The sequence below is a fragment of the Thermosulfurimonas dismutans genome (assembly GCF_001652585.1).
GTDB lineage: Bacteria > Desulfobacterota > Thermodesulfobacteria > Thermodesulfobacteriales > Thermodesulfobacteriaceae > Thermosulfurimonas > Thermosulfurimonas dismutans.
The window spans coordinates 56,469-111,227 of sequence record NZ_LWLG01000001.1; the positions used below are offsets into that span (position 1 = coordinate 56,469).

General features: G+C 49.3%; 67 protein-coding genes and 1 tRNA gene (2 of these 68 running past the window's edge). 32 read left to right on the forward strand and 36 right to left on the reverse strand.

Annotation, left to right across the window (positions count from 1 at the left end; translation table 11 throughout):
- From TDIS_RS00285 to TDIS_RS00330, 10 genes are all read left to right on the forward strand, one after another.
- Nucleotides 1-387 carry the final stretch of a hypothetical protein gene (locus tag TDIS_RS00285; protein ID WP_068668129.1) on the forward strand. It extends 2,430 nt beyond the left edge of the window, so the window shows 387 of its 2,817 coding nt (coding positions 2,431-2,817); its start codon lies off the left edge, out of view; the stop codon is at nt 385-387.
- 131 nt (nt 388-518) lie between these two features.
- On the forward strand, nt 519-767 hold the full coding sequence (locus TDIS_RS00290) for a CopG family ribbon-helix-helix protein (protein ID WP_068668780.1): 249 nt from the start codon (nt 519-521) through the stop codon (nt 765-767).
- Nucleotides 764-1,180 (forward strand): putative toxin-antitoxin system toxin component, PIN family, encoded by a 417-nt coding sequence (locus tag TDIS_RS00295; protein ID WP_161939446.1) that lies wholly within the window; start codon nt 764-766, stop codon nt 1,178-1,180. The genes TDIS_RS00290 and TDIS_RS00295 overlap by 4 nt, the downstream gene beginning before the upstream one ends.
- Before the next feature lie 255 nt (nt 1,181-1,435).
- Nucleotides 1,436-2,731, forward strand: coding sequence for a DEAD/DEAH box helicase (locus tag TDIS_RS00300; protein WP_068668131.1), 1,296 nt, complete (start codon nt 1,436-1,438; stop codon nt 2,729-2,731).
- 61 nt (nt 2,732-2,792) lie between these two features.
- On the forward strand, nt 2,793-4,088 hold the full coding sequence (locus TDIS_RS00305; protein ID WP_208595653.1) for an IMP cyclohydrolase: 1,296 nt from the start codon (nt 2,793-2,795) through the stop codon (nt 4,086-4,088).
- Complete coding sequence (locus tag TDIS_RS00310; RefSeq protein WP_068668133.1) at nt 4,088-4,573, forward strand: hypothetical protein; 486 nt, start codon at nt 4,088-4,090, stop codon at nt 4,571-4,573. Before TDIS_RS00305 ends, TDIS_RS00310 begins: the two co-directional genes overlap by 1 nt.
- Nucleotides 4,552-5,184 (forward strand): alpha/beta hydrolase family protein, encoded by a 633-nt coding sequence (locus TDIS_RS00315; RefSeq protein ID WP_068668135.1) that lies wholly within the window; start codon nt 4,552-4,554, stop codon nt 5,182-5,184. Before TDIS_RS00310 ends, TDIS_RS00315 begins: the two co-directional genes overlap by 22 nt.
- Nucleotides 5,185-5,198: 14 nt before the next feature.
- Entirely contained in the window at nt 5,199-5,705 is a 507-nt protein-coding gene (locus TDIS_RS00320) for a BCAM0308 family protein (RefSeq protein ID WP_068668138.1), read from the forward strand.
- A 3-nt stretch (nt 5,706-5,708) separates the two neighbouring features.
- Nucleotides 5,709-5,984, forward strand: coding sequence for a TraR/DksA family transcriptional regulator (locus TDIS_RS00325; protein WP_068668141.1), 276 nt, complete (start codon nt 5,709-5,711; stop codon nt 5,982-5,984).
- Between the two features lie 14 nt (nt 5,985-5,998).
- Nucleotides 5,999-6,688, forward strand: coding sequence for a CDP-alcohol phosphatidyltransferase family protein (locus tag TDIS_RS00330; protein WP_068668143.1), 690 nt, complete (start codon nt 5,999-6,001; stop codon nt 6,686-6,688).
- Here the strand turns inward: TDIS_RS00330 and rpe are convergent.
- Both rpe and TDIS_RS00340 read right to left on the reverse strand, forming a co-directional pair.
- Complete coding sequence (gene rpe, locus TDIS_RS00335) at nt 6,647-7,333, reverse strand: ribulose-phosphate 3-epimerase (protein ID WP_068668145.1); 687 nt, start codon at nt 7,331-7,333, stop codon at nt 6,647-6,649. The genes TDIS_RS00330 and rpe overlap by 42 nt on opposite strands.
- Nucleotides 7,314-7,718, reverse strand: a complete 405-nt coding sequence (locus TDIS_RS00340; protein ID WP_084270867.1) for a hypothetical protein — start codon at nt 7,716-7,718, stop codon at nt 7,314-7,316. The genes rpe and TDIS_RS00340 overlap by 20 nt, the downstream gene beginning before the upstream one ends.
- 40 nt (nt 7,719-7,758) lie before the next feature.
- Here TDIS_RS00340 and TDIS_RS00345 point away from each other — a divergent pair, with 40 nt between their 5' ends.
- Genes TDIS_RS00345 through TDIS_RS00380 form a run of 8 tightly spaced genes read left to right on the forward strand, consistent with a single transcriptional unit; the run spans nt 7,759 to nt 14,408 of the window.
- Nucleotides 7,759-8,385: a thermonuclease family protein gene (locus tag TDIS_RS00345; protein ID WP_068668148.1), complete on the forward strand. Its 627-nt coding sequence runs from the start codon at nt 7,759-7,761 to the stop codon at nt 8,383-8,385.
- A 41-nt stretch (nt 8,386-8,426) separates the two neighbouring features.
- On the forward strand, nt 8,427-9,497 hold the full coding sequence (pheA, locus tag TDIS_RS00350) for a prephenate dehydratase (RefSeq protein ID WP_068668786.1): 1,071 nt from the start codon (nt 8,427-8,429) through the stop codon (nt 9,495-9,497).
- Nucleotides 9,464-9,988, forward strand: coding sequence for a hypothetical protein (locus tag TDIS_RS00355; protein WP_153303707.1), 525 nt, complete (start codon nt 9,464-9,466; stop codon nt 9,986-9,988). Before pheA ends, TDIS_RS00355 begins: the two co-directional genes overlap by 34 nt.
- 6 nt (nt 9,989-9,994) lie before the next feature.
- Entirely contained in the window at nt 9,995-10,237 is a 243-nt protein-coding gene (locus TDIS_RS00360; RefSeq protein ID WP_068668152.1) for an FmdB family zinc ribbon protein, read from the forward strand.
- 5 nt (nt 10,238-10,242) lie between these two features.
- Nucleotides 10,243-11,979 (forward strand): M48 family metallopeptidase, encoded by a 1,737-nt coding sequence (locus tag TDIS_RS00365; RefSeq protein ID WP_068668154.1) that lies wholly within the window; start codon nt 10,243-10,245, stop codon nt 11,977-11,979.
- A complete protein-coding gene (locus TDIS_RS00370; protein ID WP_068668156.1) occupies nt 11,960-12,769 on the forward strand; it encodes a 50S ribosomal protein L11 methyltransferase in 810 nt (269 codons plus the stop codon). The genes TDIS_RS00365 and TDIS_RS00370 overlap by 20 nt, the downstream gene beginning before the upstream one ends.
- Entirely contained in the window at nt 12,739-13,539 is an 801-nt protein-coding gene (locus tag TDIS_RS00375) for a type III pantothenate kinase (protein ID WP_068668159.1), read from the forward strand. The genes TDIS_RS00370 and TDIS_RS00375 overlap by 31 nt, the downstream gene beginning before the upstream one ends.
- On the forward strand, nt 13,536-14,408 hold the full coding sequence (locus tag TDIS_RS00380; RefSeq protein ID WP_068668161.1) for a S66 peptidase family protein: 873 nt from the start codon (nt 13,536-13,538) through the stop codon (nt 14,406-14,408). Before TDIS_RS00375 ends, TDIS_RS00380 begins: the two co-directional genes overlap by 4 nt.
- Here TDIS_RS00380 and TDIS_RS00385 read toward each other — a convergent pair.
- On the reverse strand, nt 14,388-14,759 hold the full coding sequence (locus TDIS_RS00385) for a hypothetical protein (protein WP_068668163.1): 372 nt from the start codon (nt 14,757-14,759) through the stop codon (nt 14,388-14,390). The genes TDIS_RS00380 and TDIS_RS00385 overlap by 21 nt on opposite strands.
- Before the next feature lie 12 nt (nt 14,760-14,771).
- Nucleotides 14,772-15,524: a CsgG/HfaB family protein gene (locus TDIS_RS00390; protein ID WP_084270869.1), complete on the reverse strand. Its 753-nt coding sequence runs from the start codon at nt 15,522-15,524 to the stop codon at nt 14,772-14,774.
- Between the two features lie 154 nt (nt 15,525-15,678).
- Between TDIS_RS00390 and TDIS_RS00395 the strand changes: the two genes are divergently transcribed.
- Nucleotides 15,679-16,479, forward strand: coding sequence for a diguanylate cyclase domain-containing protein (locus TDIS_RS00395; RefSeq protein WP_068668167.1), 801 nt, complete (start codon nt 15,679-15,681; stop codon nt 16,477-16,479).
- A 3-nt stretch (nt 16,480-16,482) separates the two neighbouring features.
- Here TDIS_RS00395 and cutA read toward each other — a convergent pair whose 3' ends face one another.
- From cutA to TDIS_RS00425, 6 genes are read right to left on the reverse strand one after another with little or no spacing between them, the layout of a single operon-like run.
- Nucleotides 16,483-16,809, reverse strand: coding sequence for a divalent-cation tolerance protein CutA (gene cutA, locus TDIS_RS00400; protein WP_068668169.1), 327 nt, complete (start codon nt 16,807-16,809; stop codon nt 16,483-16,485).
- Complete coding sequence (locus TDIS_RS00405) at nt 16,806-17,231, reverse strand: hypothetical protein (protein WP_068668171.1); 426 nt, start codon at nt 17,229-17,231, stop codon at nt 16,806-16,808. Before TDIS_RS00405 ends, cutA begins: the two co-directional genes overlap by 4 nt.
- Nucleotides 17,228-17,755 (reverse strand): SMC-Scp complex subunit ScpB, encoded by a 528-nt coding sequence (gene scpB / locus TDIS_RS00410; RefSeq protein WP_068668173.1) that lies wholly within the window; start codon nt 17,753-17,755, stop codon nt 17,228-17,230. The genes TDIS_RS00405 and scpB overlap by 4 nt, the downstream gene beginning before the upstream one ends.
- A 5-nt stretch (nt 17,756-17,760) precedes the next feature.
- Entirely contained in the window at nt 17,761-18,402 is a 642-nt protein-coding gene (locus TDIS_RS00415; RefSeq protein ID WP_068668175.1) for a riboflavin synthase, read from the reverse strand.
- Nucleotides 18,402-18,749, reverse strand: coding sequence for a CGGC domain-containing protein (locus TDIS_RS00420; RefSeq protein WP_068668177.1), 348 nt, complete (start codon nt 18,747-18,749; stop codon nt 18,402-18,404). Before TDIS_RS00420 ends, TDIS_RS00415 begins: the two co-directional genes overlap by 1 nt.
- A 40-nt stretch (nt 18,750-18,789) precedes the next feature.
- Entirely contained in the window at nt 18,790-19,641 is an 852-nt protein-coding gene (locus TDIS_RS00425) for a 50S ribosomal protein L11 methyltransferase (protein ID WP_068668179.1), read from the reverse strand.
- A gap of 47 nt (nt 19,642-19,688) precedes the next feature.
- Between TDIS_RS00425 and TDIS_RS00430 the strand changes: the two genes are divergently transcribed.
- On the forward strand, nt 19,689-21,467 hold the full coding sequence (locus TDIS_RS00430; protein WP_068668181.1) for an FG-GAP-like repeat-containing protein: 1,779 nt from the start codon (nt 19,689-19,691) through the stop codon (nt 21,465-21,467).
- Here TDIS_RS00430 and TDIS_RS00435 read toward each other — a convergent pair.
- The 15 genes from TDIS_RS00435 to TDIS_RS00505 all read right to left on the reverse strand — a co-directional run bounded on the left by TDIS_RS00435 (nt 21,424) and on the right by TDIS_RS00505 (nt 34,448).
- On the reverse strand, nt 21,424-22,212 hold the full coding sequence (locus TDIS_RS00435) for an ATP-grasp domain-containing protein (protein WP_068668183.1): 789 nt from the start codon (nt 22,210-22,212) through the stop codon (nt 21,424-21,426). The genes TDIS_RS00430 and TDIS_RS00435 overlap by 44 nt on opposite strands.
- Nucleotides 22,212-22,490, reverse strand: coding sequence for a hypothetical protein (locus TDIS_RS00440; RefSeq protein ID WP_208595654.1), 279 nt, complete (start codon nt 22,488-22,490; stop codon nt 22,212-22,214). The genes TDIS_RS00435 and TDIS_RS00440 overlap by 1 nt, the downstream gene beginning before the upstream one ends.
- A gap of 14 nt (nt 22,491-22,504) precedes the next feature.
- Nucleotides 22,505-22,972 carry a YbhB/YbcL family Raf kinase inhibitor-like protein gene (locus tag TDIS_RS00445; protein ID WP_068668185.1) on the reverse strand — a complete coding sequence of 156 codons (468 nt, stop codon included), beginning with the start codon at nt 22,970-22,972 and terminating at the stop codon, nt 22,505-22,507.
- 130 nt (nt 22,973-23,102) lie between these two features.
- Nucleotides 23,103-23,531, reverse strand: coding sequence for a F0F1 ATP synthase subunit epsilon (locus tag TDIS_RS00450; protein WP_068668187.1), 429 nt, complete (start codon nt 23,529-23,531; stop codon nt 23,103-23,105).
- A 1-nt stretch (nt 23,532) separates the two neighbouring features.
- Entirely contained in the window at nt 23,533-24,993 is a 1,461-nt protein-coding gene (gene atpD, locus TDIS_RS00455) for a F0F1 ATP synthase subunit beta (RefSeq protein WP_068668188.1), read from the reverse strand.
- 33 nt (nt 24,994-25,026) lie between these two features.
- On the reverse strand, nt 25,027-25,902 hold the full coding sequence (gene atpG, locus TDIS_RS00460; RefSeq protein ID WP_068668191.1) for an ATP synthase F1 subunit gamma: 876 nt from the start codon (nt 25,900-25,902) through the stop codon (nt 25,027-25,029).
- 11 nt (nt 25,903-25,913) lie between these two features.
- Nucleotides 25,914-27,455, reverse strand: coding sequence for a F0F1 ATP synthase subunit alpha (atpA, locus tag TDIS_RS00465; RefSeq protein WP_068668193.1), 1,542 nt, complete (start codon nt 27,453-27,455; stop codon nt 25,914-25,916).
- Between the two features lies 1 nt (nt 27,456).
- Nucleotides 27,457-28,008: an ATP synthase F1 subunit delta gene (atpH, locus tag TDIS_RS00470; protein ID WP_068668195.1), complete on the reverse strand. Its 552-nt coding sequence runs from the start codon at nt 28,006-28,008 to the stop codon at nt 27,457-27,459.
- Nucleotides 28,005-28,700 carry a F0F1 ATP synthase subunit B gene (gene atpF, locus TDIS_RS00475; RefSeq protein ID WP_068668197.1) on the reverse strand — a complete coding sequence of 232 codons (696 nt, stop codon included), beginning with the start codon at nt 28,698-28,700 and terminating at the stop codon, nt 28,005-28,007. Before atpF ends, atpH begins: the two co-directional genes overlap by 4 nt.
- A complete protein-coding gene (locus tag TDIS_RS00480) occupies nt 28,697-29,122 on the reverse strand; it encodes a F0F1 ATP synthase subunit B family protein (protein ID WP_068668199.1) in 426 nt (141 codons plus the stop codon). Before TDIS_RS00480 ends, atpF begins: the two co-directional genes overlap by 4 nt.
- A gap of 97 nt (nt 29,123-29,219) precedes the next feature.
- Nucleotides 29,220-30,290, reverse strand: a complete 1,071-nt coding sequence (locus tag TDIS_RS00485) for an FtsW/RodA/SpoVE family cell cycle protein (RefSeq protein ID WP_068668201.1) — start codon at nt 30,288-30,290, stop codon at nt 29,220-29,222.
- Entirely contained in the window at nt 30,287-32,110 is a 1,824-nt protein-coding gene (mrdA, locus tag TDIS_RS00490; protein ID WP_084270870.1) for a penicillin-binding protein 2, read from the reverse strand. Before mrdA ends, TDIS_RS00485 begins: the two co-directional genes overlap by 4 nt.
- Nucleotides 32,111-32,515: a hypothetical protein gene (locus tag TDIS_RS00495; RefSeq protein ID WP_153303708.1), complete on the reverse strand. Its 405-nt coding sequence runs from the start codon at nt 32,513-32,515 to the stop codon at nt 32,111-32,113.
- Nucleotides 32,516-32,571: 56 nt separating this feature from the next.
- A complete protein-coding gene (gene mreC, locus TDIS_RS00500) occupies nt 32,572-33,279 on the reverse strand; it encodes a rod shape-determining protein MreC (protein ID WP_161939447.1) in 708 nt (235 codons plus the stop codon).
- Between the two features lie 137 nt (nt 33,280-33,416).
- Entirely contained in the window at nt 33,417-34,448 is a 1,032-nt protein-coding gene (locus tag TDIS_RS00505) for a rod shape-determining protein (protein ID WP_068668207.1), read from the reverse strand.
- A 109-nt stretch (nt 34,449-34,557) separates the two neighbouring features.
- Between TDIS_RS00505 and amrB the strand changes: the two genes are divergently transcribed.
- Together amrB and gltX are read left to right on the forward strand one after the other, a co-directional pair.
- Nucleotides 34,558-35,361: an AmmeMemoRadiSam system protein B gene (gene amrB / locus TDIS_RS00510; RefSeq protein ID WP_068668209.1), complete on the forward strand. Its 804-nt coding sequence runs from the start codon at nt 34,558-34,560 to the stop codon at nt 35,359-35,361.
- A gap of 8 nt (nt 35,362-35,369) precedes the next feature.
- The gene (gltX, locus tag TDIS_RS00515; protein ID WP_068668211.1) at nt 35,370-36,767 is read left to right on the forward strand and encodes a glutamate--tRNA ligase; all 1,398 of its coding nucleotides are present in this window, start codon (nt 35,370-35,372) and stop codon (nt 36,765-36,767) included.
- 161 nt (nt 36,768-36,928) lie between these two features.
- Here the strand turns inward: gltX and TDIS_RS00520 are convergent.
- From TDIS_RS00520 to leuC, 3 genes are all read right to left on the reverse strand, one after another.
- A tRNA-Arg gene (locus tag TDIS_RS00520) sits at nt 36,929-37,002 on the reverse strand.
- A gap of 39 nt (nt 37,003-37,041) precedes the next feature.
- Nucleotides 37,042-37,557, reverse strand: coding sequence for a 3-isopropylmalate dehydratase small subunit (gene leuD, locus TDIS_RS00525; RefSeq protein ID WP_068668213.1), 516 nt, complete (start codon nt 37,555-37,557; stop codon nt 37,042-37,044).
- A 3-nt stretch (nt 37,558-37,560) separates the two neighbouring features.
- Complete coding sequence (leuC, locus tag TDIS_RS00530) at nt 37,561-38,841, reverse strand: 3-isopropylmalate dehydratase large subunit (protein ID WP_084270871.1); 1,281 nt, start codon at nt 38,839-38,841, stop codon at nt 37,561-37,563.
- Nucleotides 38,842-38,932: 91 nt separating this feature from the next.
- Here leuC and TDIS_RS00535 point away from each other — a divergent pair, with 91 nt between their 5' ends.
- Nucleotides 38,933-39,580 (forward strand): DUF434 domain-containing protein, encoded by a 648-nt coding sequence (locus TDIS_RS00535; RefSeq protein ID WP_068668215.1) that lies wholly within the window; start codon nt 38,933-38,935, stop codon nt 39,578-39,580.
- On the opposite strand, the gene sbtM is transcribed toward TDIS_RS00535, so the two are convergent.
- Both sbtM and sbtA read right to left on the reverse strand, forming a co-directional pair.
- Nucleotides 39,573-40,868, reverse strand: coding sequence for a thio(seleno)oxazole modification radical SAM maturase SbtM (gene sbtM / locus TDIS_RS00540; protein WP_068668217.1), 1,296 nt, complete (start codon nt 40,866-40,868; stop codon nt 39,573-39,575). The genes TDIS_RS00535 and sbtM overlap by 8 nt on opposite strands.
- Before the next feature lie 45 nt (nt 40,869-40,913).
- Nucleotides 40,914-41,189: an SbtA family thio(seleno)oxazole RiPP natural product precursor gene (gene sbtA / locus TDIS_RS11240; protein WP_167348293.1), complete on the reverse strand. Its 276-nt coding sequence runs from the start codon at nt 41,187-41,189 to the stop codon at nt 40,914-40,916.
- Nucleotides 41,190-41,574: 385 nt separating this feature from the next.
- Here sbtA and TDIS_RS00545 point away from each other — a divergent pair, with 385 nt between their 5' ends.
- Genes TDIS_RS00545 through panB form a run of 5 tightly spaced genes read left to right on the forward strand, consistent with a single transcriptional unit; the run spans nt 41,575 to nt 45,202 of the window.
- Nucleotides 41,575-42,330: a YebC/PmpR family DNA-binding transcriptional regulator gene (locus tag TDIS_RS00545; RefSeq protein WP_068668219.1), complete on the forward strand. Its 756-nt coding sequence runs from the start codon at nt 41,575-41,577 to the stop codon at nt 42,328-42,330.
- Between the two features lie 3 nt (nt 42,331-42,333).
- Nucleotides 42,334-42,807, forward strand: coding sequence for a crossover junction endodeoxyribonuclease RuvC (gene ruvC, locus TDIS_RS00550; protein ID WP_068668221.1), 474 nt, complete (start codon nt 42,334-42,336; stop codon nt 42,805-42,807).
- Nucleotides 42,797-43,369, forward strand: coding sequence for a Holliday junction branch migration protein RuvA (ruvA, locus tag TDIS_RS00555; RefSeq protein WP_068668223.1), 573 nt, complete (start codon nt 42,797-42,799; stop codon nt 43,367-43,369). Before ruvC ends, ruvA begins: the two co-directional genes overlap by 11 nt.
- Nucleotides 43,370-43,389: 20 nt before the next feature.
- Nucleotides 43,390-44,367, forward strand: a complete 978-nt coding sequence (gene ruvB / locus TDIS_RS00560) for a Holliday junction branch migration DNA helicase RuvB (RefSeq protein WP_244147450.1) — start codon at nt 43,390-43,392, stop codon at nt 44,365-44,367.
- A 4-nt stretch (nt 44,368-44,371) separates the two neighbouring features.
- On the forward strand, nt 44,372-45,202 hold the full coding sequence (gene panB / locus TDIS_RS00565; RefSeq protein ID WP_068668227.1) for a 3-methyl-2-oxobutanoate hydroxymethyltransferase: 831 nt from the start codon (nt 44,372-44,374) through the stop codon (nt 45,200-45,202).
- Here the strand turns inward: panB and TDIS_RS00570 are convergent.
- From TDIS_RS00570 to TDIS_RS11440, 6 genes are all read right to left on the reverse strand, one after another.
- The gene (locus TDIS_RS00570; RefSeq protein WP_068668229.1) at nt 45,191-45,649 is read right to left on the reverse strand and encodes an FKBP-type peptidyl-prolyl cis-trans isomerase; all 459 of its coding nucleotides are present in this window, start codon (nt 45,647-45,649) and stop codon (nt 45,191-45,193) included. The two genes, panB and TDIS_RS00570, sit on opposite strands and share 12 nt — an antisense overlap.
- Nucleotides 45,650-45,757: 108 nt before the next feature.
- Entirely contained in the window at nt 45,758-46,675 is a 918-nt protein-coding gene (lpxC, locus tag TDIS_RS00575) for a UDP-3-O-acyl-N-acetylglucosamine deacetylase (protein WP_068668231.1), read from the reverse strand.
- A 141-nt stretch (nt 46,676-46,816) separates the two neighbouring features.
- Nucleotides 46,817-47,740, reverse strand: coding sequence for a GTPase Era (era, locus tag TDIS_RS00580; protein ID WP_068668233.1), 924 nt, complete (start codon nt 47,738-47,740; stop codon nt 46,817-46,819).
- A gap of 83 nt (nt 47,741-47,823) precedes the next feature.
- The gene (locus TDIS_RS00585) at nt 47,824-48,573 is read right to left on the reverse strand and encodes a carbonic anhydrase (protein ID WP_068668235.1); all 750 of its coding nucleotides are present in this window, start codon (nt 48,571-48,573) and stop codon (nt 47,824-47,826) included.
- 31 nt (nt 48,574-48,604) lie between these two features.
- Complete coding sequence (rnc, locus tag TDIS_RS00590) at nt 48,605-49,315, reverse strand: ribonuclease III (RefSeq protein ID WP_068668237.1); 711 nt, start codon at nt 49,313-49,315, stop codon at nt 48,605-48,607.
- On the reverse strand, nt 49,312-50,076 hold the full coding sequence (locus tag TDIS_RS11440; RefSeq protein ID WP_068668239.1) for a septal ring lytic transglycosylase RlpA family protein: 765 nt from the start codon (nt 50,074-50,076) through the stop codon (nt 49,312-49,314). The genes rnc and TDIS_RS11440 overlap by 4 nt, the downstream gene beginning before the upstream one ends.
- 534 nt (nt 50,077-50,610) lie before the next feature.
- Between TDIS_RS11440 and TDIS_RS00600 the strand changes: the two genes are divergently transcribed.
- From TDIS_RS00600 to TDIS_RS00615, 4 genes are all read left to right on the forward strand, one after another.
- Nucleotides 50,611-51,249, forward strand: a complete 639-nt coding sequence (locus tag TDIS_RS00600; protein WP_068668241.1) for a 5-formyltetrahydrofolate cyclo-ligase — start codon at nt 50,611-50,613, stop codon at nt 51,247-51,249.
- Between the two features lie 98 nt (nt 51,250-51,347).
- Nucleotides 51,348-53,894 (forward strand): hybrid sensor histidine kinase/response regulator, encoded by a 2,547-nt coding sequence (locus TDIS_RS00605; protein ID WP_068668243.1) that lies wholly within the window; start codon nt 51,348-51,350, stop codon nt 53,892-53,894.
- Nucleotides 53,891-54,655 carry a ParA family protein gene (locus TDIS_RS00610; RefSeq protein ID WP_279614527.1) on the forward strand — a complete coding sequence of 255 codons (765 nt, stop codon included), beginning with the start codon at nt 53,891-53,893 and terminating at the stop codon, nt 54,653-54,655. The genes TDIS_RS00605 and TDIS_RS00610 overlap by 4 nt, the downstream gene beginning before the upstream one ends.
- A protein-coding gene (locus TDIS_RS00615; RefSeq protein ID WP_068668247.1) for a ParB/RepB/Spo0J family partition protein crosses the window boundary here: on the forward strand, nt 54,633-54,759 show its 5' end (the start). It continues 731 nt past the right edge of the window; the window shows 127 of its 858 coding nt (coding positions 1-127); its start codon is at nt 54,633-54,635; the stop codon falls past the right edge of the window. The genes TDIS_RS00610 and TDIS_RS00615 overlap by 23 nt, the downstream gene beginning before the upstream one ends.

Sequence of the window (54,759 nt, forward strand, 5' to 3'; positions counted from 1 at the left end):
TCTTTCCATAAATCTCCTGATAAATACAAACCAGAACTTGCCACTTTTGGCTGGTGGTTCATATCAGAAAAGTTTGACGTTAGTTGGGCGATTAATCGGCTCCTTGAGGTTCTCCAGCTAACCCGCAAAATAGAGCCTGCACGCATGGTGCTACAACATCTTACAAAAATTTCCGAAAAATATCTCCGAGAAGCCATTAAGAGCTTAAAGCTAATTGCGGAGGGAGACCAGGAAGGATGGGTAATTTATACGGGGCGTAAATATATTCGCGAGATTCTTGAAAAGGCTATGCGCGATTCCAAAGCTAGAAGCGATGCTGAGCCGTTTGTACATTATTTGGGAAGCCGTGGATTTTTTGAGTTCCGAGACTTATTAAGGAAGAACTAACTATTTTCTTAGTTCTTCGAGCTTTTCGTTAGAATTTGCTTAATGAAACTCTAATAAGGGATGTGGTTGCTCTTTTTGCATGGTGCATTATCTTTAAATCAGTAAAGAAAATTCTTTACTGGAGTTTTTCTATGGGGCGCGCCACAAAAGTTGTAAATTTTTCTCTGCCACTGGATCTCTATAAAAAGACGGAAAATCTGGCTCGCCGCAGGAAAGTCCCTAAAAGTCAAATTTTGAAAGAGGCTCTTGAGGCTTATGTGGCTTCAGAGGAAAGGTGGGAAAAGCTTCGTGCCTGGGGAGTTGCAACGGCGGAGGCTCTGGGTTTAAAGAGTGAAGAGGATATAGAGAGACTCCTCCACGAATATCGCAAAGAGCTTTGATTAGAGCGGTATTCGACACCAATGTGTATCTTTCAGCCATCCTTTTTGGTGGCGTATGCGCCGAGCTAAGAGATTTTGCTAGGAAAGGAAAAATTGAAGTATTCGTTTGCGAGGCTATTCTTGCCGAGGTGGCCGGGGTCCTCAGGAAGAAATTCGGATGGAGTCATTATCAGATCAGCCTTCTTCTCGCGGAAATCAGAAGTTTCACCACGGTAATCTTTCCTCTTAAGAGAGTGGAAGTCATCAAAGAAGATCCCGCGGACAATAGAGTGCTTGAGTGTGCGCTTGAGGCCGGAGCTGATTATCTGGTTTCAGGAGACAAAAAGCATCTTTTGCCTCTCAAGGAATTTCAGGGCGTACGGATTCTGAGCCCTAGAGAATTCCTAAAGTTATTGATCCAACAAGAACTATAGGATGGTCTTTGTCTGACCTACTCCCCGCTTTTCTAACCACTTGACAACTACTACCGTCGCTTTCTCGGGCTTTCTGCCACCGCCTCCTTCCCACTACTTCACCATCTTCCGCTTCTGGACATCCTGGGGACACTCTGGGGACAGTCAGGAACTTGACAAAGCTCCCGATTTCGCCTACTTTCTCATCAAAAGAGGGCGGTTAGCGCGGGTTCGAGTCCCGCCCTCGGCACCAGGTCTTATCGGTCGGAGAGATTCATGGAGAGCGGGGCAGGAGAGGCACGAACTCTATCCGTTCCCCTCAATGGGCGAGCTTTTACTCAGCTCCCCCTACATCCCCGTCTGAAGGAAAACCTGGATCGCCACGGCTTCAAAAGAAGCACTATCCTTCAAGACCTAGCTCTATCCGAAGCCCTCAAAGGCAAAGATCTTATCCTTAAAGCCCGTCGAGGAAGCGGCAAAGGTATATTCTTGATCTTGGCGGCCCTGGATCGCCTGGCTCGCACCAATGGCCACAATGAGAACAAACCCCAAATATTGGTCCTTACCCCCAGCGGAGCGAGGGCCAAGCTTCTGTCTTCCTGGGCCAGGAACCTGGCCGAAGGCCTAGACCTTGAAATAGAGGCCTTTTCCGGGGAAGGTGAGATCACGGAGGAGGAACTCCGCAAACTTGAGAAGGGGGTGGATCTCCTTTTCACCACTCTGGACGGCCTCAACCGGGCCTTGAAGTGGGGCTTGCTAAAGACCTTCGGGCTCAAAATCCTGATCGTAGATGAGCTCGAAAAAATGGTCGCTCGAAGCGTGACCTTTATCCGAAATCTCCTGTCAAAACTCCCGCCTCCCGACAGGCGTCAAACCCTGATTTTAATGGAGGAGCTCACCTATCCGGCCTTAGAACTAGCCTATGAGTTCACCAACGAACCCGAGGAAATCTATATAGAAGAAGGCCGTCGGGATTTCACCGGTATCACCCTATCCCTAATCCATGTCTCGGAAACGGAAAAGTTCTCATTACTTCTAGGTATCTTAAAGAAAAAGAACTGGCCCCGAACCCTTATTTTCACCAACGAAAAACTTTCTGCTCAAAAACTGACGGATGACTTAAAGGCCCTGGGGCTCAAGGCCGTCTTCTTGAAGGCCGAATTACCACCCCCTTTGAGGCTTAATTTCCTCAAGATCTTTGCCAGGGGAGAAGCCCAGATCATGGTAGCCACGGATGCCGGCACCCGTTTTATTCAGGATGAGAACCTAGATTTCATCATCAATTACGATCTCCCAGAACTTCCGAGCGATTTCTGTCAGCGGGCCGGACGCATCAAAAAATCAGAAGGCGAAATCATCTCCTTATGTGATGAAACCGGAGCCTTTTTTTTGGAAGCCATCGAGGAGACTATCGGCCAAAAGATGAATGTCATCTTTCCGGAGCCCGAAGAAGAATGGTTTGTCTCTCCGGTAGAGGTTAGGGAAATATTAGGGAGGACTTCCCGAAAACCTCCCCGTGCTGCTAAACCCCGGAGATCCTCTCCTCGTTCTCAGACCAAAAGTAGGATTTGACTAAGCTCCCCTTTTTGGGCTATCCTTGATCTTACAGAAATTTTAAGAAGGGGGTAGAGCCGTGGCGGAAGATCTCAAGAAGATGTATCGGACCGTTAAAGGAGACCATTTCCCCTCGGAAATACGGATCACTTTTGGAGACCAGACTTTGGTCTACCGAAAGAGGACCTGGAAAATAGAGGTTGAGCCTGGAATCATAGAAGAAAGAGGTCTTCGTTATGGTGAAAACCCGGATCAGGAAGCCGCCCTTTATGAACTGGCAAACGGCAACTTAATTCTTGGAGAGTGCGAATATATCGAGCCTGGGCTTGGACTGGTCTCAAGCTTAAGAGAAGAAGACCTGCTTCAGTTCGGGAAGCATCCCAGCAAGACCAATCTCACGGACATAGACAACGCCCTCAATATTTTGCGTTATCTCTCTAAAAAGCCCTGCTGTGTGATCGTGAAACACAACAATCCCTGTGGGGTGGCTTATGGAGAAACTATAGCCGAGGCCTTCATCAGGGCCTTTCGGGCGGATCGGATTGCGGCCTTTGGAGGAGCCATCGCCCTCAATCGGCCGGTAGACAAGGCTTGTGCAGAGGCCATCAGTGAGCAGTATTTCGAGGTGGTAGCCGCTCCGGAATACGAGGAAGGCGCGGTCGAGATCCTCAAAAAGCGCAAAAATCTCCGAATAATTCGGATAAACCGCATCGACCAGCTTGAAAAGTACTGGGGGCTGCGAGTAGTGGAGTTCAAGAGCCTCATGGATGGTGGCCTTATCGTCCAGCAGTCACAGGTCAACAAGGTAAAGGGCCCCGAGGATCTCAAACCCGCGGTGGCCGTAAAGCCTGACGGCACAGAGGTCCGGTGCCGACGGGAGCCCACTGAACGGGAGATCGAGGATATGATCTTCGGCTGGGCGGTGGAAATAGGGGTAACCTCAAACTCGGTCCTCTTTGTGAAGGATCAGTGCACCGTGGCCATCGGAACCGGCGAACAGGATCGGGTAGGGGTCACAGAGATTGCCATCTTCAAGGCCTATACCAAGTATGCAGATCTCCTTTGTTACGACCGTTACGGTATTCCTTACAAACAGCTTGAACTTGAAATTCGGCAGGGGAAGCGGCCAGAATCTCAAAAAATCGAAATAGACGAGGAGACCAAGGCCGCCCGAGCCGGGCTTCCGGGCTCGGTCATGGTCTCAGACGCCTTCTTCCCCTTCCGGGACGCAGTAGATGTGGCCATTCGGGAAGGCATTTCAGCCATCATTCAGCCCGGAGGCTCCCTCCGGGACTGGGAATCCATTGAGGCCTGCAATGAGGCCGAGCCTCCGGTGGCGATGGTCTTTACTGGGCAGAGGGTCTTCAAACACTAATGGCTTACGAGTGGCTACCTCCAACTAGAGATTATCAACCCCTTTGGCCTGGGAAGCTCGTGGAGGTGAGAAACCTCCCGAATGGCCTCACCCTCGAAATCTGGGATTATTCTCGGAAGTTAGCCGGTGATCGCTGGCTGATAGGAATGTTGGCGCAGATCGAGGTAAAAGTAGGGGCCGAACATTTTTCGGCCCCAGAAATGTTTGAAAGATTCCTCCAAGAGACCGGAGGGGTGATCTATTATCGCTATCGAAAGGAAAGGCATTTCGTAGACGAAAAGGAAAGGAATCAGGTCTTTGAAACCATAAAGGACCATTTCTTAAAAGCGGCTTTGGAATATCTCTCCCATCCTTCCTTTCGCGACAGACTTATTCAGAGCGAAATCCCCCTTTTTGAAAGAAAAGTCCGATGGGAAGAAGAGATCAGACGCAAGGATGAGGAAGCCGAAAGATTAGAGGAACTATGGAAGGACCGACCCATATAGAAGAGCTAGCCCTTAATGGCCTTACCATAAGGATCTACCTTACCTTGGAGGTCGCGCCCCCCCTTTTACTCCTCCCTTCGGGAGAAAATGACTTTGCCCTTTATGAGTCCTTGGCCAAGAAATTTTGGCTCGAAAACTTTACGGTTTTTCTGTTTCCCCCTGAAGGGGAATGGGAAGATTTGAGAATCGGCTTTGAAAAATTAAAAAACTTTTTAAAAGATCGCGGAAGACTTTTGAGCTTCTGGGTATGGGGAGAAGGTAAAGGTACTCTTTGGGCCTTAAAACTGGCTCACAACTTTTCCACCGATATTGCGGGGCTCGTACTGGACAGCTTGCGGCCTGAGGACAAGACCGAGGCCGCGGAATATTTAAAAAGCCTTCGCAAACCCCACCTGATGCTCCATCCCCAATTGGACTCTACCTTTCCCTTCACGGAGGCCGAAAGAATGTTTATCTTATCTCCAGCCCATGCGAAAAAGCTCCTTCTTATGCCGGGCATGCAGAGGGGGGAGACCATCGTGAAAGGGGGCGATCTCTACATCCAGACCATAACCGAGTTCATCAATCCTCGGGTGGGACGCTGGGCGAGGGAAAGAAAAACTCACCATTAAGGGGGTGAATCTTTATGTCCAAAAAGGGTGAAAGATGGATACGGGAGACTCAAGAATATCAGAATACGGATGATCCCTATCTTTCCGACAAGGCCCCTTCGGGGGAAGCCCTCTGTCCCAAGTGTCATGCCGTTTTCCGAGACAAACGTTGGCTAGTGGACGAGGCCTTTTATGAGGAGTTCAAGGATACCGATTTTGTCCCCAAGATCCTCTGTCCGGGATGTCGCAAGGTCAACGAACGTTATGCCATGGGTTACGTTTATCTTTCGGGGCCGTTTTTTGAAAAACATCGGGATGAAATCATGCGTCTCATCCATAACGAATATGAACGGGCCCGGGAAAACAACCCCCTAGACCAGATCATCACCATGTACGAAGAAGACGGTCGTACCATCATCGAGACCACCACTGACCATTTGGCCCAAAGATTGGGAAGGGCTGTCCACAGAGCTTACAAAGGAAACCTCTCCTTCCGCTGGTCGGATGGAGACAAACTGGTTAGAATTTACTGGGAGAGATAAAGTATGGAAGTTTCCGCCAGACGGCCTCTGAGCACAGAGGAAAAGGCCCGATTGCGGGAACTCCTCCTGCGGCGGAAAGAGGAGATCTATAGAACCGCTCCGGAATCAGAAATTCTCCAGGAAATAGAAGAGGCCTTACAGCGATTGGAGGCTGGCCATTACGGACGATGTATTGATTGCGGCCGTTGGATACGTCTCAAACGGCTGGAGACCATCCCTTGGGCCAAACGTTGTCGGGCCTGTCAGGAAAAATGGGAAATGCTTGAGGCCGTAGAATAAGAAATTAAGAAATAATGATAAAGATTACCCCTAATCGCCTGACCCTATTGAGGATTTTCCTCCTCCCCATTCCCTGTCTTCTTCTCTTCGGAGGGCCAGAATCCAAGCTTACGGCCGTAGGGCTGGGGTCTCTTCTGGGCTTTACGGATTATCTGGACGGCCGATTAGCTCGCCGGAAGGGGCATTCCCGACTGGGAGCCCTCCTTGATCCCGTAGCGGACAAAATTTTCGTGAGTGTGGTTTATCTTTTGTTGTATCGGCTGGCCTATATCCCCTTTTGGCCGGTGTTCCTGATAGTAACCCGCGAAATCCTGGTCTCGGCCCTGAGGAACATCTTCCCGGGAAAATTACAAGTTTGGTCTTTGGCGCGGATCAAAACCGCTTTCCAGATGGTCGGAGCCGGCCTAGTGATCATCGTGGGAAACTTTATGAGTTCCCCTTTGAGAGAAGGGAGCCTTCATGGAATAACCTTCCTGGTTCTGGCCCTTACCTGGCTTAGCGCCTACCCCTACATGAAGAAAGGCCTGAGGGAACTCAGGCGAAAACCTCGTCTCATATGGGCCGTTGGCTACAGGGTGGTTCCTCCTCTAAGCCTGCTTTCCCTCTTTCCTCAAAGTGGACCTTTTTGGCCTTTGATTCTGATCGGCCTGGCGGCCTGTTTCTTATTTGAGATCCTTTGGGGCTATTTTAGAAGCTTCCTTTAAGGCCTTGATGGCTTCGGAGTAAGACTCCTTCCCGAAAACTGCAGAGCCGGCTACTAAAATTTCGGCCCCGGCCGCTACCACCAGAGGCGCAGTCTGGGGATTAATACCCCCATCCACCTGAATTTTAACGGCCAGACCTCGGTCTTGAATCATGGTCTTGAGAACCTTTATCTTCTCAACCGCAAAAGAAATGAATTTCTGGCCTCCAAAGCCAGGATTAACGCTCATGACGAGGACGAAATCTAAATCTGTAAGCAACCACTCAATGGCCGAAAGGGGAGTGGCGGGATTCAAGGCCACTCCGGCCTTTTTTCCTAGTTCTTTGATGCGAGAGATTGTGCGGTGTAGATGGGGACAAGCCTCGGCGTGCACCGAGATCCAGTCGGCTCCAGCCCTGGCGAACTCATCAAGGTAGCGATCAGGATCCTCTATCATAAGGTGCACATCAAAGGGCAACTCGGTATGAGGACGTAAGGAAGCCACTACTTGAGGGCCAAAGGTCAAATTGGGCACAAAATGGCCATCCATGACATCCAAGTGCAGAAGGTCCGCTCCGGCAGCCTCTACCGTCTTGACCTCTTCTGCCAGACGGCTGAAATCCGCAGAAAGGATGGAAGGGGCAATCTCAATCTTGAGGTTTTTCATTCTTTAACCCTGGAAAGACCACCACTTTCTCGTCTTTGGACTTCTCACGTGAAGATTTAGGAGGAGACGGGGAGCCTTCCGGAGGACCTGCAGGAGGCTTGGGAAGGCGCATCTTGTACTGGCTAATTAGGGCTTCGGGGATCGAAGTGCTGTACCATACCACATTCTGCCGCTGAATCACGATGTGATCCAGCCCTAAAAATACCGGCCGCAAGCCCCCGGCATCTGCGGTTACAAGGGCTGGCCACTCAAAATCAAAAAATTCTCGTTTCTCGAGTACAAAGTTTAGACTCTCGAAGCCGTGGTGAAAACACACCAGCCCCAGAAAGAGCCCGGCCGAAGTCTGAATCAATACCGGTTCCTTGCGGGTAGCCTTTTCAAGCATACCTTTTGTATATAAAGTGAAATCCATGAGTTGTAAATTCATGAGTTGTAAATTCTTGAAAGGCCTCCTTTTGCTTCTCCTCTTCCTCTGGCCTTTCCCGGTCGAGGCCGGGAAATGGGTAAAAATAGTAAAAGTGATTGACGGCGACACCGTAATCCTTGAGGACGGCACTCACCTCCGCTACGCCGGCATAAACACCCCGGAACTTCATACCAAAAAGGGCCCTCCCGAACCTTTCGCTCGAGAAGCCTATCTCTTGAATCGTAAGTTGACCGAGGGGCAAAGACTCTATCTAGAGGAGGCCCAAAGGAAACGCGACCGTTACCGGCGACTGTTGGGCTATCTGTTTCTTCCTGATGGACGTTTGGTCTCAGAGATTCTGGTAGCCAAAGGGCTAGCCTTGGTTTGCTATTACCCCGGAAGCACCAAGTATTACCAAAAGCTCCTTCGCCTTCAGAGAGAGGCCCTGAAGAATCGAAGAGGCCTATTTTCCAGGCTCAAAAATACCGAACCCTTTTATGTCGGCAATCGGAAATCGCGTCGTTTTCATCGCCCAGGTTGTCCGCAGGCCCAAAAGATCAAAAGGAAACGCATTTTCAATTCTCTTGAAGAGGCCTTTTCCGCTGGCTATTGTCCGGCCAGGGGGTGTCGTCCCTGGCCTCCCTGATCTTGACAATTAGCCCCTTGCTTTTAGAGTTCTTAAAAGCCATGAGTGAACTACAAAAACTGCGCGAAGAAATAGACAATCTAGACGAAAAGCTTATAGAAATCCTCAAAAGACGCTTTGAGATCGTAAAGCGTATAGGCGAAATCAAACGCCGAGAGGGACGATCAAGTCTTGATCTTTCTAGGGAAAGAGAAATCTTAAGGCGTCTTCTCGAACTCAATCGAGGTTTCTTCCCTGAAGAAGCCCTAAAGGTCATTTTACTTGAAATCATAAACACCTGTCGCCAAGCCCAAGAACCCACCCGGGTGGCTTATCTGGGGCCGGAGGCCACCTTCAGCCACATGGCAGCCCTGGAATTCTTCGGTCAAACGGCGGCTTTCCTACCGGTAGAATCCGTGCTGGACGTCTTTGAAGAAGTGGAAAGTGAGCGGGCCCGTTTCGGGGTAGTTCCGGTAGAAAACTCTATTGAAGGCACCGTCTCCACCACTCTGGATGCCTTTTCGCAGTACAAAGTCAGGGTCTGTGGAGAGGTCTATATTCCCATCACGCACAATCTCCTTAACCAGACCGGTAGACGAGAGGACATCAAAAAGGTTCTATCCCATCCTCATGCCCTAGCTCAGTGTCGAAGATGGTTGCGGAAGAACCTCCCTTCGGTAGCCATTGAGGAAGTGGCTTCCACGGCCCTGGCCGCCCGCTGGGCGGCGGTGGATCCCACGGTGGCGGCCATTGCTAGTCCGCTCGCAGCCCGCACCTATCACCTACAAGTAGTAGCCAAACACATCGAGGACTACAAAGGCAACGTAACCCGTTTCTGGATCATAGGTCGGGAGTCCCCGGCCCCCACAGGGGAAGATAAGACCTCTCTCTTTTTCAGTGTCTCGGATCGACCGGGAGCCCTTTATGAGGTCCTGAAGACCTTTGCCGAACGAAAAATCAATCTCACCAAGATCGAGAGCCGTCCGGCCAAAAGCGAACCCTGGCGGTACCTCTTCTTCCTCGATTGTGAAGGTCACGTAGAGGACCCTATCCTCAAAGAGTGCCTGGAGGAAGTAAAAAGACACTGTCTGCATCTGGAATGGCTTGGGTCATACCCACGGGGGCATCTCTAAGGCGTAAGGGGAGACTTCTGCCATGTGCCCACCTCTTGGCCGCGACCTCGGCTTTGGCCGAGGAACTAGTTTTTGAGCATTACGCCCTTTCAACAAGGACGCTCAAAAAGCTCCAGTATGAAATTCGATTTTTGAAAGACACCTGGCCTTTCCCTGAGGAGGCCTTAGCGGTTCTTGTAAAGGGTCGAAACGAAGCCGACTCTCCCTCCACCAAAAGGGAGTCTTATTTTATCCTTTTCCCTTATGGCCGCCGCATACCTTTTAGTAGGGGTTTTCTTCCGGCTCTTATGCTTTATATTTTTACACACGAACTGGTACATATGGTAAGGTTCGCCCGTTATGAAGCCTCTTATTTTGCTAAAGATGAACAAAGGATGTTAGAGGAAAGAAAAGTCCATGCCAAAACCCGAGAAATATTGAAGCCCTTGGCCTTCATCCCCGGGCTTCCTGAAACCCTGGAATACTTTGATCAAAACTACCAGAGGAGGTGATAGGCCATGCCGGTCTATGAATACGAGTGCGAGGCCTGCGGTAAACACCTTGAGGTCTGGCAAAAGATTACTGATGCACCCCTTACAAAATGTGAAGCTTGTGGCGGCAAACTTCGAAAGCTTATAAGTCAGAGTTCTTTTATTCTCAAGGGCTCGGGATGGTATGTCACGGATTATGCCCGCAAGGAGCGCAAGGATTCTTCTAAGGAGACCTCCAAGGGGGGCTCGGAAAGTAAGGATAAAGCCTAAGGACAGTGTTTTATGATGAGATCATCTATCTCTTTTTGTCCCTGATCCTTTGGGGAGCTTGGCCTTCTCAGGAAAAGCTCCCCCTCTCGCAGATCTTTCCATTCTTTCTCTTTAAAGAGGCAGTTTGGTTCATCCTGGTCCAACGCCTATTTGCCACCGCCCGAGACAGTCTACAATTCACTTTAAGGCAGCGACAACTCCTAAAATGGGCTCTAGTTTTTCTTTTTCTAGACGTTGCCCTTCTCAATCTACCAGCCTATCTCCCTCAGGAATTCTGGGCCCTAGGCCTATTCTTACATTATCTCCTCATAGGCTGGTTTTTTGCCGGCCGATACGAAAGACGGGCCTACCTCCTGGAACTTCCGACCACTAAATATATCTCCTCCCAGCTCAAACTCTTCTTACCGGCCCTCCTTCCCTGGTTTTTGGCTTATTTGCTAGAAAGTAGCCTTTCCAAACTTTATATCCGTCCGCCAGAAGTACTCTTCTGGCCCTCTTTTCTTATCATCTTAGCCGTCTTTTTTCCTTATTTAGCCGTAAAATCCTGGCCCACGAAGATCTTTCCTACCTCAAGACTCAGAGATCTCATCGAGAACTATCTTCGCCGGGAGAACCTAAAACTCGGTGAAATCTACCTTTGGCTTCCTTTTGAAGGCCGACTATTGACCGCCGGTGTTATGGGATTCGTTTACCCTTTCCGGTACCTCCTCATCTCCCCAGGGCTTCTTTCGATCCTTACGGAGGAAGAAGTCCTTTCGGTGGTGGCTCATGAAGTAGGACACCTCAAAAATCGTCACCTACTTTTTCTGCTTATGTTCTTGCTCTCTTTCATCCTCATTTTATATTTCGGCCTTGAGCCTGGCTGGCTTCTATTTCTCTCCCTTTTCCCTTATCCAGAATGGTTTCTATCCCCGGATCTCAAATTCCGTCTCTGGCCAGAGATTGGTATGGTATTAATCCTAGGCCTTGCGGTAATCCTCTATTTTCGTTATCTCATGGGATATTTCATGCGCCATTTCGAAAGAGAGGCTGACCTTTACGCTCTGGAAAGCTTAGGATCGGCACAAGGGCTCATTTCCTCCCTCGAAAAGATCGCCTATATTTCAGGCCTTAAAAAGGCCCCCAGCTGGCATCACTTCAGTATCGAGGAACGGATTCAGTTCCTGAGGAAAGTTTCGGAAAGACCGGAACTGGCCCAAGCCCATCACAAAAGATTACGAAGAAGACTCCTCATTTTCCTATTTTTGACCCTCAGTTTGATTCTTTCCGGAAGTCTCGCTGACGGTAAGGCTCTCAAGACCAGGGCCTTACAGAATCTCTATCTGGGGCTCGAGAGACGGGCCGAAAAGAAGCCCGAACTTCTGCGGGGCCTGGGAGACTTTCTTTTTTCGCAGGGTTTGGAAAGGGAAGCCCTTAAGATCTACGAAAAGGCTCTTCCCCGGAGCCCCGAAGACCCGTGGCTCCTCAACAATCTGGCCTGGCTACTCCTTACGGCCAAGGACCAAACTCTAAGAGATCCGCCAAGGGCTTTGAATCTCGCTCAAAAGGCCGCAAGCCTTGAGACCTCTCCCGAGATCTTGGATACCTTGGCCGAAGCCTATCGGCAGGCTGGGAAGCTTGAAATCGCCTGTCAATACTCTAGAAAGGCCCTCACCCTGGCTCAAACGCTCAAAGGCAAAGACCTCTCCTATTACCACAGAAGAACGCGGGAGTTTTGCGAAGATGCTGAGACCTCCTTATAAAAGATACGAGACCCTTTATCTCTATGCCTTTTCGGGATGTCATCCGGACTTGAGGGCTCTTCCAGATCCCGATTTTATTGGTTGTTGGGAAGAAGACGGCCTTTCAGTACTCTTTTTCCACCGCGAAAAGGACGGATTACCGGAAAAAATCTCCCAGTTCTACGGCCTCAAGTTCGAACTTTCAGCCGCCGTGCCTTATGAGGAATGGGGGGAGGGGCGAAGACTTACACCCTTCCGGGTCGGTCCCTTATCCCTGGCTCCGGTTTGGGAAGAAGGCTCTTACGACCTCCGTTTCGACCCCGGAGTAGTCTTCGGAAGCGGAGGCCATCCCACCACTCGCCTCATGCTAGACTCCCTCTGGGAACTATGGGAGAAGGCAGGCCCTTTTACTCAGGTTCTCGATCTCGGATGCGGAAGCGGACTTCTCACCCTGTTGGCAGCTAAACTCGGAGCTATGGTTACGGCCGTGGATCGCAATCCTCTTTGTGTGGCCCTGACCAAGAAGAATCTCGAAATCAACGGCCTTTCAGCCGAGGTTTTGGAGGAGGATGTCCGAAAGGTCATCGGTCGGCCCGTAGACCTTGTGCTGGCTAACCTTTACAAAGGACTGTTGCTTGAGCTTCTAGGGCTTCCCTCCTTTCAAACCTCTCGGTACTATCTTATTTCAGGCTTTGTGATTTCCATGGAGGCCGAACTTCGGGAGGCCATTTGGGGAGCCGGCTTTGAAATCGAGGACCGAAAAGAGGAGGAGGGTTGGGTTTGTATCCTTTTAAGAAATCCGAAGACTTAATATGGTGTGTGGATATAGGGAACACCACTACGGCCTGCGGTATCTTTCGCCGGGACGGATTACTGCTCAAGACTTTCCGTTTTCGGACACGTCTGGAGATTACCCCGGAGGAACTACTAATCCTCCTTCGAAATTTTCTGGAAGTCTTCGACATTCCATTGTCTCAGATAAAAGGCATAGCCCTGGCCTCCGTGGTTCCGCCTTTAAATGAGATCTGGGAGGCGGTGGTTCGGCGGTGGCTGGTGAAGGAATGGCTCTTGGTATCGGCAGAAGTGGTCCCCATCCCGGTCAAATTGCAATATCCCCAAGAAGTAGGAGCCGACCGGATGGTAAACGCCTATGCCGGCTGGCAGAAATTCCGCCGTTCCGTAATCATCGTAGACTACGGAACGGCCACTACTTTCGACTGCGTATCGGAAAAAGGAGAGTATCTGGGAGGAGCCATTGCGCCAGGACTTGAGAGCGCGGCCGAAAGCCTTTTCACCAAAACGGCCAAGCTTCCCCGCGTAGATCTTAACTCCCCTCCGGACTCGGCCCTGGGGCGTGATACCCTATCCGCCATGAAAAGTGGCCTCCTCTACGGTTTCGCCGCCCTCACCGAGGGTCTTATCGCTAGGCTTTCCGAAGAGATGAAAACGGATCCTCTGGTATTGGCCACTGGAGGTCTAGCCGCCACTCTGGCCCCTCTTTGTCCGAAAATAGAAAGGATTGAGCCTCATCTCACCCTGGAGGGCCTTTTTTATCTCTACCGGGAACAAATCGAAAAATGAAGCTTTCTCACGGGGATAGGATAGCCCTCTTTGCCCCCGCAGGGGCCGTCTCTGAGAGGGAACTTCTGGCCGGAATCGAAATCCTTGAATCCTGGGGGCTCAGGATCCATATCCCTGAAAGGATATTTGAAACTCACCGTTACTTGGCCGGGCCGGACGAAAGCCGCGCCCGAGAGTTTCGAGAGCTTTTTCTGAGCGGGGACTTCAAGGCCCTATGGGCTGCCCGAGGGGGCTTCGGTTCTCTTAAAATTTTGCCCTATCTCAAGGAATTGGAGCTTACTCGAAGGCGCTCTTACCCGATAATCATTGGCTTTAGTGATTTATCACTCCTCCTGAACCATCTTTTTGACCGTTTTCAAATACCTTCTTGGCACGCTCCCACGGTGACTTTTCTAGCCAGACTATCCAAGGAAGCCTGCGACAAACTCAAAGCTCTCCTTTTGGGTAGGGAAAGGTTTAAAATAAACGGCTTACCTCTAATTCAAGGAGAAGCGGAGGGCTTTTTATGCGGCGGAAATCTTGCCAGTCTAGCCAGTCTCCTCGGCACCCCTTACTGGCCGGACCTTTCGGGTAAAATCCTAATCATAGAAGAAACCAACGAAAAACTTTACCGCCTAGAGCGACTCTTCACCCAACTGGCCTTGGCCGGAATTTTTGAGAAAGTTTCCGGCCTGGTTATTGGTGACCTTTGCGGCCTTCCCCCGGAAGGGTACCTGTCCATCCTAAAGGAGATACTCCCGCCCGATCTACCCACCGGCTATGCCTTCAAAATTGGGCATTTTCCAGAAAGCCGAGCTTTCCCCATAGGCCAAAGGGCCCGACTTACTATTTCTGAAGGTCGGGCCCTTTTATTCGAGATAGATAAGTAAAGGGATAACGTGGAGATCAGGATTTATTTCTTCGGTTGGACCGAGTTCCCAGTGTCTAACTTTCAAACTATCTGGCAGTAGTTTTTCAAGTTCGGCTACCACGCCCTTCAGATCTAGGGCTGGGTGTTTTTCGAACACCTTAGGAAGGCCCCAGGTAAGATTGCAAGCCAGACACTTCCCCGGCCTAGCCTTAAGTTGAAGCTCTAAGCGGATAAACTTCCGTTCCTTATCGAAGGCCCCGAGGGCCAGGGCCAGATCATAGGCCGGCTCTTCACCGAAATAGAAGGCCTCAAAAAAAGCCTCTATCCGCTCTCGAGGAAGGAGAGCCTGAATAGCCTCCGGCGAAAGCATACCGACCTCCCTTTAATTTTCCGTTTGTCCCCAACGGTAATAATCCTCTGGTACCATGCGAGCAATGGCATCTATGGCGTTATAAAGCATCACCCGAATGGCCTTCTCCATCGGGGTGTTTTTGTAAGCCCCTAAAGCACCGCCTAGAGCCACGGTCCCCAAAATGGTCCCCATGCCACCAGCTATATTCCAGGAAGTAGCCTTACCCTCAACCGAAGTGGCATTGATAACCCGACCGGTCCTCACGTCCACTAGACGGATATCGGCCGCAATATAGGCTTCTTTCTTAGAGATCTTGGCCCCACCAATAAGAGGCACATTAAAAGGTACTACTACTCCACCTCCGCCTATCCCCGAAGCCTCGGGCTCAAAGGCAGTAATAGCTCCTATAACCAAAATATCGGCCCCTTCCATCTGACCTATCTGAGGAGCCGCTCCCGGACGCATATAACCGGACTGTCCCAAATTAAGCTCCTCCTGGATGGCCTTGAGCCCCTCACCACGTTCAAGCACGATAAAGCGCCCTGTGCGAAAGAGAGCCGTAGCCAGCATGTCTGCAAGTCCTTCTCCAATGGCATCACCACACTTGGCGGCCTTACACTTAAAACTAGCCACCGCAATCCGAGCTTTAGGACCTCGATACGTAACCACCTCTTGAACGGTAGGGCCAGTACTTTCAACCCTGGTCTCCACCCCCGAGGAAACACAGGAAATCAAACTAAATAGAACAATCATACATACACTAAAAACTTTAATTAAACGCATATACCCCCCTTTTCGTTTTTTGGACTCTAATTATCACAAAATTAATGATATGACAAGCTAATAGGGCTAATAGGGATTGCAAACCTATAGCTTGTAATATACAATTCTACTTCCATTTTGGAGTTGGACAAAAAATAAAAATTAAAATCCAAAATTGGACGCTATACTCTTCGAAAAACTACTTAAACAGGAACAAAAAGCCCTTGCCTGCGCTTGGGAAGCATTTTTATCAATTCAGAAAGAAGGCAAAGTCCCTTATCCCGTTAATTATTCTCAGATTTTCACTAGAATACAAAGCCAAAAGGAATTCGCTGAACCGGAATTATTCTCCGTTTTAAAAGAAAGCAAGGTTTTTTTAGATAATCTATTAAGTGCATTGACTAATCACCAGAACGAAGACACCAAAATAAAAATTGAATTGAATTCGAAAAAAATAGATCAAATTTACCAATTAAAGCAAAAAATAGAAAAATTAGAAACGGAAATTCATTTTTTAAAAGAAGAGATATTAATAGACCCTCTCACAAAGTTCTGGAACCGACGAGGATTGCAGCGAATATTTGATTACGTAATCAAACAGCATATATACTCTGAAGACTATTCTTTTATAGTCTTCTACATCTTACTACCCAAAGAGGAAAAATTACGAATTTATGAAGACAAGATAATTTTAGCCTCAGCTAAATTCATTAAAAATTTCTTTTCTCCGCGGGATTTTCTGACTCGTCCAGGGGAGAGACTTCTTGCAGTTATTACCGTAGGCCAAGACATTCCTTCCATAGAAAGGCTCATCCAGACCCTGGCTTACAAAAAATTCCCTTGCAATCTAGGCGGCACTATCAATCATATTGAATATCGAATCGGTGGTACTAATATTTTAGGAGCAGATCATCTGAACGTGGTTTTGGAAAGGGCTATTACAGCTGCCCAGCAAAACAAATTTATTAGACTATAACCCCTAACTTGATCGGGTCTCCATTAATATCCAGTCTATAAAAGCCTCGTGCCCACCTATAACCGGAATCTCCAGAATACAGGGACAGGTATAAGAATGAATCTCGAGGATCCGGGACTTGACCTTTTCTGCAAATTCACGCCTGGTCTTGACTAAAAGGACAGCTTCTCGATCTTCTTGCACTTTCCCTTCCCACCAGTAAATTGAGCTTATCTCAGGGAAGACGTTCACGCAGGCGCAGAGTCTCTCCTCCACCAAGGTTTTCGCAATCTTCAGGGCTTCTTCCTGGCTGCCTGCCGTCACATAAAGCAGGACCACTTCGCCGCTCATTGGCCTCCCCCTTCGAGTTCCTTTTTAAATTTCAGAGCTTCTAGATACAATAAATCTTGTTGCGGCAAATTTTCCAAAAAGTTATTAAGTTGTCGCAGTAGAATTTGACGGAAGGTCTCCACCGAAAATCCCTGTTTTTCGAGAAAGTTTCTTAATCTCTGCCAATTCGTTCTCGCCCGAGATATTCCCCGATAGCAGGGCCGGCCTATGTTTTGCACTGTAAGATCCCTTTCGATGATCATGAGATAACGTTTTATCACTGCTTCCTTAAGGTGCTGGAGTTCCTCAGGGCTCAGCTTTAAGCTCGGCCCTTCTGGATTTTCCGTAAGGTAAAAGTAAGAATTCCAGAAGGCCACCTCCGGGACTTCTCCTCCCTCTCGCAAGATCAACTCGGCTTCTTCTTGGACCTCTTTCCTTATCATGCTCTTCCCGAAAGCCTTTTAAGTTCTTCAAGAGGTGGTAGATCTCTCAAGTCCTTCAAACCAAACACCTCTAAAAATTTCTCGGTAGTGCCGTAAAGAAGAGGTCTTCCTGGGACTTCCTTGCGCCCCACTACCCGAATGAGTTCCCTTTCAAGAAGGATTTTTAGGGAGGCCGAGGCATCTACCCCTCGCATCCTTTCGATTTCGGCCCGGGTTATGGGTTGATAATAAGCAATCACTGCTAAGGTCTCAAGGGCGGCCCTCGAAAGTCTTTGAGGCTTGGGTTTGAGGTAAGCCCGCACATATTCGGATACTTCCGGTACGGTTTCCATCCTGAAGCCTCCGGCTACCTCTCGAATCCTAATTCCACGGCCTTGATATTCTAAAGCCAGTTCATATAAAAGATTCCGAAGATCTTCTTCTGGAACTTCCGGAAAAAGAACCTTAAGCTCTTTAAGCTTTATGGTCTTCCCAGAGGCCAGTAGAATAGCCTCCAGGGCCTTTTTAATCAGACCGTTTGTCATCAGCGTTAAAAGAAACCGCTTTCTTTCAGAAAATCTTCGGAAAGGTCTCCTCCACCTCTATACGGAGAAAGAAATTTTTCAACATATTTGGCTAGGAGATCAGCCTCGAGATTCACCCGATCACCGGATTTACGGAATCCTAAAGTAGTCAAGGAGGCCGTGTGGGGTATCACAGCCAGCTCGAATTCCTCTCCAAAGACCCGATTTACAGTAAGACTTACGCCATCAACGGCTACCGACCCCTTCTCGACGAGGTAACGGGAAACTTCCGATGGAGCCCAGATTCTAAAAAAGAAGAAATTACCCTTATTCTCTCGGCTCACCACCCGCCCGATACCGTCCACGTGACCGGTCACCAGGTGCCCCCCCAGTCTATCCCCGAGCCTCAGGGCCCTTTCGAGGTTGACCCGATCCCCTACCTTAAGCTCCCCCAGAGTGGTCCGCATCAAGGTTTCCGGAGAAACATCCACTTCAAATATCTGCCCCTCAAGGGCAACCACCGTAAGGCAGGCCCCATTTACAGCCACACTATCTCCCACCCTGGTATTCTCAAGCGAGAAGGGGGCCTCGATACCCAGTACCAGGCCCCCTCCCTTGGGTCTTATCTTCTTTATGGTACCTAAGCCCTCAACCAGTCCGGTAAACATTAACCAAGATCGTGGGTACCGAGAACGACTTTGGCCCCGGTTTTTTCCTGAATCATCTTGACTAATTCGTCAAGATCATGGTTTTTGCAGGCCGGCTTGGCCTTGGCCAAGCAGTTGGTAAGATGTACCACTTCAAAACCGGTCTTCTCCTTGGCCATTGCGATATTGGCTACCAGAGACCTACCAGGACACTTGCACCGCAAGAACCCCATCACCTTGACTTCATCGGGATATTCCGCAAATGGGCCTTTCTTTTCGGCCGCCGAATAGAGACATTTCCAATCCCCTACACAGGAGTTGGAAGTCTCGGCATAAGAACCACAAGCCACAATCAAGACCTTGGGCATAAAACACCTCCTTTTCGAAATTTATTTCTGTATCTAAAACCTAACGGGCCTCTCTTGAAAAGGCAAGGAAACCCCATTCGTCTAACTCTTTCTCGGCGATACATCTGAGTCCTAAGGATAAATAACAGACCTTCATTTCGGCCATCTCTTTCACAAGAAAGCCCGCCAAGAAAAGATAACCTCCCGGGGCCGTTCTCTCCGCCAGACTTCCAGCCAGACGCTTGAGTTCCCAAGCCGATATATTGGCCATGACCAATTCGAACTCTTCTGCCAAATCTTCCACCCTTTGCAAAGACACCTCTAAGGGTAATTGATTTAGACTCGCGTTTTTGCGAGCAGCCTCCACAGCCTCGGGATCTATATCCAAAGCCAGGACGTTATGAGCCCCAAGTCTTGCGGCCGACAGGGCCAAAATACCCGTTCCGGTCCCCACATCTAGGACCGAGACCGGCCTCTTCCTTTCGAAAAGTTCATCAAGGGCCCTGAGCATAAGAGCTGTAGTAGGATGATGCCCCGTGCCAAAGGCCTGTCCGGGATCGATCACCAGACCTATCTCTCCCTTAGGTACCTCAAGTCTTTCCCAGGGTGGATATATCCAAATCCTTTTCGAAATTCTGAGGGGTTTGAAGTTTTCCTTCCAAACTCGTCCCCAGTCTTGATCTGCGATTTCCGCAACATTCTCCAAGACCAGGCCCAAGGCGGCTACTTCTTGTTTAAAGGCCTCCAGATCGGCCCCTGAAGCTAAATAAAAGCTGGCCTGGACAGCGGAACCCGCCTCACGGAATTCAAAACCGCCCCATCTTTCCGCAAGCAAGGGGAGGGCTTCCTCTAAAATCTTAGGTTCTCCACTAACTCGGATCTCGAACCAGATTTGAGCTTTGTCGGGTTTCATGGTAGATAGCCTAATGGGATTTCAAGTTTTAGCCAAGGGAGAAAGAGATGAAAAAATCGCTTTTGATATCATTTTTACTCCTGTTCATGATAATTTTTCCTGCCTGGGCGATCCTTCCTCCGGAAGTCAAGAAAGATCTCTCGCCGCTTTCGGCCCTGGTGATTGGTCTTGATGGTGAGACCGTAATTTTGGACAAAGGCCGCGCCCAAGGAGTAAAGTTAGGGGATATCTTTACCATCTATCGCAAGGGTAAACCCGTTATCCATCCCCAAACCAAAGAGGTCCTAGGATATCTCAAAAATCCGGTAGCCAAAGCCGAAATCGTAAGAGTAGAAGAAAACTTTGCTACCGGTAGACTCACTTATAAAAAGGAAGAATTTCCCATTCCCTCTCCAGCCATCCGTTTTGGAGATCAAAAAATTCTACTCATTGCTCCCTCGGCTTCGGAAATAGAAATTTTGATTCCTGAACTCAAGGAAATCTTCTCCCAAAGCCATCTTATAGTGGAAACCAGCAAGACTTTAGGAGCCCTTTCGCCAGCCGAACTCGGTCAAAAAAGAATAGATTTTGTACTCTATCTCGGCCAAGGAGAACTAAGGCTTTACAACCCCCGACTCGAGCTGATAAGGGCCTACACCTTTCCTTTGATTTCTCCCCCGCCACCTGGTCCTACAGCTCCAAGGACCATCAGCCCCCACCCCCAAAGGAAGCCCCAGACTTATACGTCTCCTACTCCCCCTTCCGCCCTTACTCCTTCTCCCTCTGTTTCTAATCGTTATCCTTATTCCACCCTTCGTTACACACAACCTTCGGCTCCAGTATTTAGGCGGGAAGGGAGACTACCCCAAGTAATCATTGACTTTGAAATGGGAGATCTCGATGAGGATGGAAAACCAGAAATTGTTTATCTGACGCCCAAGGCCTTATATGTTGCCCGGTATCGAGGGGAATTGCTGACCAAATACCAGTACCAGAGTTTCGGCAAGGTACTCAATTTTTCCCTCGGGCCCCGGGGTTGGTTGGCCCTGAACGTTTACGTGGACAAAGAAGGCCTGCGAAGTGAACTCCTCAAGTTTGACGGCCGAAATTTGCGGCCTGAAATCAAAAACCTCAATCTCATCCTCTCCTTTGCAGACTTTAACGGTGACGGTCGAAACGACACCCTTCTCGGCCAAACTTATTCTCCCGAAAACTTTTTTGGCCACAAGGTTTACATCCTTGGCCGACGAGGAAACCAGGTAACCTATCAAAAGGAACTTAAAGTGCCCGAGGGCTTCAGACTTATCGGAAGCGCCTTTGCAGATCTTGATGGAGATGGTTACCTGGAGACCATCTTTATTAATAAAGGGCACAAACTGGCCGTCTACCGCTACACCACGAAACTCTGGATCTCAAACCGGAAGGTAGGAGGCAGCAGTTATGTGATCAAGGCCTCCGCTGGCCCCTATCGGCAGACCTACAAATTAACCATTCCAGCTGAGGTTAATTTCCTAACAAGTGATCTCAATGGCGATGGCCGAAAGGAGGTCATTCTGGTGGCCAACGAAAGCAGCCACCGGGATCTCCTCCCTGGTATCCCGGCTTATAGTAGTGGCGAGGTCTTGGTACTTACCCACAGCGCCACCGGTTTTGAACTATTGCCCATTTCAGGGAAATTTGAAGGTCCCATTCAAGGATTGGGAATTTATGGCCAGGAACTCTTCGTAGCCCTGGCGAAGGGGAACCCCTTTACCCAAGAGGGAGAATCGTATCTCCTAGCTCTCCCCTTAAAGATGCCTAAAATCAAAGCTTCTGGGCCCCAGGATGTTTATCGAGCCATTCCCTGAGAAAGCTCTCCGTTAAGGCCGCTACTTTCCTTTCGTACTCCTCCTGGGTTATTTGGGCTCCTTTAAGGCCGCCCCGAAGATTAATTTCCGAAAGGAAAGGCCCTCCCTTTTCAGTGTAAATCAAATCCAAATGGGCGTACGGAAATTTTCCTCTAACCATAACCTTACGACAAAAATCGAGCTCGGCCTCCGAAAGGGCATACGACCGACTCCCACCCCCGAAAAAAATATTGTTTCTAAAATTAAAGGGATTCTTTCGCTCATAGGCCTCTATATAATCTCCTAGAATAACTACCCGAATATCCCGAACATCCCGGAACCGGGGTTGAAGTACAAAGGGATATTCCAGAGGCGGATTGCCGGCATGATTGAAAACATCCTCCACACTCTGCCAAAGGTGAATTCCAAGTCCACAGTTAGCTCTATCCCTTTTAGTGACTACTTCTCCAACTCCAAGGTGCCCAAAGTAATTCAGAGCTCGAATAAGATCATGTCGATCTCGAATGAGAAGGGTCCCTGGGGGCATAAAAGTCCCTAGAACCGCAACTTGAAAGGCCTTGGATCGGGAAAGCCATTGTGAGAGAAGGGAAGGGTAAGCTTCCACTCCTCTTTCGGCCAAATCAAATAAGAGCCATTCCTCACCGTATTTCAAACTGATCCGTGTTAAGATCAGGTCTCCTCTTTGAAGTTCCTGGTAGTGTTCTCGAAAGACACGATTTGAAGTAATGACCCAGGGAGGACGCATCAAAGTTTGTCGCGTAGATGGGAAAGATCGGCCTGACACCGTCCGCAAAAGAAACGCACCGGACCGGAAACCTCCATATCTTCACCTATAGGCACAAAGGTACCATCTTCATTTTGGAGATAATGGACCATGACATAAGCATTTTCGGTAACTTCGTAAAACTCTTCCTGATTTCCGCAATAAGGGCAGACTAGCTTTTCCCTCAGTACAACTGTAATAGGTTTACGGGCCACAATACGATGGCGTGGGACCGAAGAAGTTTTCGCGTTCTTAGTCATTTCTTCAAGTCCTCCTATCTTTCATAATAACCGATAAAGGAGGCCTTGGCGATAACATGGCCGGATAGATATCTTTCTACCTCTGCCAAAGAGGGTCTTTCTGGCAATTCAACCCTCTCCACATCCAGAGCATAGAGGATAAAATGATAAGGATGCGGACCCGTCCCAGGAGGTGGCTGAGGTCCTCCATAACCCTTAAATCCATACGAATTAGTAAGCTCCGTAGCCCCAGAAGGCATAGCTTTACCGGATGCTCCTTCTGGAAGTTCGGTTATCGAAGGTGGCAGATTAGTGACTATCCAGTGCATCCAGTTGCGGGCAATGGGATGGGTATCCACACATACCAACACCAAAGATTTCGCCTCTGCAGGCACTCCCTCCCATTTAAGAGGCGGAGAGAGATTCTCGCCCCCCGCAGCCCTCATAACATATTTTCTGGGGATTTTTCCTTCTGAGGGGATAATAGGGGACCAAATTTTCATGGCATACCCCCTGGTGCTAACCCAAAAAATCCCCCATAAAAGAGCTAGTAAAAACCTCATGCTTAAATAATAAGACCTTTGAGGGGGAACAACAAGAATACATAAAGAGGCAAAGCCGATATGCTGACAATTATCTAGGATGCCCAGCTTTTACTCTTTCTGCAAGAGCTATCCGAGTAAGAGCTCTCTGAAGAGCAGCTCTTGCCCGAGCCTCGGCCAACCGATCTCCTTTAGCCTGGGCCTCTTGCAATCTCTTTTCCGCCCTTTCCTTAGCCCGCAAGGCTCTCTCGACATCAATTTCATGGGCTTTTTCAGCAGCTTCCACGAGCAAGGTAACTTTTTTACCAGTTACCTCACAGAATCCTCCACTTACAGCCACCCACTCCTCTCGATCCCCCACACGATAATGGACAGAACCTATCTTCAGGCCCGCAAGCATCGGGGCGTGACCGGCCAGTACCCCGAACTCACCGGCCACGCCCGGAGCAGTCACAATATCCACCTCTTCACTTACTACCACTTTGTCAGGCGTAACGATCTCCAGAAGAATACGGGCCATTTTAACCTCCGGCAGCCATCTGTTTAGCTTTCTCTACGGCCTCTTCAATGGAACCTACCATATAAAAGGCCTGTTCTGGCAGATCGTCGTGTTTACCCTCTAGGATTTCCTTGAAGCCCCGAATCGTGTCTTCCAGCTTCACGTAACGTCCAGGAGTTCCAGTGAACTGCTCGGCCACGTGGAAAGGCTGTGATAGGAACCTCTGAATTCGACGGGCCCGAGCCACGATAACCTTGTCCTCCTCTGAGAGCTCGTCCATACCCAAAATAGCTATGATATCTTGCAGATCCTTGTAACGCTGGAGAACCTGCTGAACCTGCCGAGCCACTTGGTAGTGTTCTTCACCGAGAACGTTGGGATCAAGGATTCGAGACTGAGAATCTAGAGGATCCACCGCAGGATAAATTCCAAGTTCCGCAATCTGACGGGAAAGAACCACCGTTCCATCGAGGTGCGCGAAGGTAGTAGCCGGCGCCGGGTCCGTAAGGTCGTCCGCCGGCACATAAACACACTGGACCGAGGTAATAGAACCTTTAGTGGTAGAAGTAATTCGCTCCTGCAGAGCCCCAATGTCCGTAGCTAGGGTAGGCTGATATCCCACCGCCGAAGGAATTCGTCCCAGAAGGGCCGAAACCTCGGAACCGGCCTGAGTGAATCGGAAGATATTGTCAATAAATAGGAGCACGTCCTGGCCTTCTTCATCACGGAAATATTCCGCGACCGTAACCCCTGTGAGCCCTACCCTAGCTCGGGCTCCCGGTGGCTCGTTCATCTGTCCATAGACCAGAGCGGCCTTATCAATAACCCCGGAGTGCTTCATCTCTAGATAGAGGTCATTTCCTTCACGGGTCCGCTCACCAACTCCACAGAAGACCGAAATTCCTCCGTGCTGCATAGCGATGTTGTGGATCATCTCCATCATGACCACCGTCTTGCCCACACCCGCGCCACCGAAGGTCCCCATTTTTCCGCCTCGAGGGAAAGGAATAAGAAGATCAAAGACCTTGATTCCGGTCTCAAGCACTCTAATATTTACATCCTGCTCAGTAAGAGCTGGTGCCGGACGGTGAATAGGATAGAATGTGTCCGCCTTAATGGGCCCCGCCTCATCAACCGCGTCACCCACCACGTTCATAATCCTTCCCAAAGTGGCCTTCCCTACCGGAACCTTAATAGGGGCGCCTGTAGCCACCACCTCTTGGCCACGGAAAAGACCATCAGTAGTATCCATAGCGATAGTTCTCACCACGTTATCTCCAAGCTGCTGAGCGACTTCCAAGACTAAGTTCCACTCTCGATCGTCAATGGCAGGATTAGTCACCCTCAGAGCCTCCAAGATCTCCGGAACCTGTCCAGGAGGAAATTCCACGTCCACTACCGGCCCCATGACCTGCACTATTTTACCCACCGCTGTCACTTCAATCTTTTGACCAGCGACCTCAATAACTCTTTTTTCCGCCATATCGCTTACTCCTCCTTAATAATTTACGGCATTTTATCCCTTGAGGGCCTCCGCACCACCCACAATGTCCATCAACTCTTTGGTGATGGAGGCCTGCCTAGTCTTATTAAAAAGCAGCGTGAGCTCCCTTACCATGTCTCCACAAGCCCGGTTCGCATTATCCATAGCAGTCATCCGGGCCGCCTGCTCACTTACCGCAGTCTCAAGCATGGCAGCATATACTCGGGTGTTTACATACATAGGGAGGATCTGATCCAACAGCTCTTCGGGAGAAGGCTCATAGATAGGTGCCCCGCGTAAAGGCTTTTCTTCTCCCTCTCCTCCCTCAAAACTTATTGGGAGAATCTTCTCCCGTTTAGGCACCTGACGGACAACATTTACAAAATAGCCGTAAATCAGATAAGCCTCATCAATTTCGCGTTCCAAAAAGGCCTCCATGACTCGTCGCGCTACCGTCCGAGCGTCCTGCATCATAACTTTTCCCATAATATCCGTAAAACCCTCTAGAACCTCTGCTCGACTCCCAAAGTATTGGTACCCCTTCTTACCCACACAAATAAGTTTTACCCCTTGCCCCTGTTCGTGCCTTTCAGCTATAAATTTCTCTGTTTCTTTTATAAGATTGGTATTGAAAGCGCCACAGAGCCCACGATCGGCGGTAACCAGAACCACCCCTACATTCTTTACCTCCCGAGATTCCATCAGAGGAAATTGCGAAGGCGAAACCACTCCGCTCCGAGCCAACTCCTCGATTACCTCTCGATATTTTTCACCATACGGACGGAATTGCTCCAATCGAGCCTGTGCCCCGCGGAGCTTAGCCGCGGCAACCATATTCATAGCCCGAGTAATTTGGCCGATCTTTTTAATAGCATCTATTTTGCGGCGAATATCTCTCAGGTTCGGCATCTTCCTACCCCTTACGGTACCGGTACAGGTTCGACATTGTGGTTCTTCTTAAACTCCTCATTAAACTCTTTCAAAGCGGCGTGCATCTTTTCTTCAAGTTCAGGACTGATTTCCTGTTTCTCCTTGATCTCCTTGTAAATCTCCGGATACCTAGACTCTATAAATTCGTAAAGCTCCCGTTCATAGTCCGCAAGCACATCGAGAGGCATCTCATCAAGATACCCTCGGGTTCCGGCAAAGAGAATACATACCTGTTTTTCCACCGGCAAGGGCTGATATTGAGGCTGCTTTAGAATCTCGGTAAGACGAGCTCCTCGGTGAAGAACCCTTTGGGTGGCCCGATCAAGCTCAGAACCAAACTGGGCAAAGGCTGCCAGCTCACGATACTGCGCAAGCTCAAGCCTCAACCGTCCAGCCACCTGTTTCATAGCCTTGATCTGCGCCGCACCACCCACTCGAGAAACCGAAAGCCCAACGTTAATGGCCGGACGAATACCAGCAAAGAAAAGCCCGGGCTCAAGGTAGACCTGACCATCCGTAATAGAAATCACGTTGGTAGGAATATAGGCCGAAACGTCTCCCTGAAGAGTCTCAATAATAGGCAGCGCCGTAAGAGAACCGCCTCCATGCTCTTCATTCAATTTTGCAGCCCTCTCCAACAGCCGGGAGTGATTGTAAAAGATGTCACCCGGATAGGCCTCACGTCCCGGAGGCCGCCTAAGAAGGAGCGAAACCTCACGGTAGGCATTAGCCTGCTTGGAAAGGTCATCGTAGATAATGAGGGCGTGACGACCAGTATCTCGGAAGTACTCTCCCATCGCACATCCGGAATAAGGAGCGATATACTGCAAGGTAGCCGGATCAGAGGCGCAAGCCACTACCACCGTGGTGTACTCCATGGCCCCATACCGCCTTAGGGTATCCACAATCTGGGCCACCGTAGACTTCTTCTGCCCTACGGCCACGTAGATACAATAAACGTCGGTATCCTTCTGGGCCAAAATGGCATCGATACAAATGGCCGTCTTTCCAGTTTGACGGTCACCAATTACTAACTCACGCTGACCCCGCCCTATGGGAGTCATGGCATCAATAGCTTTGAGGCCGGTATACATAGGTTCATGCACCGGACGACGAACAATAATACCCGGTGCCTTGACCTCGATTCGACGATATTCTTTGGCTTCAATAGGCCCCTTGCCATCAAGCGGCCGACCAAGGGGGTCCACCACCCGTCCAATCACAGCCTCTCCTACCGGAACTTCAGCAATACGCCCTGTACGTTTCGCAATATCCCCTTCCTTGATTTTGGTAGCATCTCCCATGATGGGGACCCCCACATTATCGAACTCCAGATTGAGGGCGATCCCCATCTCTCCACCCGGGAATTCGATCAATTCCATAGCCTGACAATTTCTGAGACCGTATACCCGGGCCACGCCATCACCCACCGAGATAACGACCCCCATCTCATTGAGGTCAACTTTCTTCTCATACTCCTCTATCTTCTTTTTAATCAGATCACTAATTTCCTCGGCTCTAATCCCCTGCATATTAGGCCACCTCTCCCTTTATTATAGATTCTCTAAAAGACTCTAACTGGCTCCGGACACTTCCATCCAGAACCAGGTCTCCTACTCTCACAATTATACCTCCAATAAGCTCAGGCATCTTCACAACCCGAAGCTTAATCTCCTTGCCTACTAATTTCTTCAAAATTTCCGCAAGTCTTTGTTTATCCTCCTCCTCCAAATCGAACGCCGCCTGAACCTCTGCCCTAGCTATACCCAACGTCTCATCCATCAGCTCATCATAAGCTTCAATAATCTCGGCAATGAATTGAATCCTCTTCTTTTCCACCAAAAGCTTCAAAAAGCGAGCCACTTCTTCATCTAGCGAGAGGCCTTTTATGATTTCCTCCACGATTTCCATCTTGAGATCCGGAGGATAAATGGGACTTTGCAAGACCTCCAAAATCTCAGGCTGGGAGGAGAGAAAATCTCCTACCCGTTTCAACTCCTCCCCATACTCCTTAAACCGATCCCTTTCCTGACCTACCGCAAAAAGACCCCTGGCATACTTTTGAGCTACGATGGTCCTAATCAATGTACCCTCTCCACCTTTTCTATAAATTCATTAAACAAACGCTTGTGATCTTCGATCGTGATATTTTTACGAATAAGCTCTTCGGCCATCTTTACCGCCATCTCAGCCACTTCCTTCCGAAGTTCTGCCTTAACCCTGTTCACTTCCTGCTGAATATAAAACTCCGCCTGCTGCTTTATACGCTCAGCATTCTTTTTGGCTTCAGCAATTATCCTCTCTTTTTCCCTCTCACCCTGCTCCCTAAAAGCCTCCATCAAACGCTGAGCCTCGGCCTCAAGCCCCTTCAACTTCTCCTGAAGTTCAGCATAACGCTTCTCCGCCTCCCTCTTTTTAGCCATCAGATCCTCATATTCATTGAGGATCGTTTCCCTCCGAGAACGAAAAATATTGACAAGCGGATCCTTACCAAACTTATACAGAATAGCTACCAGAACCAAAAAGTTAACCGTCCACCAAAGAAGATTCTTCCATTGCTTAGGAGAAATCCCAGTCTCTTCAGAAACTCCGTGCCCTTCTCCAGAATGAGCCGCACCTACAGCCTCATGCATTCCATGAGATTCTCCCCCTGAAGACTCAGCCGCCCAAACCAATAAACCCTGACCCCTAACATCAAACTTCCCAAGACCAGACCCCAAAGGGAGAACCATCCCCAAAAAAGCCAAAATATACAACACTATCACCATCTTCCTCATAGCGGCCTCCCCAAGACCTTCTCCGCCATAGCCTTTGAAAACACCGCCACTTCCTCAGACAGCTGCTTGCGCACACTCTCAAACTGAGCCTTCACTTCCGAAAGGACCTTCTCCTTATAAGCTTCGGCCTCTTTGGCGGCCTCTCCAAGAATCTTGCGTTCCTCCTCACGAGCCTGAGCCTTCAAGGCCTCCCTTTCAGCCTGTGCCCGAGAATGAGCCTCGGCCAGACTTTTTTCATATTCCTTTAAAGCCTCCTCCACTTCTCGCGAGAGCCTATCAATTTCACTTTTAAGAGTATCAAAACGCGATTTTCTACCCTCTATAGTTTGCATGATGGGACGAATAAGGATGGCGTTCAAAATGAAGGTGAGGACGAGAGCCTCAATAATGGTAATCCATAACGTAATATCAAAATTAAGCATTTCCTACCCGGCCTCCCTAGTCTTTTACATAAATCAAACTAGCTTTTAGCTCAAAGCACCTTTTATGTCAAGGCAAATCTTCAGTAAAAAATCTTGATTATAGAAAAGAAAAGCGCCTTCTCATTACGGAAGCCGCAAATCCTAACATAATCATATTGGCAAAGACCGAGGAACCTCCGTAACTTAGAAAGGGCAGAGGCAGGCTTGCCGCCGGAAGAAGACGCACTACTCCTGCAAGATTGAAAAAAACTTCCCAAAAGAGAGTAGCTCCACATCCAAAGGCCAAAAATCTACCTAACATATCCTTAGCGGAATAAGCGGCTTTCAAATTGCAACCTATCAAAAGAGCAAATAGAGATACCACCACCATTGAGCCCACAAATCCCCATTCTTCTCCCCAAACGGCGAAGGCCAAATCGGTATGCTTAGCAGGAAGATAATGGAGTTTAGACGACAAGCCTTGTTTAAAACCCTGGCCGGTAAGTCCCCCTGAGCCCAAGGCAATTAAAGCCTGCCTGGTTTGATAAGACCAGCGCTTATGGGTCTTTCCGGGTTTTAGAAAGGCTTCTAGCCTGGCCTTTTGGTAGGGCTTAAGCTGTTTCCACACCAAGGGACCTATAACGAGGAAGCTCATCATCCCTAAAATCAGTATGCCTATCAATATTCTCTTGGAGATACCTGCAAACAAAATCACCGTAGCCGCAATAACCAATAAGAGAAAGGCCTGATCTAGATCCGTAACGGCAATCAAGAGAACGGGAATTAAAACCAAAGCCAATGAAATCCCCAAAAGCGATGGCGAAATAATCTCTTCTCGATTTTCTGAGAAAAGAGAGGCTAAAAGGGCTACTATTAAAGGTTTGGCAAACTCCGAAGGCTGAAGACTAAAACCACCGAAATAGACCCATCTTTTGTGTTGAAGAGCCATAAACAAAAGAAGACCTAAAAACCCCAAATAAAGTCCTAAAATCCGTTGAAAGGTAAGAATCTTATGGTAATCAAGCCACCAAAAGACGCTAAAAAGCAAAAGCCCTCCTCCCATCCAGAGAGACTGCCGCAAAAATAGAGCCTGGCCTCCGGCACTCATCTGATTAACCAGGCCTGCCACCATCAGTAAAACTAGAGCGAAAAAAAATGGCCAATCGTAGAACCAGATTTTAATCCTCATGGGGTAGCCCCCAAGAAATAGGTCTTTAAAATCCTCCCCGCAATAGGAGCCGCAGCTGAACCCCCGTGACCTCCGTGTTCTACAAAGACCCCCACCACTATTTCTGGATCTTCCGCTGGCGCAAAGGCCACGAACCAGGCGTGATCCCTTTCTTCATAAGGAATTCCGTCTTCTTTTTCTTTCTTAGTTTTGTCTTTTTTGAGTCTAACCACCTGAGCGGTTCCCGTTTTTCCGGCCACTACAATTCTTTTAAGTTTAGCCGCCCTGCCGGTACCATGCCTGCCATTGACCGCCTCTATCAGCCCTTTGCGAACCTCAGCAATAAATTCAGGCGAAACCGGAAGAGTAGCTTCCATCAAAGGACCAAAGTCTTTGGCTTCATAGCCATCCGAACTTGCCAAGCGAGCCACAACGTAAGGTCTCAAAAGCCTCCCCCCATTAGCCAAGGCCGCATAAAATTTACTCAACTGTACTAAATTCACCTCGAGGGCTCCCTGACCTATAGCTACTATTAGATTTTCACCTTTCTGCCACGGACTCCCTAAAACCCGCCTTTTCCAATCTCTATCCGGGACGATACCAGGATCTTCGCCTGGCAAACCGAGTCCTGATGGCTTCCCAAACCCGCAAGCCCGAGCAAAATCGGCCAAATAATCGATATCGAGTCTTTCTCCCAGAACATAAAAATAGGTATCACAGGATTGGGCTAGAGCCTGAATTAGGGCCACCTTCCCGTGTCCCCGCTTTTGCCAGCATCTAAAGACCCTACGACCCAGCTTATAGAAACCGGGACAGTAAATGCTCTCCTCTGGATTAACGAGCCCGGCCTTTAAAGCCGCAAGAGCGGTTACAGGCTTGAAGGTGGAACCAGGATGGTAGCCTTGAAGGGCTTTATTTAAGAGAGGGTGTCTGGGATTTGAGACGAGTTCCTTCCACTCCAAAGAAGTAAAACCACCTACAAATTTATTGGCGTCCGGGGCAGGAGAACTCACTAAAGCCTTAAGGCTTCCATCTTTTGGCGAAAGAATAACAACGGCCCCTGATCGGCCTTCCAAAAATCTAAAAACTTCCCTCTGTAACAAGCTATCAATGGTTAAATAGAGATCTTTACCAGGAATCGGCAAACGCTCTCCCACTACTTTGACTATTCGCCCGAAGGCATCCCTTTCAAGCTCAAGCTCCCCCTTTTGGCCTCGAAGCTCAGCCTCAAAGAGTTTTTCAAGACCGCTTCGCCCCAAGAAATCTTTGCTATCATAGCCCTCATTTTTTAAGCGTTTCAGTTCCTCTTGAGTAATAGGAGAAACATAGCCTACCAAATGGAAAAATTCCCTCCCAAAGGGATAAAAACGCTCCGGTTGGGCCACTAGTTTAAGGCCGGGAAGGTAATATCTCCTAGCCTCAAGCCGAGCTACCGTATTCCTATCTAGACCTCGTCTTAAAAGAATTTCTCCGTAAGCCCGTCTCTTCTTAAAAAGATATTCCTCCTTTAGCTTGCTATAATCTTCCTCCAGTAGGTCGGCCAAAAGCTTGAGAATCTTGTCTTCTCGACCTTTGAGATAAAAAGGGTCCAAATAAAGATTGAAAGAAGGACGATTGCCGGCCAAGAGTACGCCCTTGTAATCATAGATTCGTCCTCGGGGAGCCGGCACTGCTACGCGAACAAACGTCCTCTGCTGAGCTAACTTCCAAAAATAGTCATGCCTCAAGATCTGGATATAAATAAGCTTAAAAAGCAAAATCAAAAAGAAAAAAAAGAAGACATAACCAGCCCAAACAACTCTTTTTTGAAAAATTTCTTCTCTATCCCGTCTATCTACCAACTAGAGCTCCCTGAAGGCTTTGTATTTCTGAATCAAAAAACGAAAAAGCATCGCCCAGGCGTAGGTTACCCCTAAATCCCATATTAAAAGACTAAGCCAATTGGTAGGCAAAGAAATTTCCATCAAATAAGGGAAAAGGAGATACAATATGAATCTAAAGAAGAAAAGGCTAATTCCCAAAGCCAAGAGAGAAGGATACCATAAAGAAAAATCTAGACCTCTGGCCAGAATAGCTTGCAAATAAGCTACTAAACTCCCGGAAAGGAATCCTCCTAAAATTCCCGAGAGACTAAAAAAACCCTCTATTAAGCCTACCAGGATCCAAAAAATATTGCGACTTCTTCCAGAAAGTTCAAGACTAAAAGCTAAGGCCAGAGCCAAGAAAGGATCCCCCCAATATCTCAAAGTAAAACTCTCTAAGAAAACCTTAAAAATCAGGACTCCAATTAGAAGAAGGTATATCAAGGTTTGAAATCCCTATATGTAAGGATCACGTATACATATTCCAGCCTTCTAAAATCACAAAAAGGTTCAACTTCTATCGTCTCAAAGAATCCTTGTCTCTTCTCCGGAGAAATCCTTACCACTTGCCCCACCCGGATCCCTTTGGGGTAGAGGGCATCCATTCCGGAGGTCACTAAGATGTCCCCCTCTCTAATGTCCATCCCATAGGGCACATAATCCAAAAGGCAAGTCTCTTCCTTTCCCCGCCCGCGCAAAAGTCCTCTTTCTCGAGAGCGAACGGAAAGCACATCCACCGCACTTACCGGAGCCGTAATGGGCAAGATCTTGGCATATTTAGAAGAGACTTCTGCCACTTGCCCCACCAAAACCCCAATTTCCCCTCCGACAGCAGAAACCACTGGCATTTCAGGAGAAACCCCAACATCTTTCCCCTTATCTATAATCAAATAATTCTCAAAAGGTTCGAAAGGCTTATATATGACTTTGGCAAGGATTTTGGGATAAGTCTTCAAAAGAGGAGACTTATCTCCCTTATCAAGGGCTTTGCAAAGGAAGAGGGTTTCTTCTAGACGTGTCAGGCGTGTCCTTAAGGCTTCATTTTCTAGTTTTAGTCTTTGATTTTCCTCCTTAAGCTTCACAAGGTAAACATACTTCTCGAAACCCCTTCTTAACCCCTCTCCCAACCCTGAAGAGGCTTTTATCACCGGGGAAAGGGCTCCCAAGAAAATTTTTGAGACAAAAGGTATACGGAAGTTAAAGATGATAGAGACGAAAAATAAGCCGACCAAAAGAACTAAAAAAAGATAAAAACAAAGACTCTTAAAACCCGATGGAAGCACTTTTAACCAGTAAACATCAGTTCTTTGAGAACCTCTATATTGTCAAGGGCCTTTCCACACCCCAAAACTACTGAGCAAAGCGGATCTTCAGCTACCATTACCGGGAGTTGGGTTTCCTCTCGAATCAGTTTATCAAGATTTTTAAGCAGAGCCCCTCCCCCAGTAAGGACAATACCTCTATCTACGATATCGGCCGCAAGTTCGGGAGGAGTTTGCTCCAGAGCTTCCTTTATGGACCTCACGATCACTTGGATATTTTCATCAATGGCATCCTTGATCTCATCTGAAGAAACCGTAATGGTTTTAGGAATACCACTTATTAAGTCCCGCCCCTTTATTTGCATGGTTTCATACGGAGGTTCAGGTAAAACGTTCCCAATTTTGATCTTGATCTGCTCGGCTGTAGATTCTCCTATAAGCAGATTGTATTGTCGTTTTATATATTGCATAATAGCTTCATCCATCTTATCTCCAGCCACCTTCACGGTGTTGCTATACACTATTCCTGCTAAAGAAATAACGGCAATCTCGGTGGTCCCTCCTCCGATATCCACAACCATACTGGCGGTGGGTTCAGTGATAGGAAGGCCGGCCCCAATAGCCGCTGCCATGGGTTCCTCGATGAGATAAACCTCTCTGGCTCCGGCACTTTCGGCACTCTCCTTCACGGCCCGCCTTTCAACCTGGGTAGTCCTGGAAGGGATACCGATAATGACCCTGGGTCTAACCAAAAAACGGCGATTATGAATCTTCTGGATAAAATAACGGAGCATGGCCTCCGCGACCTCAAAATCTGCGATCACACCTTCCTTCAAAGGGCGAATGGCTTTAATATTGCCGGGAGTCCGACCAAGCATTCGCTTGGCCTCTTCGCCAACGGCCAACACCTTTTTGTATCGACCGTCTTCCTTGACCGCCACCACCGAAGGTTCGCGAAGGACGATACCTTTGCCTTTTACATAAATAAGAGTATTGGCCGTCCCAAGATCTACGGCCATATCCATAGAGAAAGCACCGAAAAGAAACTTAAACATTCCAGACCCCTGAGTCTGAGAATCTTCCGCTCTTAACCTTAGCAATTAAACCCCATACTGACAAGAAGAACGCCTTTACGTAAGCCCAAACTCCCATTATGTTTTAGATATGATCCGAGAGCCGGCGGTAGCAGGTCAGTTTTATAGCAATGATCCCGAAACTCTCCGGCTAGAGCTCTCCCGCCTAATTGTGGAGAAGGAACCCAAGGTAGAGGCCAAGGCCGTAGTGGCCCCACACGCCGGTTACATGTATTCGGGCCATGTAGCCGGTGCGGTTTACGGTCGCCTTGTACCTCCAGAAGTAGCAGTGGTTATCGGGCCTAATCATACCGGCCTTGGGCAGGCAGCCGCCATCCTGCCCTACGGGACCTTCCTCACTCCTTTGGGAGAGGCCCCTATTGAGGCCTCGCTGGCCGAAGCTCTGCTTCAGAAGGTCCCCTTCCTTCGAGAAGACGCCCTGGCTCATCTCTATGAACATTCATTAGAGGTCCAAGTCCCTTTTCTGCAGTATTTAAATCCATCGATAAGCCTGGTTCCTATCTGTCTTTCGAGGCTTGACTATGAAGAGATGGCCACTTTAGGACGGGCCCTGGCGGAAGTGATAGCGAACCACCCTCGAAGGATAACCATTGTAGCCAGTACAGATTTCAGTCATTACGTCCCAGACGAGGTAGCCCGGGCCAAGGATCGCCTAGCCATTGAACGCATCCTTGCGTTTGATACCAAAGGGCTACTTGAGGTGGTCTTCCGCGAGAACATCAGTATGTGTGGTGTCATTCCCACGGCGGTGACTATAGAAGCAGCCCGCCATCTAGACGCTTCGCAAGCCGAACTGGTAAAATACGCCACCTCCGGAGAGGTCTCCGGAGACTACGCTCAGGTGGTAGGCTACGGTGGAATTCTGATGTGGTAGAGGGTACCATGAACAAAATCAAGACCCGTTTTCCACCCAGTCCCACGGGACATCTTCACCTAGGAGGGGCTCGCACGGCCCTTTTTAACTGGCTATTTGCCAGACACCACGGAGGGCTCTTCGTCCTCCGTTTTGAGGACACCGACCGGGAGCGCTCCCGGCAGGAATATGTGGACTCCATCCGGGAGGCCCTGGAGTGGCTTGGTCTTTATTGGGATGAAGGTCCCTACTTCCAATCTCAGCGCCTCGAGATCTATAGGGAATATGCCCGTAGGCTTTACGAGGAGGGCAAGGCCTATTACTGCGAGTGCTCCCCCGATGAACTCGAACGCAAACGTAAGGAGGCCTTGGCCGCAGGACGTAAACCCAAATACGATGGTACCTGCCGGGAAAAGGATCTCCCCCCTGGTCCAGGACGGGTTCTGCGTTTAAAAATTCCCCCCGTGGGGACCACGGTGGTGGAAGACCTTATCCGGGGAGCAGTGGCCTTTGACCATCAAGAGCTCGACGACTTCATCCTAGTAAGAAGCGACGGTACCCCCACTTATCAATTTGCAGTCGTGGTGGACGATCTCACCATGGGCATCACGCATGTCATCCGGGGAGACGATCACCTCTCAAACACCCCCAAGCAAATTCTCCTCTACAAGGCCCTAGGGGCCGAACCTCCAAAATTCGCCCACGTACCCATGATCCTGGGTCCGGACGGCACTCGGCTTTCCAAACGCCACGGAGCTCTCTCTATCTTGGCCTATCGGGAGGAAGGATACCTTCCCCAAGCCCTGCGAAACTATCTCGTGCGTCTGGGCTGGTCGTACGGAGACCAGGAAATCTTTACCTTAGAGGAGATGATCGAAAAGTTCGATCTTTCCAGGGTGAGCAAATCCGCGGCCCGGTTCGACCCCGAAAAATTTCTGGCTCTGAACGCCCACTGGCTCCGGGCCACCCCCACGGAGGAACTTGCCGAAGAAATAAAGCCCTTCATCACCAAGCTTGGGTTGCCCATCCCCGAAAAGGAGTATCTCCTCCAGGCCCTTGAGACCGTCAAACCCCGGGCTCGAACCCTTCTTGAGGCCGCGGAGATGATGCGGTTTTATCTAGTGGAGGAAATCTCGTACGATCCTAAAGCCGCTCAGAAGTTTCTCACTCCAGAAATTGTACCGGTGTTTGAGAGGCTCCTCCAAGAACTTGCGAAAGTCGAGTTTGAGGACGAGGCCTTGGAGAAGCTCTTCCGAGGGTTAGCCGAAGAACTAGGGCTTAAGCTCAAAAAGATCGCTCAGCCGGTACGGGTGGCTTTGACCGGCAAAACCGTAAGCCCGGGGCTTTTTGAAATTATGCGCATTTTGGGAAGGGATCGCGTATTGAAGCGTCTCAAACAAGCTCTGAACTACATAAAGGAGGCCTAGATCCTATGACCGATCTACTAATAATTCTCTTGATCCTTCTCTTTTGGATCTTCTTGAACAAAGTGCTATTGCCAAAAATGGGAGTTCCTACCTGAATGTCTCAAACTTCCTGCTCTCTGGATCAGAGAGCTTCCAAGAAGAAAAGAAAGGCCAAAAAATAGAGGGCGCGGCGGGATTCGAACCCACGACCTCTGGCTCCGGAGGCCAACGCTCTATCCGACTGAGCTACGCGCCCTTCTTCCTCAAATTTTAAAAGTCCTCCCCAACCTGTCAACTAGCCGTCTTCAAGTCGAGCGTTACGGTATTTGCAGATGAGATGAGGAATCAGTCCTCCGTCCCGAATGAGCTCCTGCATAAAAGGTGGAAGAGGCCGTACCTTATACACCTTGCCCTTGGTGAGATTACGGATCTCGCCCGCCTCAGGGTCCACTTCGATCTCATCACCCTCTTCGATATCCCGGCTGGCCTCGGTACTCTCCAATATCAAAAGACCGGTGTTGAAGGCGTTGCGATAGAAGATGCGGGCAAAACTTTCGGCAATCACACAAGCCACTCCACAGGCCTTGATGGCCACCGGAGCGTGTTCCCGAGAAGAACCGCAACCGAAGTTTTTCCCGGCCACGATGATGTCTCCGGGATTGACCTTTTTGACAAATTCGGGATCGGCATCCTCCATACAGTGTTTGGCTAGTTCCTTAGGGTCAGTAGTATTTAAGTAACGGGCCGGGATAATAACATCCGTATCCACATTATCTCCGAATTTAAAGGCTTTTCCTCGGATAGCAGCCATGATTTAAGCCTCCTTCAATCCCAATTCTTCCGGGCTTCCAATACGACCAAGCACCGCCGAGGCCGCGGCCACCGCTGGCCCGGCAAGATAGACCTCGCTTTCGGGATGCCCCATGCGCCCGACAAAGTTCCGGTTGGTGGTAGCCACCGCCCGCTCACCTTTGGCGAGGATTCCCATATGCCCTCCGAGACAGGGCCCGCAAGTGGGCGGGGAAATAATGGCTCCGGCCTCTAGGAAAATCCGAAGGTAGCCGCGCCTCAAAGCCTCCCGATACACAAAGGGCGTAGCTGGAATAATAATGGTCCGCACATTGGGATTAACCTTGCGTCCATTGAGGATCTTGGCCGCCACTGCTAAGTCCTCAAGTCTCCCGTTGGTGCAGGAGCCGATCACCACCTGATCAATAGGAATCTCTGGAATCTCGGTCACAGGTTTTACGTTGGAGGGCAGATGAGGAAAGGCCACCTGAAGCTCGATCTTGGAACAGTCATATTCCCTGATCTCCCGATAACGGGCTTTACGATCGCTTTTATAGATCTTGGGAGCCTTATGAGAGTGTTTACGCACATAGTTCAGGGTTCGGCGATCAGGCTCAATGAGGCCTACCTTCCCCCCGGCCTCAATGGCCATGTTGGCCATAGTGAAACGCTCCGCCATAGGTAGCCTGCGGATAACCTCTCCGGCGAACTCCATAGCCATGTAAAGGGCCCCATCTACCCCGATGTCTCCAATAGTATACAGAATCAGGTCCTTCCCCGAGACCCAAGGCTTGAGTTTTCCCCTATAGACAAAGCGGATAGTCTCCGGAACCTTAAACCAAGTCCTCCCGGTAATCCAAGTCGCCGCAAGGTCGGTAGAGCCCACTCCAGTGGCAAAGGCCCCTAGAGCCCCGTAAGTACAGGTATGACTATCGGCTCCAATCACGATATCCCCCGGGGCCACCAACCCCAGCTCCGGGAGCAGAGCGTGTTCGATTCCGCAAACCCCACCCTCATAGTAGTGTTTTATCTTGAAGCGATGGGCAAATTCCCGACAAACCCTCACCTGCTCGGCGCTTTTTATATCCTTGTTAGGTGTAAAGTGATCCATAACGAGCACAACGCGATCGGGGTCAAAGAGCCGGTTGATCTTGGTTTCTTCAAAAATCTTTATGGCCAGAGGAGCCGTAATATCGTTGGCCAAGGTCAGATCCACCGGGACTTCAACCAATTCCCCGGGTTCTACCGCCGGAAGCTCGGCCCGATCCGCCAGGATCTTTTCGGCCATGGTCATGGGTCGCTTCATCGGAAACCTCCACACCTTTGAATAAGGTTTTATTTAATTACTACCTATTAAGCTTCTAGACAAGCACCCTTACAGGGGGTATCGCTAAATTATGAAAGCCCTCAGGGAAGCGGCCAGAGATCTGGCCTACCTCCTGGATCGCGGTTATCCCGAAAGAGCTAGTCTCAAATTGATCGGGGATCGCTTCGGTCTCACCGCTGAAGAGAGGGAACTTCTCATCCGGGCCACCGTTCCCCGGCAAAAGGCCCTTCTCCGCCGGCAAAAGAAGGTGAGGGCCCGAGAGCTTAGAGGAGCCCGGGTAAGCGTTGACGGCTTCAATGTCTTGGCTACCCTAACACACGCCTTAAGAGGTTACCCCCTTGTGCTTGCCAGAGACGGTTTTATAAGAGATGCCGTGCGAGCCGGGAAAAATTTGCGTCTTGAACCAGAACTACCCTCGCTCCTTGGACTCCTTGAAAAATTCTTTCGCCGGTTTCGTCCTGCTCATGTCGGTTTCTATTTCGATGCCCCCGTTTCTGGAAGTGGAAAGCTTGCGGCCAGGATCCGTATCTGGCTCAAAGAGCTACCCCTCCCGGGTGAGGCTCTAGCATTGCGCGACGCCGAAAGGCGGGTGCTCTCTGGAGAAATCGTCTGCACCGCGGACGGACCTCTCCTTGAGCGTGCGGATAAGGTCTTTGATCTTGCAGGCTTCATTGTTCGGCGTTATCTGAGAAGCCCCCTCTTCAAACTCTTCAGTTAACAGGCCCGGGACAAAAGGGATCGCGATCCCGAAAGGGATCAAGGCCGGAAGTGGCGATCACGGCCAGACATCCTCGACAAATAGCGTAGAGCCGACAGTCATAGCAGGCCTCTGGCCCCCGGCGGTATTTCTCGGACCTCTCCGAGTGATAGATCTCCAAGAGATCGTTCTCAAAGATATTTCCCAAATAAGAAGAAAATTTCCGACAGGCATGGACCTCGCCATCCGGGAGAAGGGCCACAAAGTTGAAGGCCGCGCCACAACCAAAGCCGGTACAGCCCCCACAAAGTTCGTCTTTCTTGCGGTAAAGCAGATGGTTAAAAAGATTGTCCTTCAAATGGAGGTGAGGCAGGTTTGCACTCTCCTCAAGAAATTCCACCATCAAACGAAAAAAAGTGTCCCTTTCAGCCGGAGAAAGTTTTCGGCCCTCCCCGGTAAGGGCCAACCGATTAAATGTAAAGGTCTCCACTCGACCGGAAAGGCTTCTGGCCAGAGGCAGGACCTGATCGACGTTTCCGGCATGAAGGGTCAACATCACGCTCGCTGAGACCCCGGAATCCTTAAGCATTTCTAGGAAGGAAAGCGTTCGCCTAAAATGGCCTGGGCCTCGGATAAAGTCGTTGTAAGCTTCAAGGCCCTCAAGGCTTACCTGATAGTAGGCCGGGGGTTCAATGGCAAGAATCCTCTCAAACCAGGCCTCCGGTACCGGATTCCCCAAAATGGCCAGGGTAAAATCTCTCTCCGAGGCCTCCCTATAGAGCTCGAAGAAGTCGGGATGCAGAAAGGGATTGCCTCCGGAAAACGAAATCTGGCCCTGGACCCGCATCTCTTCACAGAAATCATAGAAACGATCCAGCACTCTCAAGGCCTCTTTAAGATTTAAGGGCCTGCGGTCGGTGCGGTCGTAACAATGACGGCAGGCAAGATCGCAGCGCTGGGTAAGGTGCCACTGAAGGGTAAAAATCTCCGACCGACGAAAATCCTCTCCCGGGAACCAGGCCTCTTTATAAGGACTTCCGGACCGAACAACCCGAGTAGGTTCTTTGAGGAGATACCCCTTCTTAACGCCTAACCTGAGGACCCCCTTTAGGACGCTTAATGAGACCGCCTCTTTGTGGGCCACTTCTCTGAGATCCCTATCTTCAAGGACAAGTTTCAGGGCTAGAAGATCATAGGGAGATGGTTTTTCCCGGTGCTTTTGGTCGGTCTTGAGATCTTTCCAGAAGAGCTCAAAGTCCCCTCCCTGCCTCTTTAGTTCAAGGGTAGGGTTTAAATAATAGCCCTTCACTTTAAGCTTATTCCCCAGGGCCTGACCAGGCCCTTAATCTTAACCTCAGCCACTTTTACCAGAAGGTTTGACAGGCATATGAGCTTCAGGCTTTTCTTCAGAGGCCTTCTCCGTAGCCTCTGGAGTAGCATTTTCGATGGTATTCTTTGAGGACTTTATGTCCATATCCATTTGAGCGGCACCGCCGCCCTTCTTGGAACCTCAACCGCTACAGCCACTCTGAGAAAGGGCTCTGGCTGGAAGGCTCAAACCTCCACTCGCAGCCAAAAGGGCCGAAAGACTAACTCCCGTCAGCATTCTTTTGATTTTTTCTGTTTTCATCTCCTCTCTCCTTCACAAAATTTCATATTTCTTATTTATATCATGCTATAAAATAAATAGCAAATTTTTTATTGGAATTCCTTATAAAAATATATAAAAAGAAAATCCGTGGGTTTACTGGTAACAGGAAGAAAGTAAAGTTATATCCGAATTGAGCGATTCCGAAGGCCAAATCCAGGCTGAAGATGAAAATTTGATCAGTAAAATCAATGGTTATGCAATATCCTTCGCAAAGGATTGGCTAGCCTAATGGATTAAGCAAAAATAGGAATAGGGCCTGACCTAGCTCAAGAATGGGGTTGGGGACGAAGCCCAAAAGGATACGTCAACCAAAATCGCTCAGATTGGGTTATAATATGGCAGCTCAGAAAGAGGGAGGTTGGAGATGGCAGGACATTCTCATTGGGCTCAGATCAAACGGAAAAAGGCTGCTCAGGACGCTAAGCGCGGGAAGCTTTTCACTAAGATCACCCGAGAAATTATTGTAGCCACTCGAATAGGAGGAGGAGATCCTTCCTCCAATCCGCGGCTTCGAGCTGCCATCGCCGCAGCCAAAGCGGCTAACATGCCCAAAGAGAATATAGAAAGGGCCATCCGTAAAGGCCTCGGTCTTGAAGAAGGTACCCAGTATGAAGAGGCCACTTTTGAAGGCTATGGTCCTGGAGGAGTGGCCGTCTTCATCGAAAGTGTTACCGATAATCGTCGTCGGACAGTCTCCGAACTTCGCCACATATTCAGCAAATGCGGTGGGAATTTAGCAGAACCCGGAGCCGTAGCCTGGATCTTCGAAAAGAAGGGGCTGATCGTGATCCCCAGAGATGGTCTCTCTGAAGATCAGGTTCTTGAGGTAGCCCTCGAAGCCGGAGCCGAGGATGTCCGTAGCTACGAAGGCGAGTTTGAAATCATCACCACCCCTGAAGATTTTGAAGAAGTAAAAGCCGCCATCGAAAAAGCCGGTTTTTCTCCCTCCTCGACCAAGGTGACCTTGGTACCCAAAACCACCGTTAAACTCGAAGACGAAAAGACCGCTCAGCAGATGCTACGCCTCATGGAAATGCTGGAAGAGCATGACGACGTGCAGCAAGTTTATGCCAATTTCGATATCCCGGAAAACCTGATGGAAAAACTCTCCGGAACTTAGAACGTGCGAATCCTCGGCCTTGACCCCGGGTCCAGGGTAACAGGTTACGGACTCATCGAAGGACAAAATCCCCCTCGGGCCCTGGCCTGGGGGGTTATAAAACTCGGCAACCGTAATGGACTCCCCGAAAGACTCTATAGGCTTTATCAGGAGCTCGGAAAGATCCTGCGGGAATTTCAGCCGGAGGTGATTGCCCTTGAAGAAGTTATCCCTGAAAGATATCCGCGGGCGGCTCTCTCTTTGGGGCAGTCCCAGGGGATAATCCTTCTTCTTGTAGGGCAGACCGGCCTCCCCCTCTTTACTTATCACCCTCTTGAGGTTAAAACCGAACTCACGGGAAACGGAAGGGCCGGGAAGGAACAGGTTAGCTACATGGTAAAACAGACCCTAGAAATTGAAGAACCCCTTGAAACCGACGCCGCGGATGCTTTGGCCTTGGCCCTGACGCATTTTTATCGGATAAACCGTGCTTTCTGAGATCACAGGTCAGATAACCAAAAAGATTCCCGGGAAGCTCTGGCTTAAGACCGGCCCTCTGGTCTGGGAAATCTTCGTACCCTTTACCTTTACCGAAAACCTTCCTCCTCCGGGAGAAAAAGTCCGGATCTCGGTCTGCGTGTTTCTTCGGGGAGAAATCTTTGAAATGTATGGTTTCCCGGATGACACCTACCGGGAGGCCTTCCTCTTGCTCTCCTCGCTTCCGCGGATCGGACCCCGACTGGCCTTAAATCTTCTGGCCCTTTTTAGCCCGCAGGAACTCGAGGAGGCGGTACGAACTGAGGACGTCTCGGCCCTTTCCAGGGTCCCTGGCATCGGTCCTCGAAGGGCCGAAAGACTCTGCGTGGAACTAAGAGCTCGACTCGGACTCAAAAGACGCCATAGGGAACGATCTCCCATCTATGAAGAGGCTCTCACGGCCCTCAAAAACCTGGGTTTCTCAGCCGTGGAGGCTGAAGAAGCTCTGTCCCAAGTCTTTACCGGTAAAGAAGATCTGGACGAACTTTTACGTAAGGCCTTAAAACGCTTCTCACCAGCCTGAAAGCTTTATATAATTTCTCCGTGGATCTTCTGCGTCCTAAGACTTTAAAGGAATATATCGGCCAGGAAGATATCAAACGGGAGCTTGAGATCTATCTTTCGGCGGCCAAGGCCCGTAATGAAGCCTTAGATCACGTGCTTCTTACCGGCTACCCCGGTTTGGGGAAGACCACCCTGGCCCAAGTTATCGCTCACGAGTTAGGAGTGAATTTCAAGATCACTTCTGGCGCCACCCTTGAAAGACCCGGGGATCTTGCAGCCATTCTTACCACTCTTGAAGAACGGGATATCCTCTTTATAGACGAGATCCATCGCCTTCCCCGGGCCTGTGAGGAGGTGCTCTATCCGGCCATCGAAGATTTCGTCCTAGATCTGGTGGTGGGGAAGGGACCTGGGGCTCGGGCCGTACGGTTAAAACTTCCCCGTTTTACTCTTATCGGCGCCACCACCCGCCCGGGATTGATCTCCGCCCCTCTGCGCGACCGCTTCGGCATAGTATTCAAACTAGAATTCTACAGTGAGAAGGCCTTGGCCCGCATCATAGCCCGCTCAGCCGAGATTCTAGGCCTTCGAATCACCCCTGAAGGAGCCCAAGTCATCGCCTCCCGTTCCCGAGGCACCCCTCGGATTGCCAACCGCCTGCTCCGCCGAGTAAGGGATTATGCCGAGGTAAATGGTAGCCGAGAAATCTCTAAAGAGGTCGCCGAAAAAGCCCTTGCCTTAATGGATCTCGATCCCTTAGGCCTTTCCCCGCTTGACCGACGCATTCTCCTTACCATCCTCGAAAAATTCGACGGAGGTCCAGTGGGACTGGGAACTTTGGCCACCGCCCTCTGTGAAGACCCCCAGACCCTAGAGGACATCTATGAACCCTATCTCATCCGGTGCGGTCTCTTGCGCCGAACCCGCAAAGGTCGTATGCTCACGGAGCGAGCCTACATATATTTAAAACAGGTTTCACCGGAAATACCTCTTAACAATAACCTATGGGAGAACTGAAACCATGGCCCGTTTAACCATACCAGAAATCCAGGCTAAAAAAGGAAAAGAACCTATCGTGGCTCTTACGGCCTATGATGTGATCTCGGCCAGGCTAGCCGAAGAGGCCGGCGTAGAACTTATTCTCATTGGTGATTCCGCAGCCATGGTGGTGCTAGGACACGAGGACACCCTCCCCATCACCATGGAAGAGATGCTCATCTTTTCCCGGGCAGTGGCCCGGGGGGCTCGGAAGGCCCTCCTGGTAGGAGACATGCCTTTTCTTTCATATCAGACCGGCCCGCCGGAGGCTATACTTAATGCCGGCCGATTTCTCAAAGAAGGGGGTTGCCAGGCCGTAAAGATCGAAGGCGGCGAAGAAGTGTCCGAAATCGTTAATGCCGTAGTTAAAGCCGGTATCCCGGTCCTGGGGCACATCGGCCTTACGCCTCAACGAGCTTCAGCCTTAGGAGGATATAAGGTTCAGGGACGCGATCTAGACTCTGCTCGCAAACTTATGCGGGACGCCGAGGCCCTGATTTCAGCTGGGGTCTTTGCCCTTATTTTAGAATGTGTCCCCTCCGAGCTGGCCCGCCGCATTACCGAGAAGGTCCCTGTCCCCACCATCGGCATCGGGGCCGGTCCTCACACTGACGGCCAGATCTTGGTCTTTCATGATGTAGTCGGGCTCTGGCCTCGATTTAAGCCCAAGTTCGTAAGGACTTACGCAGAGGTCTCCAAAGAAATTCTCCGGGCCGTTTCCACTTACGCCGAAGACGTAAAACAGCGTAGGTTTCCGGGCCCGGAGGAAAGTTTTCGTATCTCGGAAGAAGTCCTCAGGGCCTTAGATAGTTAGCTCTTCCCCATCGTGAATACCGACCAGCTTGATCTTAAAGATGACGTTCTTGCCGGCTAGAGGGGGATTGAGATCCAAGACAATCTTTTCGTCATTCACTGCGGTTACCAAGGCGGGAAACTGCATCTCCCCTTGAGGGGTGTCCACAATAAGGTTTAACATCATACCTACCTGGGGCTCGGTCTCCAGAGAAATAGCAGCCCGAGGGATCTCTTTGACCAAGTTATCATCCCGTTCCCCAAAGGCCTTGTCCGGGGAAAGCAGTACTTCCTTCTCCTCACCTTCAGCCATTCCGATCACAGCTTCGGACAGCCCCGGAATGATCTCTGGAGAGCCCACTTCAAAATAAAAAGGCTCTCCATCGGGAGTACGTTCAAACACCTCGCCGTTTTCCAACATCCCTACACAATAGATACTTACCACATCACCTTCTTTAACCCTGCGCATACAAACTCCTTTTTATTAAAATTTATTAGAGGTAGAAGATGGAAGGAGACCCCCACCCCCTACCTTTAAAGAATTTTACCATGCTTTTAGGAAGGTCAACACCTTAAATTAAAGACGAGGCCGAACCCCAGGGGGGACCTTTGAAAAAAAGAAAAGAGCCACCGGAGGTAAACCATCCGAAAGTCTAGTAATTTCCGGCGCCGCAAGAAGACTCTTCACGGCCTCAATGTGAAGCTTGTGCCCCGAAAATTCGGCTGAAATCTCACCTTTAAAAGTAAGGCCAGTTATATAGAGATCCCCCAGGAGATCTAAGGCTTTATGGCGCACAAATTCGTCCTCGGTTCGGAGGCCATCTCCATTAAGAAGTCCTTTTTCATCAAGCACAATAGCATTCTGTAAGCTTCCTCCCTTAAGGAGACCTCTTTCTTTACGTCTCAATAGCTCCTCTTTGAATCCGAAAGTCCTAGCAAAGGCTAGTTCTCTCTGATACGTAAGCGGCGTGATCCGGAGAGACAACTTCTGATCCCTTATCAGAGGATGGTCAAAATGGATATGAAAGGAGAGCCTGAGTTCTGAAGCCGGTTTAAAAGTAATTCTTCCCACTCCATTTCTGACCTCAAAAGGCCTGAGAATTTCGATATAACGTTTTCTCTTCGGCTGAAGCTTGAGACCAACCCGCATGATCTCACGCACGTAAAGCTCAGCCGAACCATCCAAGAGAGGAAGCTCGGCTCCATAAACTCGCACAAAGACGTTATCTATCCCTAAACCATGTAAGGCCGAAAGCAGGTGTTCTACCATAAAAATGTCATTTTTCCCGTCCGAAAGAACCGTAGCCCCTTCCGTGCCCACAACATTCTCAGGGCACAACTTTATCCGAGGTCGACCTTTGAGATCCGACCGTTCAAACACAATGCCGGCCTCAACTTGAGCCGGCCAAAGTTCCACCCGAATATTTTTGCCAGAAAAGACCCCAACTCCTTCTAGGATCACCGGCCCTGCTACCGTTTTTTGCCAATCTGCCATAAACCTAACCCTCAAAGATTTTTGGTTAGTTAATTGCAAATTTTATGCCACCCCAAAAACCTCCAAAACTTTCATCAGGAGGGGGCAACATGACTTGTTTATCTAATATCCCCAGAGCCAAGATGTCACTTAAAAGTAACACTAAACCAGAGGGATACCGAGTCGCCTCAATAGGCGTTCCTCTTTTCGCCACCCTCGAAGGACCTTGACCCAAAGGTCTAGATAGATCCTTTTACCTAGGATAAATTCCAGTTCCTCCCGAGCTAGAGTCCCAATCTTTTTCAAAAGTTGTCCCCCTTTGCCGATCACGATACCCTTTTGAGAGTCTTTCTCCACATAGATCACCGCCTGAATATAGAGCACTTTCTTCTCCGGATCCTCACGAAATTCCTCTACCACCACCGCCGTTGAATACGGAATTTCTTGTCTGGTCAACATAAAGAGCTTTTCCCGGATTATTTCGGCTGCCAAAAGCCGTTCCGGCTGATCGGTAACCATCTCTGGAGGATAATAAGGCGGGCCCTCCGGTAACATGGCCACGATTTCTTCCGTGAGCTCGGAAAGCCCATCCCTCTCTAGGGCAGAAATGGGGACAATGGCCCTGAAAGGATAAAGTTTGGAAAAGAAATCGATCACGGGAAGAAGTTCGGCTTTCTTAACAAGATCGATCTTGTTAAGGGCCAGAATAGTTGGCTTTTCCGTCCGGCGCAGGATCTCAAGGATTTGTTCCTCCTCCCGGGGACGTCTGTCCGCCGCATCTACTACCCAAACTACTCCGTCCACTTCCTCGATGGCCTTGACCGCCTGTTCTACCATTAAGCGATTGAAAAGTTCCTTGGCTTTGTGGATACCCGGGGTATCCACAAAGACCACCTGGTAATTCGGTCCGGTAAGGATGCCCCGGATCTGGAACCGGGTGGTCTGAGGTTTAGGAGTGGTGATGGCCACCTTAGTGCCGATAAGCTGGTTCATAAGGGTGGATTTGCCTACATTGGGGAGCCCGATCAGGGCCACAAACCCTGAACGATAGCCCTCCTCTTTGGAAACCTCCTTTTTTTCTTCCACTTTAAAACTCCTTTCTCCCCAAAATTAATAAAGGGCGCCCGTCTCTTGTCGGACGCCCGTTTTTTAAAAAACTAAAATACTACTTATTTAAGAATCTTCCTAGCGTTCACAGGCTGAACCGGACGATTGTTTTCGAAGCCCATAATCTTTTTAAATTTTTCAGCTTGGGCTTCGGAGATCTGAAGGGGGTTTTTCAAGAAAAGCCATATAACCCCTTCGGAACAGGGCGGCGTAGTAAGAGAACCGCTATACCGGTAATAGTCCAGATTTTCGGGCAAAAGGGCCTGCATATTCACCAGACTTTTCAGTTCCTTCTTCCCCTCGTGTTCTGGGGCCTCTTTCCATAACTTGGCAATCTCCGGATGCTCGGCTCCTCGGTCAAAAACAACGCCAATTACCGCCAACTGTCCGTCATCTGCCTGATGTACGAAATGCAACTCCAAGAGGTAATATTTCCCTTCTACGGTGTGTTCACTAGGCGAATGGAAGTGAAACTGTTTAAGATGAAATTTTTTGCCATCCACCACGATATAATTATCTTCCTTCGGAACCACCATAATGGTGTGACCATTATTCACGATCTCACCACTTATTTGATCACGATAGTGGAAATTTATAGGCTCAAGCTGAGCTTCAATGGTCACCGAAGAATTAATGTCTACCGGGGATTGGTTCTTGCCCACCTTACACATAAAATATTCATGAGCTAAATCTCCCCAATGGGCCGGTCCTATCTTGCCCACATACCCCCATTTGACCACATGTCCTCCGCCTGCCAGGGCTACCCCACCAATCATTAAAGAACCTACCAAGCCTCCTATAAATTTCTTCATGCTTACCCCCCAAATAAAAGTGGATTTTGACTCAAATTTTAGGTTCTTCTCTAATTTTTTTCAAGGCACGGCGGGCCGCCTCCTGGGCGGCCTCCTTTTTGGAACGGCCCCGTCCTCGGGCCAAAACCCTGCCTCCTACCAGAACCTCCATCTCAAAAGAGGGGGCATGTGAAGGTCCTTCCTCGCTTACCAGACGATAAACGGGCGTTTCTCCCCACTTGGCCTGTGTTATTTCCTGTAATCGCGAACGATAGTCGGAAAGAAATCCCTTTTCGGCATGAGGAATAAGCCTTCCAAAAATCCTTTTTACAAAAGAAAAAGCCTTTTCGTAGCCGCCATCAAGATAAATCGCTCCTATTACCGCCTCCAAAGCTCCCGCCAGAATGGAAGCCTTGTGCCGGCCTCCGCTTTTGCTCTCTCCGCGGCTAACCAAGATAAACTCCGAAAGGCCGATGCGCTCGGCTACCCGGGCCAGCCTTTCTTCCCGCACCAGCCAGGCCCGCATTCGAGAAAGATCCCCTTCCTTACACCCGGAATACTTCTCGTAGAGAAGATGCGAAATCACCACCGAAAGCACCGCATCTCCCAAAAACTCCAGTCTTTCGTTGTCCTGAAGATCTCCTAGTCTTCTTTCAGCGGCATAGGAACGATGTGTGAGGGCTTTTACTAGAAGACTTGGATCCCGAAACCTGAAGCCTAGTTTCTTTTCAAGCCGGGGAAGCTTCGAATAAAGTTCCTTCATTGGGATACCAAAAAGGCCGAAGGAAAGTCCTTTTTGAGTTTTTCGGCCAATCTCCTAGCCTGATCGAGATCATACGCCAAAAAGATCTTGACCCGGTAAAAAGTGGCACCCTCATGAGTAAAGGGTTCAATGAGAACCAGTTTGAACTTGCGGGAAAGCCGTTCTCGAAGGCACACGGCATTGGCGTAATTTTGGAAGGAACCCACCTGAAGGTAATATTCGCCCTTTTTGAGTTCGGGCAAACGGGTAAAGATCACCCCTCGCGGGGTCCTTCTCCCTTCGGCCAGGGCCACAATTCTTACTCGGGCCACGCCCTTTTCTACCATACCGAGAGTCCTGGCCGCAGCATAACTCAGATCAATGATCCTTCCCGGCACGAAGGGCCCCCGGTCGTTTATCCGCACCACTACCCTCCGGCCGTTCTCAAGATTGGTCACCATGACATAAGTACCTAGGGGTAAGATCTTATGAGCCGCTGTCAAGGCATACATGTTGTAAGGTTCCCCGCTGGCCGTGGGCCTTCCGTGGAACTTCGGTCCATACCAGGAAGCCAAGCCCTCCTCCACATATCCTCTGGCCGAGGGCAAGGGATAATAGGTTTTCCCGTTTACGGTGTAAGGCTTCTGGCTGACAGAAATTTTTTTCTTTGGAGGCCCTAAAGGGACATGCACGACCTCTACGTTATTTTTTACCCCCCCGCAGGCTGAAACTATCCCAGTCATCCCAAAGAAAAGAAGCCACCTTAAAACTTTTTTGGTCATCCCCCTTCCCTTTTAAGGGCGGATTATACTATAATCTTCCCCTAAACTCCAAAACTTGAATATTAGTTTAAGATCTCTCCACTTCTCCGTTTTATTACTTTTTCCTACTCTTTCCAGCCTTCTTTCGGTAGGCTGAATGTAGAATCTTCTCCACGAGGCCCTGATAAGGGCGTTAATGAACCTCAAAGGCCTTGCTCTACCCTGGTCTCCCTCAAGAGGAGGTTTAAACTACTAAAACCTTGACAGCTTCGAGAAAAGGAAGTCATCTGGGCCCTGCCGTCGAACTCAGAAGCCCCTATCCAGCTTGAACTTCGCCGAAGAGATCAATCTAAAGGTCTCAACTGTCGGGCCCCCTACTTTATCGCTCCTACAGGAAAAGACCTAAAAACCAACGAAGGCCAATTCTCATATTACGCTTGGATCCCTTTGCTAAAATGGCTCAGAAAAGACTCCAAGACCCCAATCGAAAAAAAAGCTCTGTCAATTTGAAACCCTTGCGCCTTTTCCAAAAAACGTAAAAATGGGAACTTACCGATGAAACTCGGCGAAGCCCAACAGCAATTGCGGGAGGAGGTCTGGCGAAAACTTACGGAAACAGGGGTAGCCCGTTTTCCAGGGGCCTACGGCCGTATTCCAAATTTTGTAGGCGCAGAAGAGGCCGCTAATAAAGCTTTAGAGCTCCCCGAAGTAGAAGCTGCTCGCGTAGTTTTCGTCAATCCCGACAGCCCCCAGTATCCATTACGGGCCAAACTACTCTCCGCAGGAAAAATCCTGATCCTGGGCTCCCCGAAACCAAAGAGCAAAAAGCCCTTTCTCCTAATTGACCCCACCCGACTCAAACCCCATCCTCTACGGCTGGCCAGCCTCAAAGGGGCCTTTCACTATGGCGAAAGGCTCGCCCTCGAGGAATTACCTGAGATAGACCTTTTCGTAACCGGTTGCGTGGCCGTCACTCCAGAAGGAAAAAGATTGGGCAAGGGTGATGGTTTTGCGGCTCGGGAATACGCTCTCCTCCTTTCATCCGGGAAGATCTTCCTTGAGACCCCGATCCTTACCACCATCCATGAGCTACAAGTCCTTCCCAAAGTTCCGACCGAAGAGCATGACCTCCAGATAGATATCATAGTAACCCCCCAACGCATTATCCGAACCCGTGTTTCACGTGAAACATAGGAAAAGACCTCTGCTTTTCGTAAAGGCCTCAAAAGTCTTTTCCGGTCGAGAAAGAGAAACTTGGTTATAGTTTTCTTTTCAGTTAGAATATCATCTAAATGATCCTCAACGACCAAAACCGTAGTTTTTTGGATCTCCTCCCTGATGGCGTCATGATCGTGGATGCTGAAGGAAAAATCCTTTACGCCAATCCAGCCATGTCCAAGCTCTTGAAAAGACCTCTCTCTGAGATCAAAGGGGGATATTGTTACAAACTGATCCATGGCACCGAGGAAAGGCCTCCTTTTTGTGTGCACGACCTGATGCACACGGAAGATAAGCCTGTAACTAGAGAATTTTTCGAGCCTCATCTCAAGGTCTGGCTCTGGGCTTATGGGGCCCCTATAAGGGATGAATCCGGAAAAATTCGGGCCTGTTTTCATATCACCAGGGACGTCACCGCCGAGAAAAACAACCTTATCGGTAGCCATCTTTTCGAAAAAATAGTAGATACCCTTCCAGGATACTTCTACCTTTCCGATAAAGATTACCGTATATTGGCCGCCAACCAGCGTTTCAAAAATTGGGTAGGCATGGAACCTATAGGCCACAAATGCCACGAGGTTATTCACGGCAGTCCCAAACCTTGTAAATGGTGTCGTCAAAAAATTATCTTTGAAAAAGGCAAAACCATAGAATGGGAGACCATTTGTTCCAAGGATCAGCGTTGGTATTTAGCTATTAATACACCTTTTGATTCTCCTTCCGGTGAACGATTCAAAATCACCCTCATATTTGATATTGATCGTCGCAAGCGCCTTGAGGAAAGGCTCAAAAGAGTCTTCGAGGAAAGTCCGGCGGCTATTTTTATATCTGATTGGGAAGGGAACATAAAACTGGCCAATCCGGCCTTAAGAAAACTCCTGAAAGTCCCCCTGGATTTAGACCTAACCCGATTCAAGACCAGCGATTTTTATGTAAACCAGGAAGATCGAAACCGGCTTCTTCAAGAATTGGAAAAGAAAAAAGAGATTTCAGGCTATGAACTAGAAATCAAAGACTTTCTTGGCCAAAAATTATGGGTAGCATTGACGCTCAAAATGGTAAAAGAAGAAGGTCAATATCATATTTGGGGAACCCTCCAGGACATTACCGTTCGTAAAAAAGCCGAACAAGCATTGATTGAAAGCGAGGCCCGTTTTAGGGTCTTAGCCGAAAATGCCCCGCTGGGTGTTATTCTTATAGATGACCAAGACAAAATCATCTATTTCAATCCCGCAGCTGAAAAGATTTTTGGCTATAAGACCGATGAGATTTTGGGGAAGAGCTTCCATCTAATCTTAGCCTCGACAAATTCTTACAAGGGTGCACTTGCAAGTTTTAAACAGATACCCAAAATCGGTAATAGTCACCTGGCTAATCAGAGATTCGAACTCCAGACCAAACGAAAAGATGGTACTGTTTTTCCGGCAGAAATCTTCCTTTCTATCATACAATTGCCGGACAAGCTTTACTATCTTTGGATAATTCAGGACATCTCAGAAAGGAAAAAGTTAGAAGAAAAACGATTGCAATTAGAAAAACATCGGGCCCTTGAACTTCTAGCTGGAGGAATTGCACACGATTTCAACAATATTCTAGCTTCCATTATAGGCAACTTGGAATTGGCGCAAAAGTTAACCGAAGACCAAAAGCTCAAAAATATCCTTAAACGAGCCGAAAAGGTAGCCTGTGAGGCCAGGAATTTGGCCCGAGATCTTCTGACCTTTTCCAAGGGCGACATTCCCGTGCCCAAGGAAGTAGATCTTAGGAGTTTTTTGGGAGAACTGGCCCGATTTCTTCTCCATGGCTCGGCTATAAAACTCCATCTAGAAATCCCAGAAGGTCTCCCTCCAGTAAAGATTGACCCTACCCACTTGGCCCAGGCGATCCAGAATCTTATCCTCAATGCCAAAGAGGCTATGCCGGAGGGCGGAGAGCTATTCATTCAGGCCGTCCACGTGGACGATCGCGTAGTCATCGTGGTGCGGGATACCGGACCAGGCATCCCCAAAGACATCTTGCCCAAAATATTTGAGCCCGGATTTACCACCAAACCTGCCGGCACAGGCATCGGCCTCTCGGTGGTAAAGACCGTGGTAGAACGATATAATGGAGAAATCTCCGTACATTCCGTACCTGGAAAGGGCACCACTTTTAAAATCTTTCTTCCGGCGGGGGAAAGCAAAAAGAAATCTCGCTCTGAAAAAAAGACCTTAATAAGAGAACCTAAAATATTTTCTGGGCAGGTTTTGGTAATGGACGACGAAGAATCTATACGCATCCTACTCAAAGAGACCTTGACCCTTATGGGGCTTTCGGTAGAGACTGCCGAAGACGGAGAAGAGGCCCTAGAGAAATATCGAAAAGCGCTTGAAACCGGTAACCCTTTTGATCTAGTAATCCTTGATCTTACGGTTCCCGGCGGAAAGGGCGGAGTCTGGACCATTGAACGACTCCGAAAGTTAGATCCCCAAGTCAAAGCTATCCTTTCCACCGGCTATACCCTAGATGATGTTCGCAAGATAGTGAAAGATCTTCCTTTTGTGGATATACTACGCAAACCTTACACCATGGACGAACTTTCGCAGATTCTCGAAAAACATATTTTGGAAAAGAAATCTTGATCCTAGCACTGGCTAATCAAAAAGGCGGGGTGGGCAAGACTACCGTGGCCATCAACCTTTCGGCCGCCTTGGCCGAACATGGCTACGAAGTCCTTCTCGTAGATTTAGATCCTCAGGCTAACGCCTCCAGCGGCCTAGGAGTAAGGGTAGCTGCGAGAAGGAGTCTCTATGCTGCTCTCTGTGGAAAGGCTCCCCTAAAGGATCTCATAATAAACACTCCTTTTGGGATAGATCTCATCCCATCCTCGGTAGAACTGGCTGGGGGGGAACTAGAACTTTCCTCGCTTCCTGGAAGAGAATGGCGTTTGAAACAAGTCCTTTCCGGAATTATAACCAGCTACGATTTCGTAATCCTTGACTGTCCCCCTTCACTGGGCCTCCTTACAGTGAACGCCCTTTGTGTTGCAAAGGGCGTAATCATCCCCCTTCAGTGCGAATACTATGCCCTTGAGGGGCTTTCACTTCTAGTAAAGACCCTAAGACGAATAAGAGAGAATCTCAATCCAGATCTTTTCATCTTCGGGATCGTCCTCACCATGCATGATGTCCGTAATCGACTCTCTAGGGAGGTAGCTGAGGAAGCCCGCAAACACTTCAAATGGACGGTCTTCGAAACTCTCATTCCTCGCACAGTACGCTTGAGTGAGGCTCCGAGCCATGGCATCCCCATTACCAAATACGATCCCCAAGGGAAAGGAGCTCAAGCTTTCCTTTCCCTAGCCGAGGAGGTCCTAAAGCGTGCCAGGAAAGAAAAAAGATAGAAGGCTAGGTCGTGGTCTTTCGGCCCTTCTCTCGGAAACGGAGGCTGAAGGTGAACTCCGTACGGTCTCAATTTCTGCCATCTTACCCTCTCCCTTCCAGCCTC

Bases quoted from the DNA above. Each gene is read 5' to 3' on its own strand.
- TDIS_RS00290 (WP_068668780.1), top strand. From the start codon at position 519: ATGGGGCGCGCCACAAAAGTTGTAAATTTTTCTCTGCCACTGGATCTC.
- TDIS_RS00300 (WP_068668131.1), top strand. From the start codon at position 1,436: ATGGAGAGCGGGGCAGGAGAGGCACGAACTCTATCCGTTCCCCTCAAT.
- TDIS_RS00310 (WP_068668133.1), top strand. From the start codon at position 4,088: ATGGCTTACGAGTGGCTACCTCCAACTAGAGATTATCAACCCCTTTGG.
- TDIS_RS00315 (WP_068668135.1), top strand. From the start codon at position 4,552: ATGGAAGGACCGACCCATATAGAAGAGCTAGCCCTTAATGGCCTTACC.
- TDIS_RS00320 (WP_068668138.1), top strand. From the start codon at position 5,199: ATGTCCAAAAAGGGTGAAAGATGGATACGGGAGACTCAAGAATATCAG.
- TDIS_RS00325 (WP_068668141.1), top strand. From the start codon at position 5,709: ATGGAAGTTTCCGCCAGACGGCCTCTGAGCACAGAGGAAAAGGCCCGA.
- TDIS_RS00330 (WP_068668143.1), top strand. From the start codon at position 5,999: ATGATAAAGATTACCCCTAATCGCCTGACCCTATTGAGGATTTTCCTC.
- rpe (WP_068668145.1), bottom strand. From the start codon at position 7,333: ATGAAAAACCTCAAGATTGAGATTGCCCCTTCCATCCTTTCTGCGGAT.
- TDIS_RS00340 (WP_084270867.1), bottom strand. From the start codon at position 7,718: ATGCTTGAAAAGGCTACCCGCAAGGAACCGGTATTGATTCAGACTTCG.
- TDIS_RS00345 (WP_068668148.1), top strand. From the start codon at position 7,759: ATGAGTTGTAAATTCTTGAAAGGCCTCCTTTTGCTTCTCCTCTTCCTC.
- pheA (WP_068668786.1), top strand. From the start codon at position 8,427: ATGAGTGAACTACAAAAACTGCGCGAAGAAATAGACAATCTAGACGAA.
- TDIS_RS00355 (WP_153303707.1), top strand. From the start codon at position 9,464: ATGGCTTGGGTCATACCCACGGGGGCATCTCTAAGGCGTAAGGGGAGA.
- TDIS_RS00360 (WP_068668152.1), top strand. From the start codon at position 9,995: ATGCCGGTCTATGAATACGAGTGCGAGGCCTGCGGTAAACACCTTGAG.
- TDIS_RS00370 (WP_068668156.1), top strand. From the start codon at position 11,960: ATGCTGAGACCTCCTTATAAAAGATACGAGACCCTTTATCTCTATGCC.
- TDIS_RS00380 (WP_068668161.1), top strand. From the start codon at position 13,536: ATGAAGCTTTCTCACGGGGATAGGATAGCCCTCTTTGCCCCCGCAGGG.
- TDIS_RS00385 (WP_068668163.1), bottom strand. From the start codon at position 14,759: ATGCTTTCGCCGGAGGCTATTCAGGCTCTCCTTCCTCGAGAGCGGATA.
- TDIS_RS00390 (WP_084270869.1), bottom strand. From the start codon at position 15,524: ATGCGTTTAATTAAAGTTTTTAGTGTATGTATGATTGTTCTATTTAGT.
- cutA (WP_068668169.1), bottom strand. From the start codon at position 16,809: ATGAGCGGCGAAGTGGTCCTGCTTTATGTGACGGCAGGCAGCCAGGAA.
- TDIS_RS00405 (WP_068668171.1), bottom strand. From the start codon at position 17,231: ATGATAAGGAAAGAGGTCCAAGAAGAAGCCGAGTTGATCTTGCGAGAG.
- scpB (WP_068668173.1), bottom strand. From the start codon at position 17,755: ATGACAAACGGTCTGATTAAAAAGGCCCTGGAGGCTATTCTACTGGCC.
- TDIS_RS00415 (WP_068668175.1), bottom strand. From the start codon at position 18,402: ATGTTTACCGGACTGGTTGAGGGCTTAGGTACCATAAAGAAGATAAGA.
- TDIS_RS00420 (WP_068668177.1), bottom strand. From the start codon at position 18,749: ATGCCCAAGGTCTTGATTGTGGCTTGTGGTTCTTATGCCGAGACTTCC.
- TDIS_RS00425 (WP_068668179.1), bottom strand. From the start codon at position 19,641: ATGAAACCCGACAAAGCTCAAATCTGGTTCGAGATCCGAGTTAGTGGA.
- TDIS_RS00430 (WP_068668181.1), top strand. From the start codon at position 19,689: ATGAAAAAATCGCTTTTGATATCATTTTTACTCCTGTTCATGATAATT.
- TDIS_RS00435 (WP_068668183.1), bottom strand. From the start codon at position 22,212: ATGCGTCCTCCCTGGGTCATTACTTCAAATCGTGTCTTTCGAGAACAC.
- TDIS_RS00440 (WP_208595654.1), bottom strand. From the start codon at position 22,490: ATGACTAAGAACGCGAAAACTTCTTCGGTCCCACGCCATCGTATTGTG.
- TDIS_RS00445 (WP_068668185.1), bottom strand. From the start codon at position 22,972: ATGAAAATTTGGTCCCCTATTATCCCCTCAGAAGGAAAAATCCCCAGA.
- TDIS_RS00450 (WP_068668187.1), bottom strand. From the start codon at position 23,531: ATGGCCCGTATTCTTCTGGAGATCGTTACGCCTGACAAAGTGGTAGTA.
- atpD (WP_068668188.1), bottom strand. From the start codon at position 24,993: ATGGCGGAAAAAAGAGTTATTGAGGTCGCTGGTCAAAAGATTGAAGTG.
- atpG (WP_068668191.1), bottom strand. From the start codon at position 25,902: ATGCCGAACCTGAGAGATATTCGCCGCAAAATAGATGCTATTAAAAAG.
- atpA (WP_068668193.1), bottom strand. From the start codon at position 27,455: ATGCAGGGGATTAGAGCCGAGGAAATTAGTGATCTGATTAAAAAGAAG.
- atpF (WP_068668197.1), bottom strand. From the start codon at position 28,700: ATGAGGAAGATGGTGATAGTGTTGTATATTTTGGCTTTTTTGGGGATG.
- TDIS_RS00480 (WP_068668199.1), bottom strand. From the start codon at position 29,122: ATGCTTAATTTTGATATTACGTTATGGATTACCATTATTGAGGCTCTC.
- TDIS_RS00485 (WP_068668201.1), bottom strand. From the start codon at position 30,290: ATGAGGATTAAAATCTGGTTCTACGATTGGCCATTTTTTTTCGCTCTA.
- TDIS_RS00505 (WP_068668207.1), bottom strand. From the start codon at position 34,448: ATGTTTAAGTTTCTTTTCGGTGCTTTCTCTATGGATATGGCCGTAGAT.
- amrB (WP_068668209.1), top strand. From the start codon at position 34,558: ATGATCCGAGAGCCGGCGGTAGCAGGTCAGTTTTATAGCAATGATCCC.
- gltX (WP_068668211.1), top strand. From the start codon at position 35,370: ATGAACAAAATCAAGACCCGTTTTCCACCCAGTCCCACGGGACATCTT.
- leuD (WP_068668213.1), bottom strand. From the start codon at position 37,557: ATGGCTGCTATCCGAGGAAAAGCCTTTAAATTCGGAGATAATGTGGAT.
- leuC (WP_084270871.1), bottom strand. From the start codon at position 38,841: ATGAAGCGACCCATGACCATGGCCGAAAAGATCCTGGCGGATCGGGCC.
- TDIS_RS00535 (WP_068668215.1), top strand. From the start codon at position 38,933: ATGAAAGCCCTCAGGGAAGCGGCCAGAGATCTGGCCTACCTCCTGGAT.
- TDIS_RS00545 (WP_068668219.1), top strand. From the start codon at position 41,575: ATGGCAGGACATTCTCATTGGGCTCAGATCAAACGGAAAAAGGCTGCT.
- panB (WP_068668227.1), top strand. From the start codon at position 44,372: ATGGCCCGTTTAACCATACCAGAAATCCAGGCTAAAAAAGGAAAAGAA.
- TDIS_RS00570 (WP_068668229.1), bottom strand. From the start codon at position 45,649: ATGCGCAGGGTTAAAGAAGGTGATGTGGTAAGTATCTATTGTGTAGGG.
- lpxC (WP_068668231.1), bottom strand. From the start codon at position 46,675: ATGGCAGATTGGCAAAAAACGGTAGCAGGGCCGGTGATCCTAGAAGGA.
- TDIS_RS00585 (WP_068668235.1), bottom strand. From the start codon at position 48,573: ATGAAGAAATTTATAGGAGGCTTGGTAGGTTCTTTAATGATTGGTGGG.
- rnc (WP_068668237.1), bottom strand. From the start codon at position 49,315: ATGAAGGAACTTTATTCGAAGCTTCCCCGGCTTGAAAAGAAACTAGGC.
- TDIS_RS11440 (WP_068668239.1), bottom strand. From the start codon at position 50,076: ATGACCAAAAAAGTTTTAAGGTGGCTTCTTTTCTTTGGGATGACTGGG.
- TDIS_RS00600 (WP_068668241.1), top strand. From the start codon at position 50,611: ATGAAACTCGGCGAAGCCCAACAGCAATTGCGGGAGGAGGTCTGGCGA.
- TDIS_RS00605 (WP_068668243.1), top strand. From the start codon at position 51,348: ATGATCCTCAACGACCAAAACCGTAGTTTTTTGGATCTCCTCCCTGAT.